We start from the raw sequence: 57333 nt of genomic DNA, 5'->3' as shown, positions 1-57333 counted from the left end.
AGATCAGCCGCACGCCGAGCGTGCTGATCTGGGGCAGCGGCCGGGCGCGGCGCGAGTTCCTGTACGTGGACGACATGGTCGAAGGCTGCCTGGACGTGATGAACCTGTCGCGCGCCGCCTACGACCAGCACACCGATCCGATGCGCGGCCACATCAACCTCGGCACGGGCGAGGACGTCTCGATCGCCGAACTGGTGGAGCACATCCGCGAGGTGGTGGGCTACGAGGGCAGCATCCACTACGACCTGGCCCAGCCCGACGGCGCACCGCGAAAGCTGCTGGACGTGTCGCGCGCGGCCAGCTTCGGGTGGCACGCCACGGTGCCGCTGGCCGAAGGGCTGCGCCGCACCTATGCGGACTACCAGACGGCGCGCCGGACCGCCGCCGAGGCCGAGCACGCCTGAAGCAGAAACGGACCTCGCCATGAGAACCCTCGTCTTCTGGTCCGGCATCGTCTGCGCCGCGCTGTGCGGGCTGATCGATCCTGTCTGGGGTTACGGGGTGGTGTTCGTGCTGACGGTGGTGCAGCTGTCGATGCTGGGCACCGCCAGCGACAGCGTGTTCCTGCTGATCCACTACACGGCGGTTCTCATCTACTTCTCGCTGGCGCCGGCGATGCAGATCGCGACCGACACCGACTTCTGGGAGGTGGGCATCGTCGGGCAGGCCGCGCACACGCAGGGGCTGATGCTCGTGCTGCTGTACATGGCCGGCGTGGAAGCCGCACGGCTGGGCCTGCCCGAGCCGCCCGCCGCGCCCCGGCCGGCGCAGCGCGCGCTCGGCGCTGGCGTCGCCCACCCCTTCCTGCTGCTGGCCTGCCTGGAGGTGGCGTTCGCCATGCTCTTCCTGCGCCCCGACATGAACTTCACGGCGCGCGGCGTGATTTCCGAAGAGGAGGCCGCGCCGGTCCAGTACATCGTCTATTCCACGCTGCCCAAACTCATGGTGCTGCTGTGCTGCGTGGCGCTCGCGATCCACGCCACGCGCCAGCGCACGCTGTGGGCCTGGTGCGTCGCGGGCCTCTCATTCGCGCTGGCCGCCATCGCCGCGAACCCGGTCAACACGGCACGCCAGGTCATCCTGATCGGGCTGCTGCCGCTGCTCATCCATGCGCTGGGACGTCGCCACCGGTGGACGCTCGCCGCCGTGATCTTCGGCGCCATCGCGGGCCTGGGGCCGGTGCTGAACCTGATCTCGCGCGACGCCATGTGGGGCGCGGAGCTGGCGTCGTACCCCTTCAGCCAGGACTTCGACGCGATGTTCGTCGTCGCGGGCATCCTGGAGCGCGCGCCCTCGCCCGATCTGGGCTACGGGCGCTACCTGCTCTCGGCCTTCTCCTTCATCCTGCCGCGCGAACTGAAGATGTTCCCGGGCTACGACCCACTCGGCTGGCCAGCCGTGCTGGGCAACTTCTCGCAGAGCAACCTGTCGCTGCCGCCCTTCACCACCGCCTACTTCGACTTCGGTCTGGCGGGCCCGGCCCTGCTGGGCTTCGCGGTCTCGGCGCTCTTTCGCCTCGTCGACAAGGCCATCGACCCGCAACGCACGCTGACGGCCGGCTACCTGTGCGCGCTGGTGCTGCTGGCGGCCTACGTGCCGTTCCTGCGCGGGCCGATCCTGGGCTGGGGACCGTTCGCCGTCTCGGGGCTGGTCGCGGCCGTCGTCGCCGGCAGCCTCGCGGCGTGGTTCCGCAGGCCGGCCCCCCGCCCGGCGCGCGCCAGCCTGCCGACCGCATGAGAACGCAAGCACCCGGGAGCGACCATGGCCACCTACCTCTTCTACGACACGATCCGGCTCAACGCGTCGGCGGGCGGGGTGCTGAACGTGTCCGAGGTGCTGCTCGAGAGCATGCGCGACGCGCCGGGCCACGAGGTGCAGCCGATCAGCGAGCGCCATCCGCACCTGTACGCGGCCGCGCGGCGGCTGAAGATCAGCCGCTTCATCCTCGACACGCTGCTCTACAACGTCCACCTGATGCGCGGGTGGCTGCGCGGGGAGCGCGTGTACTCGCTGTTCCCGAACTACTTCCTGCCGTTCTCGCTGCTGGCGCCCTTCAGCCGCCATCGGGATTCGATCGTGGTGGTGCACGACGTGCAGTACAAGTCGTACCCGCAGTACTTCAGCGCGCGCAAGCGCCTCTGGCTCGACTGGAACCTGCACCGCGTCGCACGCAGCGCCGCCGACGTGGTCTTCATCAGCCGCAGCAGCCAGGAAGATTTCGAGCGGCACTTCAGGCGCTGCGAGCACCCGGCGGTGATCTTCAATCCCGTGGATGCGGGTGCCGTCGCCGCTAGCGCCGACAGCACGGCAGCGCCTGACGGGCGCTACCTGATCGCGGCCTACCACTACTACCCGCACAAGAACTTCGAAGGCATCCTGAAGCTCTTCGTGCGCATGAAGCGCCAGGGCCTGGTCGACTACCTCGACATCACCGGCAACGGCGCCAAGGAGGTCGAACGCATGATCTCGGCCATGGCGCCCGCGTTCCGCGGCTGCGTGCGGCACCGGGGGCTGGTGTCGCGGGACGAGCTCCTGCGGCTGTACCGGGGCGCGACGGCCTTCATCTCGCTGTCCACCTTCGAGGGCTTCAACCTGTCGGCCGCCGAGGCGGCCACGCTGGGCGTGCCGCTGCTGCTCTCGGACCTTCCGGTGCACCGCGAGCTCTTCGCGGGCTACGCGTTCTTCATCAGCAACGAATTCGTCGGCCTCGGCAACATCGAGCGCTACCTGGCCGCGCACCAGCGCACGCGCCCCGCGTGGTCGCTCTCACGGGCCTGCACGCCGGGCGCGGTGGCGGCGAGTTACCTCAGGCTGAAGCGCGGTGACGCGTCGCTGGCGAGGGCCACGCCATGACGAACCGCGCACGCTCCCTGCTTCGCGCGCTCGCGGTGCTGGCGCTCGGGCTGGCCGGGTGGGCGCGGCCCGCCGCCGCCGCACTGCCGGAAACGCAGAGCGTCCCGGGCTTCGGCGTGATGGTGCATTACCTGCCCGACAAGCAGTCCATCGCCGGCATCGGTCGCTTCGACGTCGACGCCTTCGCCGCCTCGCTCGCGGAGATGCGCGCCAGCCATCTCATCCTCACGCTCGGGCAGAACAACGGCCAGTTCATCGCGCCGAACGCCGCCCTCGAAGCGCTGTGCCCGCGCAGCGCCGCGCACCGTTCGCCGCGCGACCTGCCGATGGAGATCGGCCGCGCGCTGCGCCGCCACGGCATCGCGCTGATCCTCTACCTGCCCTTCCGCGCGCCGCAAGGGGATGCCTACCTGATGGAGTGCCTGGGCGATGTCTCCGAACAGCAGCCACCGCCGACGCGCTTCATCGCCGCCTGGTCGGCGGTGATCGACAGCTGGTCGCAGCACTACGGCGCAGTCGCCACGGGCTGGTGGTTCGATGGCGTCTACAACACGACGGGCATGACGACGCGCGACTGGGATCGGTTCTGCGCGGCCGCGCGCAACGGCGCACCCACCCGGTGGCTGGCCTTCAATGCCGGCGAGGGGGCGGCGCGCTTCAGCCTCAAGAGCGCGCCGTGCCAGAACCTCATGGCGGGCGAGTACCTGCAGCCCGCCGCACGCCTGGCCTCACCGCCCTCCGAACTCCGGCTGCATGTGCTGACGCCGCTGGGCGCCTCCTGGGCCCAACCGAGTGCGCCGCGCTTCTCTGCGACGCAGCTGCGCAGCTGGATCGGCGACGCGAACGCGCGGGGCGGAATGCTCACGCTCGACATGCCGCTGGGCGCCGACTTCCACTTTCTTCCCGCCCACGTCGCGCTGGTACGCAGCGCCACCGCGCCGCGGCCCTGACCCGTACCAACCCGCTTGCCCGACCATGGACCACGCCCTCCCCTTCATCGTTGTGGAAGACCGCCAGAACACGGCCCTGCGCCTGTGCTGCGAATCCGCGGCCATGGCGCAGGAGCAGCTGGTCGTCCTGTCGGACACCGACGCCGGCCCGGCATACGAACGCTTCTGCCGGGCCTACGTGCACCTGTCGAGCAACACGCCGGCGTTCGAGAAGATCTGCTTCCGGCGCTACTTCCTGCTGGCCAACCACCTGGCGGCGCACCCCAACTGCCGCGCCTTCGTGCTGATCGACAGCGACGTGCTGCTGTTCAACGGCGTCGGCGCCCACATTGCGCGTCTGGTGGGCCACGCCGACTTCTCCGGCTCCAGCATCTTGCCCACCGACGGCTGGAACCCCTGCCAGATCTCGCCGCACGTGAGCTACTGGACGGCGGCCGGCCTGCAGGACTTCGTCGCCTGCCTCCTGCGCATGTACAGCACGCCCGCAGGCCTGCACCAGCTGCGCGAGATCGCCGAGCGCTTCGCGACCCGCAGCGTGCGCGGCGGGGTGTCCGACATGACGTTGCTGTACCTGTGGGCGCAGGCCAGCGGCAACACGGTGCCGATCAACCGGGTGTTCGACGGCCAAGTGATCGACCACAACGTCAACGGCGGCACCAACCACTTCGTGCGCGAGTTCCGCGTGCGCGGCGGCGCCAAGCGCCTGGCCTTCATCGACGGCCAGCCCTGCCTGCAGACGCCGGCGGGCGACACGGTGCGCGTGCTCGCGCTGCACTTCCAGGGCGCCGCCAAGCTGGCGATGCAGCCCGCGCTGCATCGCCGCGTGTACACGGTCGCGGCGCTGACCTGGGCACTGCAGATGGCGCGCCGGGCCAAGAACAACGCGCACCGGATCGCGTCGCGCGCGCGCCGCATGGCCGACACCCTGGGCGTCGCGCAGGCGCCAACGCCGAAGCACCCCGCGGACGGGAGCACGCCATGAAGCACGCCGCCGGCACCTCGTTCGCCCTGCCCGGCATCCGCCTGGCGCAGCGCCTGGGGCTGGGGGCCCTCGCGTCGCGGCTGTATGTGTACCTGTCGGGTTTCCTGGCGATCTTCCTGATCGCGGCGCAGGTGGCGCCCGCGCGCTTCGGCGAGTACTCCGTCTACCAGTCGGTGCTGGAAGTGGCGCTGGTCGTGGGCACGCTGGGCAGTTCGCTGCTGTTCTCGCGCTATGCCGCAAGCGTGCCGCCCCGCGTGACCCGCGGCGACCTGGTGCGCACGCTGGCGATCGGGCTGCCGCTGGCCGCGCTGCTCGCGGCCGGCGTCGTGGGGGCGCAGCGCCTGCCGGTGGCCGGCGCGCCCTTCATGCTGATCGTGCTGTCGCTCGCGGTCTTCGCCTTCAACAGCCTGCGCCTGTCGTACAGCCGGGGCCTGGGCCACGCGGGCCTGCTCAACCTGGAGTCGGGCGTGCGCGCGACCGTGCTGGTGCTGGGCGTGGCGACGCTCGCTGCGCTCGGCCTGGAGATCGGCGTGGCGCACCTGCTCGCCATCAATCTGCTGGCCTTGGTGCTCGTGGGCGCGGCCATCTTCCTGCCGGCGAACGGCGCGGCGCCACCGGCCGGACCGCCCGTGCTGGCGCTCGCGTCGCAGGCCAGCGCCACGGTGTATGCGCTGCTGACCTTCCTGCTGCGCAAGTCGGACCTGCTGCTCGTGGCGCTCTTCATGCCGCTGGGCTACGTGGGCGCGTTCAAGCTGGCCTTTCTTCTCGCGGAGGCGCCCTCGCAGTTCGTGCAGGCGTTTCTCGTCACGAAGACGCCGGCGATGCTGGACGCCAACGCGGCCAACCTGACGATCGAGAAGCTGCGGCTGGCGCGGCATTCGTTCCTGCTCGGCTGCGTGCTCTTCGTGGGGCTGGCGGGCCTGATGGCGGTGGCCGCGCCGCTGCTGAAGCTCGGCTCCGAGGCGCGCGACATCTTCGTGTGCATCGCGCCGTACTTCCTGCTGAGGACCTACACGGTCCATCACGAAACGATGCTCTCGCTGAACGCCACGATGGGCTCGCTCGGATGGTGGACGCTGCTGGAGTTCGCGCTGCGGCTGGCCTCGTATGGCGTCGTGATCGCGCTCTTTCCGGACAAGCCGCACTACGTCTTCTTCGTCGCCTTCGTCACCGACTTCGTGCTGTACGAGCTGCGCATGCGCGCGCTGTTCGGCTTCTTTCCGATCGTGCGCCTGCTGCGCCCGGCCCTGGGGAGGTCGCCGTGAAGATCCTGCTGTACTCGATGAACTTCGCGCCCGAGCTGGCCGGCATCGGCAAGTACTCCGGCGAGATGGCCGACTGGCTCCAGGCCCGGGGCCACGACGTGCGCGTGATCGCGGCGCCGCCCTTCTTCCCGCACTGGGCGGTGTTCGAGGGCCATTCGGCCTGGGCCTACCGCAAGACCACCGGGCGCAACGGCCTCACGGTCTGGCGCGCGCCCACCTGGGTGCCTTCGCAGCCGCGTGCGCTGGCGCGCGTGGCGCACCTGTGCTCGTTCATGCTGTCGAGCATGCCGCTGCTGCTGGCGCAGGCGCGCTGGAAGCCCGACCTTGTGTTCGTCGTGGAGCCGCCGCTTTTCTGCGCGCCCGCGGTGCTGTGCTTCGCGAAGCTGCTCGGCATCAGGTCGTGGCTGCACATCCAGGACTTCGAAGTCGATGCGGCGTTCGGCCTCGGCCTCATGCGCGGCGCGGGCGTGCGGCGCGTCGCGCTGTCGCTCGAGCGATGGCTGCTGGCAAGGTTCGACCGCGTCTCGACCATCTCGGCGGCCATGGTCGACAAGGCCAGGAGCAAGGGCATCGGCGAAGGCCGGCTGGTTCTCTTTCCGAACTGGGTGGACGTCTCGGCGATCCGCCCCGCTCCCCGCGCGGCCGATGGCTACAGAGCCGAGTTGGGCATTGCGCCCGATGCCGTGGTCGTGCTCTATGCGGGCAGCCTGGGCGCCAAGCAGGGCATCGAACTGCTGGCCGAGGCGGCGGGCCTGCTCGCCGACCGGCAGAACATTCACTTCGTCATCTGCGGCAACGGCCCGAGCCGCGCCTCGCTGATGTCGGCCTGCGCCGGCCTGGACCGCGTGCACTTTCTCGACCTGCAGCCCGCCGAACGGCTCAACGAATTGCTGGGCATGGCCGACATCCACGTGCTGCCGCAGCGTGCCGATGCCGCCGACCTCGTGATGCCCTCGAAGCTGGCCGGCATGTTCGCGAGCGGCAAGGCCGTGATCGCCACGGCGCACCCCGGCACCGAACTCGCCCGCGTGGTCGCGGACCGTGGCTTCGTGGTGCCCCCGGGCGATGCGGCCGTGCTGGCCGACGCGATCGCGCAGCTCGCATGCTCACCGGGCCTGCGCCAGGCGCTCGGTGCGGCGGGCCGCGCGTTCGCGCAGACGGAGCTCGACCAGGACGCCATCCTGTCGCGCTTCGAGCAGGCGCTGCTTCGCTGCGTGGCGGACCGAGGCACGGCCACACCAACCCCACTGCGCGAGTCCCAACCATGACCCACTCAAAGATTCTGGTGACGGGTGGCGCCGGCTTCGTCGGAAGCCACGCCTGCGTGGCGTTGATCGCGGCCGGCTACCTGCCGGTGGTGCTGGACACGCTGGTCAACAGCGACCCGCGCTCGCTGGAGCGCGTGGCACGCATCTGCGGCGTGCAGCCGCAGCTGGTGCGCGGCGACGTGCGCGACGCGGCAGTGCTCGACCGCGTGTTCGCCGAGCACGGGGTCGACGCGGTGCTGCATCTGGCCGGGCTGAAAGCGGTCAGCCGCTCGGTGAGCGACCCGCTCGGCTACTACGACGTCAACGTGGCGGGCAGCCTCGCGCTGGCGCGTGCCATGGAGCGCGCCGGCGTGCGCACGCTGATCTTCTCGTCCTCGGCCACGGTCTACGGCGACATCCCGCGCTCGCCGATACGGGAAAGCGCGTCGTACGCGGCCGTCAACCCCTACGGGCGCTCCAAGGTGATGGTGGAGCGCATGCTCGCGGACCTCGCCCGCTCCGATCCGCGCTGGGGCATCGCATGCCTGCGTTTCTTCAACCCCATCGGCGCGCACGAGAGCGGCCTGCTGGGCGAACACCCGCAGGGACCGCCCGACAACCTGGTGCCGTATGTCTCGCAGGTCGCGGTGGGCGAGCGCGGGCACGTCGTCGTGCACGGCAACGACTACGAGACGCACGACGGCACGGGTGTGCGCGACTACGTGCACGTGATGGACGTGGCCGAAGGCCATGTGGCGGCCCTGCGGTACGCGACGCTGCATCGGGGCTTGCTCACGGTGAACCTGGGCACGGGGCACGGCGCGTCGGTGCTCGACGTGATCGCGGCCTTCGAACGCGCATGCGGGCACCGCATCGCGGTGCACATCGGTCCGCGTCGTCCCGGCGACGCCCCGGCCTACTGGGCGGACGTGCAGCACGCCCAGGACCGGCTCGGCTGGCGCGCGCAGCGCAGCCTGGACCAGATGTGCGCCGACAGCTGGCGCTGGCAGCTGGCGAACCCGCGCGGCTTCGACGAACCGGTGCCGGGCTTCCCGGTCCGCGCCGCCGACGGCGCCGCACCGACCGCCGTCCCTCAATCACTTCAACCGGGGCAAGAACATGGCTGAAAACACGCTCACACCCTCTGGCGACCCCACCCCCGCCGTGATGGCGCCGCGCCGCCCGGGCCCGTCCGCCCCCGTGTGCGCGCCCGCCGCGAGGCTGTGGCCGGACTTCATGACGGGCCAGGAAAAATCGCCGGTGCGCGTGCTGCTCATCGACGACGACGAGTACATGCGCCGGGTGATCGCGCAGGAGTTGCTGTCGGACCTTCGCATCCAGCTCGAAGGCCAGGCCGACAGCATCCGCGAGGGGCGCAAGCTCTTGGCCACGCATGCGTTCGACGTGCTGATGGTCGACCTGCGGCTCAGCGACGGCATGGGCTTCGAGCTGATCGCCGAGGCGCGCCGTCACCATGGCAACGGCGAGATCATCGTGATCTCCGCGCTCGAGGACGATGCCCACGTGCTGCGCGCCTTCGAGCTGGGCGCCACGGGCTATCTGCTGAAGAACGCCTGGCTGCAGAGCTTTGCCGACGCGGTGCTGCACGTGGTGAACGGCGGCGCCGTCATCACGCCGCGGCTCGCGCGGCGCCTGCTGCACCGCCTGAACCACCAGCCCCGTGAGCCGCAGCCCGCCGACGACGCGTCGCCGCTGCGCGACACGACGCTGACACCGCGCGAGAGCCAGGTCCTTCGCCACGTGGCGTCGGGCTACGTCTCGGCGGAGATCGGCGCCAAGCTCGGCATCACGGGCCAGACGGTCAACGTGCACATCAAGAGCATCTACAAGAAGCTGCATGTGCATTCGCGCGCCCAGGCGGTGAACCTCGCCGTTCACACGGGCCTGATCTGAGCAGCACGCCCTCGAAGCAATCCGGTTCATCACCCACTGCACACACAAAGGCTGGTCACCATGAACACCCCCACCATTCATCCCGTGGTCCTGTGCGGCGGCAGCGGCACGCGGTTGTGGCCGCTGTCGCGCAAGGCCTTTCCCAAGCAGTTCGCACCGATCGTAGGCAACAAGAGCCTGCTGCACCTCACGCTCGAACGGCTCGCGACCCTGAACCGGACGATCACCTGCGTTGCGTCGGAAGAGCACCGCTTCCTGGTGCGCGAGGCGATCGAGAACGCGCACGCGCAGGGCCGCCAGATCCTCGAGCCCGTGCCCCGCAACACGGCCGCCGCCATGGCCGCGGCAGCGCTGCTGGCCGAGCCCGACGACCTGCTGCTCTTTGCGCCCGCGGACCACCACATTCCCGACGTGGCGCTGTTCGAGGCCACGATGCGCAGCGGCGTCGACGCAGCCCTGGCGGGCAAGATCGTCACCTTCGGCATCGCGCCCAGCTTTCCGAGCACGGCCTACGGGTACATCGAGGCGGCCGGGGCCACGGGCCATGGCCCCAGCCACGCGGTGGCGCGCTTCGTCGAGAAGCCGACGGCAGCGGTGGCACAAACGCTGATCCTGCAAGGCAACTACTGCTGGAACGCGGGCATCTTCCTGGTCCAGGCGCGCACGCTGGTCGCGGCACTGCGCACGCATGCGCCCGACATCCTCGCCACCTGCGAACGCGCGACCGCCGCGGTGTCGGTCGACGGCAGCTTCGTGCGGCTGGACCGCGAAACCTTCGAAGGCTGCCGCAGCGACAGCATCGATTACGCGGTGCTCGAAAAGCACGCCGACGTCGCGGTGGTGCGCTTCGAGGGCGCCTGGAGCGACGTGGGCAGCTGGAACGCCGTGGCCCAGCTGCACCCCGCCGACGAGGCGGGCAACCGCGTGAGCGGCGCGGGCAGCGTGCTGAACTCGCGCAACACCTTCGTGCATGCGCCGCACCGGCCCGTGGTGGCGCTCGGCACCGAGGACCTGATCATCGTGGACACGCCGGACGCGGTGCTGGTCGCGGGCGCGGACTGCGCCGAACAGGTGGCCGAGGTGGTGCGCATGCTGGCGCGCGAGGGCACGGTCGAGGCCACCGAGCATCGCCGCGTGGTGCGGCCCTGGGGCGCCTACGACAGCATCGACACCGGCGAGCGCTTCCAGGTGAAGCACCTGACCGTCAAGCCCGGCGGCAAGCTGTCGCTGCAGATGCACCACCACCGCGCCGAGCACTGGATCGTCGTCAAGGGCACGGCCAAGGCCACGCGCGGCGGTGAGGTCCTGCTGGTGCGCGAGAACGAGTCGATCTACCTGCCCTCGGGCACCATCCACCGGCTGGAGAACCCCGGCAAGACGATGCTGGAAGTGATCGAGGTGCAGACCGGCAGCTACCTCGGCGAAGACGACATCGTGCGCTTCGACGACACCTACGGCCGCTGCCCCGCGGCCGAGAAGCGCGAGGCGCTCGCGCTGCAAGCGGCCCTGCAGCCCGCGGCCGAACGCGGCGTCGATGCGCCGGCCTGACCCGTCCCTTCCCTTCCTCTCACCTCATTGAAGCCATGAAAAAACGTGCTGTCGTCACTGGCATTACCGGACAGGACGGGGCGTACCTGGCCGAGCTGCTGCTGGGCAAGGGCTACACCGTCTACGGAACCTTCCGCCGAACCAGTTCGGTGAACTTCTGGCGCATCGAGTCGCTCGGCATCCAGGACCATCCGGAGCTTCATCTGGTGGAGTACGACCTGACGGACCTGGGCAGTTCGATCACGCTCATTCGCGATGCGCAGCCCGACGAGGTCTACAACCTGGCGGCGCAGAGCTACGTGGGCGCGAGCTTCAACCAGCCCGAAACCACCACGAACATCAACGGACTGGGCACCCTCCACCTGCTCGACGCGATCCGCCTGACGGACCGCGGGATCCGGTACTACCAAGCCTCGACGTCGGAGATGTTCGGCAACGTCCAGGCCATTCCGCAGAAGGAAGACACGCCCTTCTATCCCCGCAGCCCGTACGGCGTCTCCAAGCTCTTCGCCCACTGGATGACGATGAACTACCGCGAGAGCTACGGGATCTTCGCTTGCTGCGGCATCCTCTTCAACCACGAGAGCCCGTTGCGCGGCCGCGAATTCGTGACGCGCAAGGTCACCGACGCGGCGGCCAAGATCAGGCTCGGCAAGCTCGATGTGCTCACGCTGGGCAACATGGACGCCAAGCGCGACTGGGGCTATGCGAAGGAATACGTCGATGGCATGTGGCGCATGCTGCAGGCCGACAAGCCGGACAACTACGTGCTCGCCACCAACCGCACGGAAACCGTGCGGGATTTCGTCGACATGGCGTTCAGGGCCGCGGGCTACGAGCTCCGCTTCGAAGGGACGGCGCAGGAAGAGGTCGCCATCGACCGCGAGAGCGGCAAGGTTCTGGTGAGGATCGACCCGAAGTTCTATCGCCCGGCGGAGGTGGAACTGCTCATCGGCGATGCGTCGCATGCCAGGAAGACGCTGGGCTGGGAGCCCCGGACGACGCTGGAGGAGCTGTGCGCGATGATGGTGGAGGCCGACCTGCGGCGCAACCGCGAAGGCCGCTCCTTCTGAGCGCGGCAGACCCGTCCCGAATGGCATCGGGATTTGTGCGGGACCCACAAAAACGGCACCCGAAGGTGCCGCCTGAAACGAAAACGGCACCTGATGGTGCCGTCTGTCGTAGGTCTGAAATGGTGGGCGGTGGAGGCTTCGAACCTCCGACCCCAGCAGTGTGAATGCTGTGCTCTACCCCTGAGCTAACCGCCCTGAGACACTGCTTTTGAGTTCAGTGTCTTGAACACGTATCGCGTTGTGCGAAGCCTCAGATTATGCCATAGCTTTTCAGCCGTTTTGGCGAAATAAAGTTTTTCCGCCGCTGGATTTGTCGAGTTGCGACAACACGGCCTCGTGCGCGGTGAGTTCGTGCTCTGCCGCCGCGATCACCGGCAGCTCGAACTGGCTCAGGTCGATGGCCACGACCGTCGTGCCCTGCGCGGGCTCGTTCGAGGCCACGTCGATCAGCAGGGCGTCCTGCCCGCGCGTGAGGTTGATGTAGACGTCGGCGAGCAGCTGCGCGTCGAGCTTGGCGCCGTGGAAGGTGCGGTTCGAGCGGTCGACACCGAAGCGGTCGCACAGCGCGTCGAGCGAATTGCGCTTGCCGGGATAGACCAGCTTGGCCATGGCCAGCGTGTCGGTCACTTCGCTCACGAAGGTCTTGAGCGGCGGCAGGCCGGCGCGCTCGAATTCCTTGTTGAGAAAGCCGACGTCGAAGGCCGCGTTGTGAATGATGAGCTCGGCGTCGCGCAGGTACTCGATGATGTCCTTGCCCAGCGTGGCGAACTTCGGCTTGTCGCGCAGGAAGTCGGTGGTCAGGCCGTGGACCTTGAGCGCGTCCTCGTGGCTCTCGCGCTCCGGGTTGAAGTAGATGTGCAGGTCGTTGCCGGTGAGCTTGCGCGCGAACAGCTCCACGCAGCCCAGCTCGATGATGCGGTCGCCGTTCTCCGCAGAGAGCCCGGTGGTTTCGGTATCGAGAACGATCTGGCGCGACATCAGTGGTTTTCCTTGGCGTGGTTGATCGAGTACTTGGGAATCTCGATCGTCACATTTTCCTGCGCCAGGATCGACTGGCAACTCAGGCGCGATTGCGGCTCCAGGCCCCAGGCGCGGTCGAGCAAATCTTCTTCGCCCTCTTCCGCTTCGTTCAGCGAGTCGAAGCCCGCGCGCACGATCACGTGGCAGGTGGTGCAGGCGCAGCTCATCTCGCAGGCGTGCTCGATGTTGATGTCGTTGTCGAGCAGCGCCTCGCAGATCGAGGTGCCGGCGGGCGCGGTGATCTCGGCGCCTTGCGGGCAGTACTCGGGATGCGGGTAGATCTTGATCGTGGGCATGAAATTGTTCTGTCTACAGGGATTCGACCTTGCGGCCCGCGAGCGCGCGTGCAATGCCCGCGTTCATGCGCTGGGCGGCGAAGGCTTCGGTGTCGTTGGCCAGCGCCTTCGTGGCGGCTTCGATCGCGGCAGCTTCGTTGCTGCTCTTGGCAACGTCGCGCAGCCGCGCCATCGAGGCGTCGATGGCGGCGCGCTCTTCGGCGCTCAGCAGGTCGCCGTCGGCATCGAGCGCGCTCTGCGTGGCCAGCAGCATGCGGTCGGCATCGACGCGCGACTCCACCAGCGCACGGGCCTGCATGTCCTGCTGGGCGGTGGAGAAGCTCTCCTGCAGCATGGTCGCGATCTGGTCGTCCGACAGGCCGTACGACGGCTTGACCGCCACGCTGGCCTCGACGCCGCTGCCCTGCTCCTTGGCGCTCACGCTCAGCAGGCCGTCGGCGTCAACAGTGAAGGTCACGCGGATGCGCGCCGCGCCGGCCGCCATCGGCGGGATGCCGCGCAGCGTGAAGCGCGCGAGGCTGCGGCAGTCGGACACGAGGTCGCGCTCGCCCTGCACCACATGCAGCGCCAACGCGGTCTGGCCGTCCTGGTAGGTCGTGAAGTCCTGCGCCATCGCGGTGGGGATGGTCTGGTTGCGCGGCACGATGCGCTCGACCAGGCCGCCCATGGTCTCGATGCCGAGCGACAGCGGGATCACGTCGAGCAGCAGCAGTTCGCCCGCGCCGTTGTTGCCGGCCAGCTGGTTGGCCTGGATGGCGGCGCCGAGCGCCACGACCTCATCGGGGTTCAGGTTGATCAGCGGCTCGCGCCCGAAATAGGCGGCCACCGCTCTGCGGATCTGCGGCATGCGCGTGGAGCCGCCGACGAGCACGATGCCCTGCAGCTCTTCAGGCTTGAGCTTGGCGTCGCGCAGTGCCTTGCGCACGGCCGCGAGGGTGCGGTCGGTGAGCGCCTGCGTGGCGGCGAAGAACTGCGCGCGCGTCAGCGTGAACTCGGCATTGCCGCCCGCCAGCGCGGCGCTGAAGAGGGTCGACTCGGCATCGGTCAGCGCTTCCTTGGCGGCGCGCGCGGCCACGAGCAGTGCGGCGCGGTCGTTGTCGCTGCCGGCCTGACGGCCGGTCTGCGCGAGCACGAAGTCGGCGATCGCGTGGTCGTAGTCGTCGCCGCCGAGGGCCGAGTCGCCACCCGTGGCGATCACTTCGAACACGCCTTGCGTGAGCCGCAGGATCGAGATGTCGAAGGTGCCGCCGCCCAGGTCATAGACCGCATAGACGCCTTCGCTCGCGTTGTCCAGGCCGTAGGCGATGGCTGCGGCGGTCGGCTCGCTGATGAGACGCAGCACGTTCAGGCCCGCGAGCTGCGCCGCGTCCTTGGTCGCCTGGCGCTGGCCTTCGTCGAAGTAGGCCGGCACGGTGATGACGGCGCCGTAGAGCTCGTCGTCGAAGGTGTCTTCGGCGCGGTAGCGCAGCGTGGCCAGGATCTCGGCGCTGATCTCGACGGGCGACTTCTCGCCGGCCGAGGTCTGCACCTTGACCATGCCGCCGTCGTCGCCGCCGATGCGGTACGACATGGCGTCGCGGTTCGCAATGTCGGCCAGGCCGCGGCCCATGAGCCGCTTGACCGAGGTGATGGTGTTGGCGGGGTCCTGCGCGCGCGCGGCCACGGCGTCGAAGCCGATCTGGCGGCGATCGCCGTCCAGGTAGCGCACGGCCGAGGGCAGCAGCACGCGGCCCTGGTCGTCGGGCAGGCATTCGGCCACGCCGTTGCGCACCGAGGCCACCAGCGAATGCGTGGTGCCCAAGTCGATGCCCACGGCGATGCGGCGCTGGTGCGGGTCAGGCGCCTGGCCGGGTTCGGAAATCTGAAGAAGAGCCATAAGGGCTTATTGTCCCAACTGATCGAGTTTTTTCTCGACGTCCTCGCCGAAGCGCTCAATGAACATGAGGGCTCTCACTTGCTGAACGGCACCGGGGTAGTCACCCTTCTCGTCGATCAGCCAGTCGAGTGACGAGAGTGCGCGGGCGCGCGTGGTTTCGACGTCCTCCTGCAGCACCTCGACGGCGGCGATGTCGCGGGCGTCGTCGAGCGCTTCGCGCCATTCCATCTGCTGCATCAGAAAGGCGCCGGGCATCGCCGTGTTGTTCTCGGCATTCAGCGGCGCGCCGTTGAGTTCGCAGATGTAGCTCGCGCGGCGGATCGGGTCTTTCAACCGCTGGTAGGCCTCGTTGATGCGCACCGACCACTGCATGGCCACGCGCTGCGCCGCGGCGCCCTGCGCGGCGAAGCGGTCCGGGTGCGCCTCGCGCTGCAGTTCCTTCCAGCGCGCGTCGAGCACGGCGCGGTCCTGCGCGAAGGTCGCCGGGACGGCGAACAGTTGGAAGTCGGTGTCGTTGAGGTTCATGGCAAGAAAAAACCGCCAGCACATGACATGGTGGCGGCTGTGGTCGCGGTCAGCGACGACGCATCAGATGCGAAAACTTTCGCCGCAGCCGCAGCGATCACGTTCGTTCGGGTTGATGAACTTGAAGCCCTCGTTCAGGCCTTCGCGCACGAAGTCGAGCTGCGTGCCGTCGATGTAGGCCAGGCTCTTCGGGTCGACCAGCACCTTCACGCCATGGTCTTCGAACACCACGTCTTCAGGCGTGAACTCGTCGACGTACTCGAGCTTGTAGGCCAGGCCCGAGCAGCCGGTGGTCTTCACGCCCAGCCGCACGCCCACGCCCTTGCCCCGTTTTCCGAGGTAGCGGGTGACGTGGCGCGCAGCGGCTTCGGTCAGCGTGACGGCCATCTCAGTGAACAGCAGCTTCGGCGGTCGACTCGGGGGTCTTGGCGCCGTGCTTGGCCTTGTAGTCGCTCACGGCCGCCTTGATGGCGTCTTCCGCGAGGATCGAGCAGTGGATCTTGACCGGCGGCAGCGCCAGTTCTTCGGCAATTTGCGCGTTCTTGAGGGCCGCCGCTTCGTCGAGCGTCTTGCCCTTGACCCATTCGGTCACGAGCGACGAGGAAGCGATGGCCGAGCCGCAGCCGTAGGTCTTGAAGCGCGCGTCTTCGATCACGCCGGTTTCGGGGTTGACCTTGATCTGCAGCTTCATCACGTCGCCGCAAGCCGGGGCGCCGACCATGCCGGTGCCTACCGAGTCGTCGCCCTTTTCGAAGGAACCGACGTTGCGGGGATTTTCGTAGTGGTCGATGACCTTGGAAGAATATGCCATGGTGTACCTCTCAAACTTTGTTCAATCGTGGAGCCTTGGGCTGGCCTGGGTCAGTGGGCCGACCACTGGATCGTGCTGATGTCGACGCCGTCCTGGAACATCTCCCACAGGGGGCTCAGCTCGCGCAGCTTGGCGACGTTGTGCTTGATGGTCGAGATGGCGTAGTCGATTTCTTCTTCGGTCGTGAAACGGCCGATGGTCATGCGCAGGCTGCTGTGGGCCAGCTCGTCGCTGCGGCCCAGGGCGCGCAGCACATAGCTGGGCTCCAGGCTGGCCGAGGTGCAGGCCGAACCCGACGACACCGCCAGGCCCTTGATGCCCATGATCAGCGACTCGCCTTCGACGTAGTTGAAGCTCATGTTCAGGTTGTGCGGCACGCGGCGCTCGAGGTCGCCGTTGATGAAGACCTGTTCGACATCCTTCAGGCCGTCGAGCAGGCGCTTCTGCAGGCGCGCCGCATGGGCGATGTCGTCCTTCATCTCGAGCTTGGCGATGCGGTAGGCCTCGCCCATGCCGACGATCTGGTGCGTGGGCAGCGTGCCCGAGCGCATGCCGCGCTCATGGCCACCGCCGTGCATCTGCGCTTCGAGGCGGATGCGCGGCTTGCGGCGCACGTACAGCGCGCCGATGCCCTTGGGGCCATAGGTCTTGTGCGAAGCCAGGCTCATCAGGTCGATGGGCAGCTTCGTGATGTCGATGTCGATCTTGCCGGTGGCCTGGGCCGAGTCGACGTGGAAGATCACGCCCTTTTCGCGGCAGGCGTTGCCCAGCGCGACCACGTCCTGGATCACGCCGATTTCGTTGTTCACGAACAGCACGCTGGCCAGGATGGTGTCGGGGCGGATGGCCGCCTTGAACTTCTCGAGATCGACGAGGCCGTTTTCCTCGACGTCGAGGTAGGTCACTTCGAAGCCCTGGCGCTCGAGTTCGCGCATGGTGTCGAGCACAGCCTTGTGCTCGGTCTTCAGGGTGATCAGGTGCTTGCCCTTGCCCTTGTAGAAGTGGGCCGCGCCCTTGAGCGCCAAGTTGATCGACTCGGTGGCGCCCGACGACCAGACGATCTCACGCGGGTCGGCGTTGATCAGGTCGGCCACCTGGCCGCGCGCCTTCTCGACCGCTTCTTCGGCTTCCCAGCCCCAGGCGTGGCTGCGCGATGCCGGGTTGCCGAAGTGTTCGCGCAACCAGGGAATCATGGCGTCGACCACACGCGGGTCGACCGGCGTGGTGGCGCCGTAATCGAGATAGATCGGAAAATGAGGAGTGACGTCCATGGCTGGCTCGGGCTGGCGTGGGGGGTTGTGTTCTGGGATCAGGGCAAACTCAGGGCGATGCCCGCAGGCATCGCCGGACTCATCGGGGTCAGGACTTCGCGAAGACGTTGCCGAGGGCGAAGACCGAATTCGGTGCGTTCACGCGGATGGGCTTGACCACCGGCTGGGCCGAGATGGCGCGCTTGACGACCGGCTTGTTCTCGATCTGCACGCCCTTGGCGATCTGGTCGTCGACCAGCTTCTGCAGCGTGACGGAGTCGAGGAACTCGACCATGCGCTGGTTCAGCGAGGCCCAGAGCTCGTGCGTCATGCAGCGACCCTGCTCACCGAGGCAGTTTTCCTTGCCGCCGCACTGCGTGGCATCGATCGGCTCGTCGACGGACACGATGATGTCGGCGACCGTGATGTCCGCCGCCTTGCGTCCGAGGCTGTAGCCGCCGCCGGGGCCGCGGGTCGACTCGACCAGCTCGTGGCGGCGCAGTTTGCCGAACAGCTGTTCGAGGTACGACAACGAAATCTGCTGCCGCTGGCTGATCGCAGCCAGCGTGACCGGACCGGTGTTCTGACGCAACGCCAGATCGATCATTGCTGTGACCGCAAAACGGCCTTTGGTAGTGAGACGCATCGCAAGCTCCTTCAAGTGCTTACCGTTGAAATGACACCACAGCCTTGGGCCGCGGTGACTTCGTCTCCGCCCTGCCCGACCCCGACGCTGGTGAACCAGCCGGTAGGAGTCGGTCCTTCATCGCGAAGTTCTTTGTTGTTGAGTATTTCGGTCAAGTATAGCAGAAGCCCCTGATATCTGCTCGGGTAAACCCCAGCGCGGTTCGCTTGAACAAAGCGAACTTATGGCCTAGCTGGAATCAGGACGCCAAACCGGCGATGTTGTCGCCGCCCGACGCCCCGAACGCCTGCTCGCGCAGCAGCGCCAGCTGGTCGCGCACCCGGGCCGCCTTTTCGAACTCGAGGTTGCGGGCGTGCTCCAGCATCTGCTTTTCGAGCCGCTTGATTTCCCGGGCGATGTCCTTCTCGCTCATGTCCTCGACCTTGGCGCGTTCCAGGTCGAGCTTGGCCATTTCCTTGCCGGTCTTCTCGCTGTAGACGCCGTCGATCAGGTCGCGCACCTGCTTCACGATGCTGCGCGGCGTGATGCCGTTCGCCTCGTTGTGGGCGATCTGCCGGTTGCGGCGGCGCTCGGTCTCGCCCATGGCCTTCTTCATCGACTCGGTCATCCGGTCGGCATAAAGAATGGCCTTGCCGTTCAGGTTGCGCGCCGCGCGGCCGATGGTCTGGATCAGCGAACGCTCCGCGCGCAGGAAGCCTTCCTTGTCGGCATCGAGGATCGCCACCAGCGACACCTCGGGAATGTCCAGCCCCTCGCGCAACAGGTTGATGCCCACCAGCACGTCGAAGGTGCCCAGGCGCAGGTCGCGCAGGATCTCGACCCGCTCGACCGTGTCGACGTCGCTGTGCAGGTAGCGCACCTTCACGCCGTTGTCGCCCAGGTAGTCGGTGAGCTGCTCGGCCATGCGCTTGGTCAGCGTGGTGATCAGCACGCGCTCGTTCTTGTCGACGCGGATGCGGATCTCACCCAGCACGTCGTCGACCTGGTGCGTGGCGGGACGCACCTCGACCTCGGGGTCGATCAGCCCGGTCGGCCGCACCAGCTGCTCGACGACGTTGCCGGCGTGGTCCTTTTCGTACTGCGCCGGCGTGGCCGACACGAAGATGCACTGGCGCACCCGCTTTTCGAACTCCTCGAGCTTGAGCGGCCGGTTGTCCAGCGCGCTGGGCAAGCGAAAGCCGTACTCGACCAGCGTGACCTTGCGCGCCCGGTCGCCGTTGTACATGGCACTGAGCTGCCCCATCATCTGATGGCTCTCGTCGAGGAACATCAGCGAGTCCTTCGGCATGTAGTCGGTGAGCGTGGCCGGCGGGTCGCCGGGCTCCGCGCCCGAAAGGTGCCGCGTGTAGTTCTCGATGCCCTTGCAGTGGCCGATCTCGGCCAGCATTTCCAGGTCGAAGCGCGTGCGCTGCTCCAGCCGCTGCGCCTCGACCAGCTTGCCCGAGCCGGTCAGCTCCTTGAGCCGGCCGGCCAGCTCGATCTTGATGGTTTCGACCGCCGCCAGCACCTTGTCGCGCGGCGTCACGTAGTGGCTCGACGGGTACACCGTGAAGCGCGGCACCTTCTGGCGGATGCGTCCGGTGAGCGGGTCGAACAGCTGCAGCGACTCGATCTCGTCGTCGAACAGCTCGAAGCGGATCGCCAGCTCGCTGTGCTCGGCCGGGAACACGTCGATGGTGTCGCCGCGCACGCGGAACGTGCCGCGCGCAAAGTCCTGCTCGTTGCGCGTGTACTGCATGCGGATGAGCCGCGAGATCAGGTCGCGCTGGCCGACCTTGTCGCCCACGCGGGCAATCAGCCGCATCTCCATGTAGTCCTCGGGCGTGCCGATGCCGTAGATGGCGCTCACCGTGGCCACGATGACCGTGTCGCGCCGCTCCAGCACGCTCTTGGTGGCCGACAGCCGCATCTGCTCGATGTGCTCGTTGATCGAGGAGTCCTTCTCGATGAACAGGTCGCGCTGCGGCACGTAGGCCTCGGGCTGGTAGTAGTCGTAGTAGCTCACGAAGTACTCGACGGCGTTCTTCGGGAAGAACTCGCGGAATTCGCTGTACAGCTGCGCCGCCAGTGTCTTGTTGGGCGCGAACACGATGGCCGGGCGCCCCAGCCGGGCGATCACGTTGGCCATGGTGAAGGTCTTGCCCGAACCGGTCACGCCCAGCAGGGTCTGGAACACCTCGCCGTCGAGCACCCCGGCCACCAGGCCGTCGATGGCCGCGGGCTGGTCGCCCGCCGGCGGATAGGGCTGGAACAGCTCGAACGGCGAATCCGGGTAGCGGATGAATTCGCCCTGCTTCGCCGGCCCGATGGGGTCGAGTTTCTTCAGGTCTGCTATGGCTTCGGTGTTCTCTGGCATGGCTGTTCCCGACAGGTGGCGTGGCGCCGGTAAAATTCAAGGCAACCGGAAAGGATAAAGCCTCCTCCGGTTGCCAGCGAAGCTTTCATCCCAAAGGACCTTTCCATGTCTATGTTCACCGCGGTCGAAATGGCGCCGCGCGACCCGATCCTCGGCCTCAACGAGCAATTTGCAGCCGACACCAACCCCAACAAGGTCAATCTCGGCGTCGGCGTGTATTACGACGACAACGGCAAGCTGCCCCTGCTGCAGTGCGTGCAGGCCGCAGAGCAGAACATGATGAAGGCCCCCTCGGCCCGCGGCTACCTGCCGATCGACGGCATCGTGGCCTACGACAACGCCGTCAAGGGCCTGGTCTTCGGCACCGACAGCGAACCCGTCACCTCGGGCCGTGTGGCCACCATCCAGGCCATCGGCGGCACCGGCGGCCTGAAGGTCGGCGCCGACTTCCTGAAGAAGCTCAACCCCAACGCCACCGTGCTGATCAGCGACCCAAGCTGGGAAAACCACCGTGCGCTGTTCACCAACGCCGGCTTCACGGTCGAGAGCTACCCCTACTACGACGCCGCCCAGCGCGGCATCAACTTCGACGGCATGCTGGCCGCCCTGAACGCGGCACCGGCCGGCACCATCGTCGTGCTGCACGCCTGCTGCCACAACCCGACCGGCTACGACATCACGCCCGAGCAATGGGACCAGGTCGTTGCGGCCGTCAAGGCCAAGGGCCTCGTGCCCTTCCTCGACATGGCCTACCAAGGCTTCGGCTACGGCCTGAAGGAAGACGGCGCGGCTGTCGCCAAGTTCGTCGACGCCGGCCTGACCTTCTTCGTCTCGACCTCGTTCTCCAAGAGCTTCAGCCTGTACGGCGAGCGCGTCGGCGCCCTGTCGGTGCTGTGCGAGAACAAGGAAGAAGCCGGCCGCGTGCTGTCGCAACTCAAGATCGCCATCCGCACCAACTACAGCAACCCGCCGATTCACGGCGGCGCCGTGGTGGCCGCGGTGCTGGGCACCCCCGAGCTGCGCGCCCTGTGGGAAAAGGAACTGGGCGAGATGCGCGTGCGCATCAAGGCCATGCGCCAGAAGCTGGTCGACGGCCTGAAGGCCGCCGGGGTGAAGGAAGACATGAGCTTCATCACCACCCAGATCGGCATGTTCAGCTACTCGGGCCTGACCAAGGACCAGATGGTGCGCCTGCGCAACGAGTTCGGCGTGTACGGCACCGACACCGGCCGCATGTGCGTCGCCGCGCTCAACAGCAAGAACATCGACTACGTCTGCGCGTCGATTGCGAAGGTCATCTAGGTGACAACCGGGTGTGAGTGAATCGACTTTTTGACGATTCGTTCACATTCGGCCACAGAAGCCGAATCCAGCCCGCTTCGGGCTAGGGTTCGGCCCCCTGCGCCGCGGCAAATGCACTGATATATTGCACTGCAACATCCACTCAAAGACCCGCGATGCTCTATCAACTCTACGAAGCCCAGCGTTCCCTGATGGAGCCCTTCTCGGACTTCGCCCAGGCCGCCTCCAAGCTCTACGGTCCCGGCGCCGTCTGGAGCCAACTGCCGATGGCACAGCGCATGGCCGCCGGCTATGACCTGCTGTACCGGCTGGGCAAGGACTACGAGAAGCCCGAGTTCAACATCAAGTCCGTCAAGGTCGACGGCGAAGAGGTCGTGATCCAGGAGGCCGTCGAGCTCGACAAGCCCTTCTGCGAACTGCGCCGCTTCAAGCGCTTCACCGACGAACCGCACATCCTCAAGACGCTCAAGAGCCAGCCCGTGGTGCTGATCGTGGCGCCGCTGTCGGGCCACTACGCCACGCTGCTGCGCGACACCGTGCGCACCATGCTGCAGGACCACAAGGTCTACATCACCGACTGGAAGAACGCGCGCCTGGTGCCGCTGTCCGACGGCGAGTTCCACCTGGACGACTACATCAACTACGTGCAGGAGTTCATCCGCCGCCTGCAGGCCGAGTACGGCAACTGCCACGTGGTGAGCGTGTGCCAGCCCACCGTGCCGGTGCTGGCTGCCGTGTCGCTCATGGCCAGCCGCGGCGAGCCGCTGCCCCTCACGATGACCATGATGGGCGGCCCGATCGACGCGCGCAAATCGCCCACGGCCGTGAACAACCTCGCGACCAACAAGAGCTTCGAGTGGTTCGAGAACAACGTGATCTACCGCGTGCCACAAGGCTTCCCTGGCGCGGGCCGCAAGGTCTACCCGGGCTTCCTGCAGCACACGGGCTTCGTGGCCATGAACCCCGACCGCCACGCCAGCAGCCACTACGACTACTTCAAGGACCTGATCAAGGGTGACGACGCCAGCGCCGAAGCCCACCGCAAGTTCTACGACGAGTACAACGCCGTGCTCGACATGGACGCGGACTACTACCTGGAGACCATCCGCACCGTGTTCCAGGACTTCGACCTGGTCAACGGCACCTGGGACGTGAAGAGCCCCGCCGGCCAGGTGGAGCGCGTGCGTCCGCAGGACATCCACGCCACCGCCCTGCTCACCGTCGAAGGCGAGCTCGACGACATCTCCGGCTCGGGCCAGACCCAGGCCGCGCACAGCCTGTGCACCGGCATCGCCGACGGCAAGCGCGAGCACTACGAGGTCAAGGGCGCGGGCCACTACGGCATCTTCAGCGGCCGCCGCTGGCGCGATCTGGTCTACCCGAAGGTGCGCAACTTCATCGCCGCCAGCGACGAGCCCCAGCGCCGCGCCGGCGCGCGCGAAGAGCTGCCGGCCGAAGACCGCATCAAGCCCGGCCAGAAGCTGAAGGCCGTGGCCACCGCCGCGGCCCGCAAGACGCCGGTCGCCGCCAAGAAGGCCGTCGCCGTGAAAGCCGCGCCGGCTGCCAAGAAGCCGGCCGCAGCGGCAAAGAAGCCCCGCGCCAGCGCCGCGCGCTGAGCCGCGCGCATCACCCACCGTGAACGGGCTGGCCGCACGCATCAACGACGCACTGCCTCAAACGCAGTGCACACGGTGCGGCTACCCCGATTGCGCGGGTTATGCGCAGGCCATCGCCGACGGCGAGGCCGGCATCAACCAGTGCCCGCCGGGCGGCGCCGAAGGCATCGAGCGCCTCGCGCTGCTCACCGGCCGCCCCGCGCTGCCGCTCGACCCGCAGTTCGGCACCGAAGGCCCGCGCGCCATGGCGGTCATCGACGAAGCTTGGTGCATCGGCTGCACGCTGTGCCTCGACGCCTGCCCGACCGACGCGATCATCGGCATCCACAAGCGCATGCACACGGTGATCGAGGCGCACTGCACGGGCTGCGAGCTGTGCATTCCGGTGTGCCCGGTCGATTGCATCTCGCTCGAGGTTGAAACACCCGGCCGCAGCGGCTGGCAGGCGTGGTCGCAGGCACAGGCCGAGGCCGCATTGCAGCGCTACAAGCTGCACGCCCAACATCGCGAGACCGCGAAGCGTGAGGCCGAACCCGCGCCTGCCGCCGCCGAACCGCAGGCCGCCGACACGCGCAAGCGCTCCATCGTCGAAGCCGCCCTGGCGCGTGCCCGCGCCGCCGCCGAACAGCGCCAAGGAGCAGCGAAACCATGACCCTCGACACCCTGCTGATCTATGCCGTCGCCTCGCTCGCCCTGGCGGTGATTCCCGGCCCGACCATGCTGCTGGCGCTGTCCAACGGCATCGACGGCGGCATGCGCCGCGCCAGCTGGGGCATCGCGGGCGCGTCGCTGGGCAGCGTCTCGCTGATCGCGGTCGTGGCGCTCGGGCTGGGCTCGCTGCTCGCGGCCTCGGAATGGCTCTTCAACGCGATCCGCGTCGCGGGCGTGGCCTACCTGGTGTGGCTCGGCATCAAGCTGTGGCGCAGCGAAGCGACCGACCTGGGCACGGCGCTGGCCAAGTCGGCCATCGAGGTCCGTCCGCATGGGCGCATCGCCCTCATGCGCAGCCTGATGGTGGCGCTGTCCAACCCGAAGACGGTGCTGTTCTTCGCCGCCTTCCTGCCCCAGTTCATCGACACCGCCAAGCCCCAGGGCATGCAGTACCTGGTGCTGGGCGCGATCTTCGTGGTGCTCGACACCTGCGTGATGCTGGCCTATGCCGGCGCCGGCACGCAAGCCGTGCGCTGGCTCTCGCGCCGCGGCCTCAAGGTGCTCAACCGCAGCTGCGCGGTCGGCATGTGGCTGCTGGCCGCCACCCTCGCCTTCTGGCGCCGACCGGCCTGAGCCTCGTCGAACTCAGCCCTTCTGCGGGCGCTTGAACAGCAACAGCAGCACGCCCGCCAGCACGACGCCCACGGCGTACCACTCGAAGCGCGTGACCGTCTCGTGGGCGATCCACACGCCCAGCAGCATCGCGATCACCGGGTTGACGAAGGTGTAGCTCGCCGCCAGCCCGGCCGGCGCCTGCGCGAGCAGCACCATGTAGGCATTGAACGCGATCAGCGAGCCGAACACCACGAGGTAGACCCACGCCCCCAGCGCCACCGGCTGCGGCGGCCAACTCATCGTTTCGCCCGACACCGCGGCCAGCACCATCAGCACCACACCGCCGCACAGCATCTCGCTCGCAAAGCCCATCGCGCCGGGCGCCAGTGGCAGCTTGCGCTGGCTCAGCACACTGCCGAGCGACCAGCACACGCAGGCCACGCAGATCGCCACCAACCCCTCGGGCGAAGCCTTGAAGCCGCTGCCCTGCGTGAGCATCAGCACGCCGACGAGCCCGAGCGCAATGCCGGCCGCTTCGAGCCGGGCCGGCTTCACGCCCCAGATCAGGTTCAACAGCGCAATCAGCAACGGAATGACGGCAATGAACGCCACCACCAGCCCCGAGCCGATCGACACCTCGGCCAGCGCCGTGCCGCCCATGCCACCGCCGAGCATCAGCGCGCCAACGACCAGCGCATTGCGCCATTGGAGGCGCGTCGGCCAGGGCGTGCCGCGCCAGCGCATCCACGCCGCCAGCAGCACGCCCGCGACCAGGAAGCGCGAGCCCATCTGCAGGAACGGCGGAAAGCTGATGAGCGCGTACTTGATGGCCAGGTAGGTCGAGCCCCAGACCACCCAGGTGGCGGCCAGGCACAGCCACAGCAGCGGCGTCAGCCGGGGGCGCGAGGAGGAAGCGGCAGGCGCGGCCTGCGCGGGCGTGGCGAGTGTCGACATATCGAGGGTGTCTCTTCTTGGTATCGGATGCCCGTCATGGTATGAAAGCCATGGCTCGGCAGCCATGCGAATTTCATGGTTCTGCTCGCACCGCACCGTCGAATTAAAGGACTTCCATGGACTTCACCTTGACCCCCACGCTGGACGCCCACGACACCCGCATCCTGGCCGAACTGCAGGCCGACGCCCGCCTGAGCATGGCCGAGCTGGGCCGCCGCGTGCACCTGAGCCAGCCGGCCGTGACCGAGCGCGTGAAAAAGCTGGAAGCCGCCGGCGTCATCACCGGCTACCGCGCCACCGTGAACCTCACGCGGCTGGGCTACGGCATTCGCGGGATCATCCGCGTCGGGCGGGCCGACTACGACCTCGTGGTGAAGCTGGTGCAGGAGACGCCCGAGTGCGTCAATGCCTACAACGTGACCGGCGAGGACAGCTGGATCCTCGAGATCGCGGTGATCGACGTGCCGCACCTCGATGCGGTGCTCGCCAAGTTCTGCATCCTGACCGAGACCGCGACCTCGATCATCCTGAACCCGGCGCGCGAGCACCAGCCGATGCTGCCGCCGCAGCGCGCCGACGTGAAGCCGCCGGTGCGCAAGGCGCTCAGCGCGTAGCGGCGAGCGCGTTGAAGGCCGTCACCACCTCGGGCGGCGCCTGCACCATCTCGACCAGCACGCCCTCGCCCGAAATCGGGAACTCGTCGTTGGCCTTCGGGTGCAAAAAGCAGATGTCGAAACCGGCCGCGCCCTTGCGGATGCCGCCCGGCGCAAAGCGCACGCCCTGCGCCGTGAGCCATTCGACGGCCTTGGGCAGGTCGTCGATCCACAGGCCGACGTGGTTCAGCGGCGTGGTGTGCACCGCCGGCTTCTTCTCGGGGTCCAGCGGCTGCATCAGGTCGACCTCGACCTTGAACGGGCCGCTGCCCATCGAACAGATGTCTTCGTCGACGTTCTCGCGCTCGCTGCGGAAGGTGCCCGTCACCTCGAGCCCCAGCATGTCGACCCACAGCTTCTGCAGCCGCAGCTTGTCGGGGCCGCCGATGGCGATCTGCTGGATGCCCAGCACCTTGAAGGGACGCGGCGTGGTCATGCGCAGCCGCCTTCTTCCGCCTGCTCCTGCGTGCGGTGCGAGCGCAGGCCGAGCTTGCGCAGCAGCTGCACGTCGGCGTCGACGTCGGGGTTGCCGGTGACCAGCAGCTTGTCGCCGTAGAAGATCGAGTTGGCGCCGGCCATGAAGCACAGGGCCTGCACCGCCTCGCCCATCTGCTGGCGGCCGGCCGACAGGCGCACGCGCGCGGTCGGCATGGTGATGCGCGCCACGGCGATCATGCGCACGAAGTCGAAGGGATCGACCGGCTCCGAGTCGGCCAGCGGCGTGCCGGGCACACGCACCAGGCTGTTGATCGGCACCGACTCCGGGTACGGGTCCATGTTCGCGAGCTGGGCGATCAGCCCGGCGCGGTGCACCGGCTGCTCGCCCATGCCCACGATGCCGCCGCAGCACACGCTGATGCCGGCGCTGCGCACGGCCGCCAGCGTGTCCAGGCGGTCCTGGTAGGTGCGCGTGTCGACCACGTCGGTGTAGTACTCGGGCGCGGTGTCCAGGTTGTGGTTGTAGTAGTCCAGGCCCGCGGCCTTGAGCTGCTGCGCGTGGTGCGGCTCCAGCATGCCCAGCGTGGCGCAGGTCTGCAGGCCCAGGCCCTTCACGGCCTCGACCAGCACCGCCACCTTCTCGACGTCGCGGTCCTTGGGCGCGCGCCATGCGGCGCCCATGCAAAAGCGCGTGGCGCCGGCGTCCTTGGCGGCCTGCGCGGCGCGCACCACCTCGTCGACCTCCATGAGCTTTTGCGCCTTCACGCCGGTGTCGAACTCGGCCGACTGCGGGCAGTAGCCGCAGTTCTCGGGGCAGCCGCCGGTCTTCACCGACAGCAGCGTGGCCAGCTCGATGTCGCCCTCGGGGAAATGCCGGCGGTGCACGGTCTGCGCCTCGAACAGCAGCTCCATGAAAGGCTTGTCTAGCAGCGCCTGGATGGCCTCCACGGACCAGGGGCCCTGGGGCGTCGCCACGGCCTTGGCCGGGCGGTGCAGCGTGATTGCCGCTTGTTGCAGGTCGTTGGCACCCATCAGTTGAACTCCAGAATGATTTGGTCGACGGCGAGCGATTCGCCCTTGGCCGCCGAGATCTTGCCCACCACGCCGTCCTGCGTGGCGAACAGCACGTTTTCCATCTTCATGGCCTCGATCACGGCCAGCTTCTCGCCGGCCTGAACCTGTTGCCCCGGCTGCACCGACACCTCGACCAGCAGGCCCGGCATCGGCGACATCAGGAACTTGCTCAGGTCGGGCGGCGCCTTGTAGGGCATCAGCTCGAGCAGGCGCGCGCCCAGCGGCGACAGCACCATGGTCTCGATCTGCGTGCCGTCGTGCGACACGCGCAGCGCCAGCGGGTTCTTGCCCGCGCCGCGCTCCACCTGCGCCGTGAAGGGCTTGCCGTTGGCCGCGCCCTGCACGCGCACCGCGCCCAGCGCGAAGTCGCTCTCGATCTGGTAGCGCTTGTCGCCCACCGTGACGGCGCTGGCGCCGGTCTTGCCCTGGAAGTCGCTCACCGACACCGCGTGGTGCACGTGCTTGCCCTCGGGGCCCAGCTCGACCACCACGAACTGCTCGCCCACCTTCACGCCGTGGCCCGCGAGCTGCCCGCTGATGCCCGAGGCGCGCGCGCGGTAGCGGCGGTTGACGAAGGCGGCCAGTGCTACCAGGAACGCCGGATCGGCATGCGGCACGTCTTCCGCATGGAAGCCCTTGCCGTAGTGCTCGGCGATGAAGCCGGTGTTGAAATCGCCGGCCACGAACTTCGGGTGCGCGAGCAGCGCCGCCTGGAACGGGATGTTGCTGCTGATGCCGCGGATCACGAAGCCGTTGAGCGCCTCGCGCATGAGCGCGATCGCCTCGTTGCGGTCCTTGCCGTGCACGATGAGCTTGGCGATCATCGAGTCGTAGTACATCGGGATCTCGCCGCCGTCGTACACGCCGGTGTCCACGCGCACGCCGTGCAGGTGGCCGGCGTCGCTCGCGAACATGCTCTCGGCCGGCGGCTGGAACTTCACCAGGCGGCCCGTCGACGGCAGGAAGTTGCGGAACGGGTCTTCGGCGTTGATGCGGCACTCGATGGCCCAGCCGTCGCGCTTCACGTCGGCCTGCGCCAGCGGCAGCTTCTCGCCGGCCGCCACGCGGATCATCAGCTCGACCAGGTCCAGGCCGGTGATGCACTCCGTCACCGGGTGCTCCACCTGCAGGCGCGTGTTCATCTCCAGGAAGTAGAAGCTCTGGTCCTTACCGACCACGAACTCCACCGTGCCTGCGCTCTGGTACTTCACGGCCTTGGCCAGCGCCACGGCCTGCTCGCCCATTGCCTTGCGCGTGGCGTCGGTGATGAAGGGCGACGGCGCCTCCTCGATCACCTTCTGGTGGCGGCGCTGGATGGAGCACTCGCGCTCGTTCAGGTAGATCACGTTGCCGTGCGAATCGCCCAGCACCTGGATCTCGATGTGGCGCGGCTCCTCGACGAACTTCTCGATGAACACGCGGTCGTCGCCGAAGGAATTGCGCGCCTCGTTGCGGCACGAGGTGAAGCCCTCGAAGGCTTCCTTGTCGTTGAAGGCCACGCGCAGGCCCTTGCCGCCGCCGCCGGCCGAGGCCTTGATCATCACCGGGTAGCCGATGTCCTTGGCGATCTCGACGGCGCGCTCGGCCGTCTCGATGGCGTCGTTCCAGCCGGGAATGGTGTTGACCTGGGCTTCGTTCGCCAGCTTCTTCGAGGCGATCTTGTCGCCCATGGCCGCGATCGAATAGTGCTTCGGGCCGATGAAGGCAATGCCCTCTTCCTCGACCTTGCGCGCAAAGGCTTCGTTCTCCGACAGGAAGCCGTAGCCTGGGTGCACGGCCTCGGCTCCGGTCTGCTTGCAGGCCGCGATGATGCGGTCGGCCTGCAGATAGCTCTCACGGCTGGGCGCGGCACCGATGTGTACGGCCTCGTCGGCCAGCTCGACGTGGCGGGCTTCCTTGTCGGCGTCGGAGTAGACGGCGACGGTCAGGATGCCCATCTTCTTGGCGGTCTGGATGACGCGGCAGGCGATTTCGCCACGGTTGGCGATCAGGATCTTCTTGAACATGTTCTTCTTTCTCCGTGCGGCTCAGAGCGGAATGTTTCCGTGCTTGCGCCACGGGTTCTCAAGCTTCTTCTCGCGCAGCATCACGAGCGAGCGGCAGATGCGCTTGCGCGTCTCGTGCGGCAGGATCACGTCGTCGATGTAGCCGCGCGCGCCGGCCACGTACGGGTTGGCGAAGCGAGCCTTGTACTCGGCCTCGCGGGCCGCGAGCTTCTCGGGGTCGTTCTTGTCTTCGCGGAAGATGATCTCCACCGCGCCCTTGGCACCCATCACCGCGATCTCGGCGCGCGGCCAGGCCAGGTTGACGTCGCCGCGCAGGTGCTTGGAGGCCATCACGTCGTACGCACCGCCGTAGGCCTTGCGCGTGATGACGGTGATCTTGGGCACCGTGCACTCGGCATACGCGTACAGCAGCTTGGCACCGTGCTTGATGATGCCGCCGTACTCCTGGCCGGTGCCGGGCATGAAGCCGGGCACGTCGACGAAGGTGATGACGGGGATGTTGAAAGCATCGCAAAAGCGCACGAAGCGCGCCGCCTTGATGCTGCTCTTGATGTCCAGGCAGCCCGCCAGCACCAGCGGCTGGTTGGCCACGATGCCGACCGTCTGGCCTTCCATGCGCGCGAAGCCGATCACGATGTTCTTCGCGTAGTCGGGCTGCAGCTCGAAGAAGTCGCCGTCGTCCACCACCTTCAGGATCAGCTCCTTGATGTCGTAGGGCTTGTTCGGGTTGTCGGGCACCAGCGTGTCCAGCGAGTAGTCGGGCCGGTCGGCCGGGTCGCCCTGGCCGTCGTTGCCCAGGCGCACCGGCGGCTTCTCGCGGTTGTTCAGCGGCAGGTAGTTGTACAGGCGGCGCAGCATCATCAGCGCCTCGACGTCGTTCTCGAACGCCATGTCGGCCACGCCGCTGCGCGTGGTGTGGGTGATGGCGCCGCCCAGTTCTTCGGCCGTCACGCTCTCGTGCGTCACGGTCTTCACCACCTCGGGGCCGGTGACGAACATGTAGCTGCTGTCTTTCACCATGAAGATGAAGTCGGTCATGGCGGGCGAGTACACGGCGCCGCCGGCGCACGGGCCCATGATCATGCTGATCTGCGGCACCACGCCCGAGGCCATCACGTTGCGCTGGAACACGTCGGCATAGCCACCCAGCGAGGCCACGCCTTCCTGGATGCGGGCGCCGCCCGAATCGTTCAGGCCGATGACCGGTGCGCCGACCTTCATGGCCTGGTCCATCACCTTGCAGATCTTCTCGGCGTGGGCTTCGCTGAGCGCGCCGCCGAAGACCGTGAAGTCCTGGCTGAACACGAACACGAGGCGGCCGTTGATCATGCCGTAGCCCGTGACCACGCCGTCGCCGGGGATCTTCTGCTCGGCCATGCCGAAGTCGACCGAGCGGTGCTCGACGAACATGTCCCACTCTTCAAACGTGCCGTCGTCGAGCAGCAGCTCGATGCGCTCGCGCGCCGTGAGCTTGCCCTTGGCGTGCTGCGCGTCGATGCGCTTCTGCCCGCCGCCGAGTCGCGCCTGGGCGCGCTTCTTTTCGAGTTGTTCGATCAGTTCTTGCATGGTGTGCTTCCGAAGCTGTGGTTCTGGATTGCTGGGAGAGTCTTGTGGGGGCCGGGGTGTCACACCCGGGCGGTGATGGCTGCCGCGGCGAGCAGCTGGCGCGCCGCCGTCGAGGCCGGCAGGCTGCCCTGCGCCACCTGCTGCGTGAGTTGCGGCAGCAGCTCGCGCACCTGCGCGTGCTGGCGGAACGCCTGCTTGAGCCCGGCGTCGATGCGTTCCCACATCCACGCGGTGGCCTGTTTTTCGCGGCGCTTGGCGAGCTTGCCGTTGGCGGTTTGCAGCGCCTTGAATTCGAGCACGGCGTCCCAGAAGGCGTCGACGCCGGTGCCGGCGAGCGCGCTGAGCTGCAGCACCTTGGGCAGCCAGAAGCGGCGCTCCACGCCGCTGTGGGCGTCGTGCACCGCGTGCGCATGGTCGGGGTTGCCCTGGTGGCCGAAGAGGCGCAGCGCCGAGGTGATCTGGGCCTGCGCGCGCGTGGCGGCGTCGCGGTCGATGTCGGCCTTGTTGATGGCGACCAGGTCGGCCAGTTCCATCACGCCCTTCTTGATCGCCTGCAGGTCGTCGCCCGCGTTGGGCAGCTGCAGCAGCACGAACATGTCGGTCATGCCGGCCACGGCCGTTTCGCTCTGGCCCACGCCCACGGTCTCGACGATCACGATGTCGTAGCCCGCGGCCTCGCAGACCAGCATGGCTTCGCGCGTCTTCTCGGCCACGCCGCCGAGCGTGCCGCTCGAGGGGCTGGGCCGGATGTAGGCGCGCTCGTGCACCGACAGGCGCTCCATGCGCGTCTTGTCGCCCAGGATGGAGCCGCCCGACACGGTGGACGAGGGGTCGATGGTGAGCACCGCCACGCGGTGGCCCTTGCCGATCAGCAACAGGCCCAGCGTTTCGATGAAGGTCGACTTGCCCACGCCGGGCACGCCCGAGATGCCCAGGCGGAACGACTGGCCGGTGCGCGGCAGCAGCGCCGTGAGCAGTTCGTCGGCCTGCGCGCGATGGTCGGTGCGCGTCGATTCGAGCAGCGTGATCGCCTTGGCGATGGCACGCCGCTGCGCCATGCTCGGCGCATCGGCCAGCGCGCGTTCGAGCGCGCCGACGGTGTTCAGCACGCGGCCTCCGACGCCACGCGCCAGCGGTAGTGCAGGTCGACGCCCTCCTCGCCTTCGAGCACGAAGCCGTGCCGCTGGTAGAAGCGGTTGGCGTCGCTCTGCACGAGCGCGGTGAGCTTGATGTCCAGCTTCTGTTCGCGCGCCTGCGCCTTGGCCCAGCGCAGCGCCCATTCGCCGATGCCGCGCCCCTGGAAGCCGGTGCGCAGGTACAGGTGATCGAGGCGCAGCGCATCCGCGTCCTCGGGCTTGAGCGTGATGAAGCCCAGGCGCTGCTCACCGTCGAGCACGATGTGGTGCATGTACGGCACCACGAAACCGGCCGACAGGCGCTCGCGCGAGCGCGTGAGGTCGAAACGGCCGACGCGCTCCAGGCTCGGACGCATCGCATCGATGCGCACGGCCAGCATGTCTTCGAAATCGCTGGAATCCACGGGCTGCAGCGACAGCCGCGACAAGAGATCGCCCACGTCGATTCGTCTCAGACTGCGACGGCCGCGCGGATCTGCTCCAGCACGTCCTTGGCGCTGGCCGGGATGGGCGTGCCAGGGCCATAGATGCCCTTGACGCCGGCTTCGTACAGGAAGTCGTAGTCCTGGCGCGGAATCACGCCGCCGACGAAGACGATGATGTCGTCCGCGCCCTGCTTGCGCAGCTCTTCGATGATGGCTGGCACCAGCGTCTTGTGGCCGGCGGCGAGCGTGCTCACGCCCACGGCGTGCACGTCGTTCTCGATGGCCTGGCGCGCGCATTCTTCGGGCGTCTGGAACAGCGGGCCCATGTCGACGTCGAAGCCCAGGTCTGCGAACGCGGTGGCAACGACCTTCGCGCCCCGGTCGTGGCCGTCCTGGCCCAGCTTGGAAATCATCACGCGCGGGCGGCGGCCTTGCGCTTCGGCGAAGTCGTTGATCTCGGTCTTGAGCGCTTCCCAGCCTTCGGCCGAGTCATAGGCGGCAGCGTACACACCGGTCACCTTCTGCGTGTCGGCGCGATGGCGGCCGAATGATTTTTCGAGGGCGTCGGAAATCTCGCCGACGGTGGCACGCGCACGTACCGCGTCGATGCTCAGCGCCAGCAGGTTGCCGGTGTTGTTCTCGGCGGCGTCGGTGAGCGCGTCGAGCGCGGCCTGCACCTTGGCGTTGTCGCGCGAAGCGCGGATGCTTTGCAGGCGCGCCACCTGCTGCTCGCGCACCTTCACGTTGTCGATCGACAGGCTGTCGATCGCATCTTCGTTCTTGAGCTTGTACTTGTTGACGCCGACGATCACGTCCTTGCCCGAGTCGATGCGCGCCTGCTTCTCGGCGGCGGCGGCCTCGATCTTGAGCTTGGCCCAGCCGCTGTCGACGGCCTTGGTCATGCCGCCCATCGCCTCGACCTCTTCGATGATGGTCCAGGCGGCATCGGCCATGTCCTGCGTGAGCTTCTCCATCATGTAGCTGCCGGCCCAGGGGTCGATCACGTTCGTGATGTGCGTCTCTTCCTGGATGATGAGCTGCGTGTTGCGCGCGATGCGGGCGCTGAACTCGGTGGGCAGCGCAATGGCTTCGTCGAGCGCGTTGGTGTGCAGGCTCTGCGTGCCGCCGAACACCGCGGCCATCGCCTCGATGGTGGTGCGCACCACGTTGTTGTACGGGTCCTGCTCGGTGAGCGACCAGCCAGACGTTTGGCAGTGCGTGCGCAGCATCAGGCTCTTGGGGTTCTTGGGGTTGAACTCCTTCATGATGCGGCACCACAGCAGACGCGCCGCGCGCATCTTGGCCACTTCGAGGTAGAAGTTCATGCCGATGGCCCAGAAGAAGCTCAGGCGGCCGGCAAAGCCGTCGACGTCGAGACCCTTGGCCAGCGCGGTCTTCACGTACTCCTTGCCGTCGGCCAGCGTGAACGCGAGCTCCAGCGCCTGGTTGGCGCCGGCTTCCTGCATGTGATAGCCGCTGATCGAGATCGAGTTGAACTTGGGCATCTTCTGCGCCGTGTACTCGATGATGTCGCCAATGATCCGCATGCTCGGCGCCGGCGGAAAGATGTACGTGTTGCGGACCATGAACTCCTTGAGGATGTCGTTCTGGATGGTTCCGCTCAGCTGGTCTTGCGCCACGCCCTGCTCTTCGGCCGCGACCACGTAGCCCGCCAGCACCGGCAGCACGGCGCCGTTCATCGTCATGGACACGCTCACCTTGTCGAGCGGGATCTGGTCGAACAGGATCTTCATGTCCTCGACCGAGTCGATCGCCACGCCGGCCTTGCCGACGTCACCGGTCACGCGGGGATGGTCGCTGTCGTAGCCGCGGTGGGTGGCCAGGTCGAAGGCCACGCTCACGCCCTGGCCGCCGGCGGCCAGCGCCTTGCGGTAGAACGCGTTCGATTCCTCGGCGGTGGAGAAGCCGGCGTACTGGCGAATGGTCCAGGGGCGCACCGCGTACATGGTGGCCTGCGGGCCGCGCAGGTAGGGCTCGAAGCCGGGCAGCGTGTCGGTGTACTTCAGGCCTTGCAGGTCGGCCGCGGTGTACAGCGGCTTCACGCTGATGCCGTCGGGCGTGATCCAGTTCAGCGCATTCACGTCGCCGCCGGGCGCCGACTTGGCGGCGGACTTGGCCCAGGCGTCGAGATCGGCCGGCTTGTAGGTGGGTTCGGGTGTGCTGCTGCTCATGGAAGGCGCCGCTCCAGGCGGTGGTCTGACGGGATTCGCAAGGTCGCTTGCACGGATTTGCAAGCCGTTCACAAGTCTAACCCATCTGTAATTATTAATTCAAACGCGATTTTGAAGTACAGTTCAGCCCATGTCCGCCGTCACCCTGACCCCCCGCGCCCTCTATGAAGAGGTGGCCGAGCTCCTGCGCCAGCGGATCTTCCGCCGCGAGCTGGAGCCGGGCAGCTGGATCGACGAGCTCAAGCTGGCCGAGGAATACGGCATCAGCCGCACGCCCCTGCGCGAGGCGCTGAAAGTGCTGGCCGCCGAAGGGCTGGTGACGATGAAGGTGCGGCGCGGCGCGTACGTCACCGAGGTGTCGGAGCAGGACCTGGCCGACGTGTACCACCTGCTCTCCCTGCTCGAGAGCGACGCCGCCGGCGTGGTGGCCGAGCGCGCCACCGACGCCCAGCGCGCCGAGCTGAAGGCGCTGCACGCCGAGCTGGAAGCCGCCGCCGCCCCCGGCAAGGAAGACCGCGAGCACTTCTTTGCGGTGAACGAGCGCTTCCACATGAGTCTCCTGGCCATTGCCAACAACAAGTGGCGCGACCAGATGGTGGCCGACCTGCGCAAGGTGATGAAGCTCAATCGCCACAACTCGCTGCTGAAGGCGGGGCGCATTGGCGAGTCGTTGGCGGAGCACCGGGCGGTGATGGCGGCCATCGAGGCGCGCGACGCGGCCACGGCCATGGCACGCATGCGCGAGCACTTCCTCAACGGCCTGGAAGCCGCTGTATAGGGCTCTCCCCCAGGCTGCGCGCACTTCGTGTCGCTTCGCCAACCCCCTTCCGGGGCGACGCCTGCGGCCCGGCGAAGCCGGTTCCGCGGCGTCTCACGAAGGGGCCTGCGCCTCTGGGCGCGGCCTCGTTCAGCCTAGTGTGAGGGTCCCTGCCTCTGTCGCGATGCGCTGGGCGATTTCCAGCATGCGCGGGGCGACACGGCTCAGCATGGCCTCCCTCGGCAGCAGGTAGGCGGGGCCGCCGCAGCTCACGCCGTAGCGTTCGCCGCGCGGGCCTTCGAGTGCGAAGCCCAGGGCGTGGATCTGGGGGTTCCATTCGCCGAAGGAGGTGCAGTAGCCCAGGCGGGCGTGCTCTTCGAGGCTGGCGATGAGGCGCGGCTCGATGGCGTGCCAATTTTCGCCGGTTTCGAGCCGGATCTGCTCCAGCAATGCCGACTGCTCGGGCCCGGGCAAGGCGCCGATGTAGGCGCGGCCGGAGGCGGAGGTGGCGATGGACATGCGCGAGCCGACGTCGATGCGGGAGCTGATGAGCGCCGAGCGCGGGCGCAGCGAATCGATGACCAGCATGTCCAGGTCGTCGCGCACCGCCATGTGGATGCTGGCGCCCGACAGTTCGGCCAGGTTGCTCAGATGGGGACGCGCCAGCGCCCTCAGGTCGAAATTGCGCAGGTAGCGGCTGCTCATGTCGAGCAACACCGGCCCCAGGCTGAAACGCTCGCTGTCTTGCGACTGCCGCAGATACCCCGCCCCCACCAACGTCGCCGTGAGGCGCGACACCGTGGCCTTCGGAATGCCGGTCGTGTCGGCCAATTCCCGGTTTCCGACGGGCGCTGCCGCCATCCCGATGACCTTCAGCAGCGACAACCCCCTGGCAAGCGCACTGACTTCTTCCTTGCTGCCTGCAGCTTCACTCATAAGACAGAACCTTTTTCTTGTTTCCCTGACCGCCTTATTCTTGAGCAAAAACAGGTGCTTCGCTCACACTTGTTGTTGCATTGTCATGAAACTGTGTTCCATCGAGCGTCAACTTCGCTCAATTGTGTTGACTGTCTACAAAGTCGGGGCGGTGAGGCCGGAATTCAGGCGACCTGAGCGGCAGGTTCGTGCGCCAGCGCCATCACTTCGTGCGGCGGGCGGGTCTTCAGGCGGTGGTCGCTCCAGACCTGGCGCCAGCGGCGTGCGCCGGGCAGGCCGTTGCGCAGACCCAGCATGTGGCGCGCGATCGACCACCAGTTGGTGCCGTGCTCGGCCGCCTCGCGGACCATGTAGTCGCACATCCGCGCCTCGATGTCCTCGCGCGTGAGCGTCTGCGGGGCGTCGCCGTAGAACTCGGCGTCCCATTCGGCCAGCCACCAGGGGTTGTAGTACGCCTCGCGGCCGATCATGGCGCCGTCGAGCAGCCGCAGGTGCTCGTGCACCTGCGCGTTGGTGGCGATGCCGCCGTTGATCGAGAACTGCAGCGCCGGAAAGTCGTGCTTCAGGCGGTGCACCAGCGCATAGCGCAGCGGTGGAATCTCGCGGTTCTGCTTCGGGCTCAGGCCCTGCAGCCAGGCGTTGCGCGCATGCACGATGAAGGTGCCGCAACCGGCCTCGCTCACCGCACCGACGAAATCGCGCACGAACTCGTAGCTCTCGATCTTGTCGATGCCGATGCGGTGCTTCACCGTGACCGGCACATCGACCACGTCGACCATCGCCTTCACGCAATCGGCCACCAGCTGCGGCTCGTTCATGAGGCAGGCCCCGAACGCGCCGCGCTGCACGCGCTCGCTCGGGCAGCCGCAGTTCAGGTTGATCTCGTCGTAGCCCCACTCCTCGCCGAGCTTCGCGCAATGGGCCAGGTCGTGTGGCTCGCTGCCGCCGAGCTGCAACGCGACAGGGTGTTCTTCTTCATGAAAGCGCAGGTGGCGCGGCACGTCGCCGTGGATCAGCGCGCCGGTGGTCACCATCTCCGTGTAGAGCAACGCGTGGCGCGTCATGAGGCGGTGGAAAACGCGGCAATGGCTATCAGTCCATTCCATCATGGGTGCAACCGACAACCTGCCGCTCCAAGCTTTTGATTCCATTACATATTTTCTATAGAGCTTTCACACTCGGTGATTTTCAGGTCTCTGTCGCTGCAATTTCCTCTCCCCCAGGAGAGCTAGGACACGCTGCAGCAGAACCGAATATCGACCCCTCGGGCCTCACAATCACCAAACCAATGTCGGCAATTGTCCAACTTCCCTTCGGTCCCAGCCGAATTGGCATGCCGCCAATCGACCACACACTGGCCGCCAGCCCCACGAAAGATGACTAACACAAATCCCACGACGTGGAGTCTCAAGGAGTTGACCGCCAGCGTTGAACGCCTTCACGGACGAGATCAGTCACTCAAAACCGGCACTTGTGCCCAGTCCGTTCTCAAGAGGCAGGACTTTATGAAGTACCACTACCGCGAGGTCAAACGCCTTGTCGGAGCAGATCTCGAAGATGCCGATTCGAACGACGTCCTTCTCAACTACATCCTTGATAGCGATACACCCGAGTACCACGAGTTTCATCATCGACGCACTGAGGCGGAGGCCAACTTGTTGGCCTTCCTTCAATGCGTACACGCGACTGAAGACACGTTGGGGCATGTCATCTACTTCGCAATGAATTTCGATCAGCTGGAGCCACGCAGAGTCTCGATACACGCGGTCCAGAAACTGCTCCCGAGTGGTCCATTGAAGGCCGAAGTTCAAGCGATGTTCGACAACGCGGACCTGAAATATGTGGCTGCATTGGTAAATCACTCGAAGCATCGCAGCGTCGTGGGAGCGCCCATTTCCGTCAGCTTCATCGAGGACGACCAGCCTCACGGACTCAAGTTCGAAGGCTTCATGTACGACGAAACGTGGCAGCCCCAGCGATGGGCAATTCCATTCCTGAAAACATCGTTCGAGGCAATCCAAGGCCACATGCTCCGAATTGGCAATGCCTTGAATCGGCAGCTTGCTGCGTAGATAGAAGCTGAGTCGAAGGCCTGTTCGGCCAACGCGGCGCCTGCACGAGCGCGCTGCGGCCCGAAGCGGTGAAGGGTGGAGCGAAGGAAGACGAAGAAGAAGGCGACATCAAACAACCTGTCGTGACGGAGTCAAAGAAGCCCCGCAAGATAGGCACGCCCCGCCTCCGCGTCTTGTACGCCAGTGATGCAATGCACAAACAGCGCTTTCGCGTGCGCGGGGGACGCCATGTGGCGGCGTTGTCCGACTCCGCCCCGCCCTCGCCTCGTGACAATGGACCGGCCCGGCAGACCCGCGCCACAAGCGCAGACGAGCCGACGCATTTCATTTCCAGGCTACGCACCGATGACCCGCATCTACCTCATAGAAGACAACCCCCTGATCGCCACCACCCTGACCGATGGACTGAGGGAATTCTCCGGATGCGAAGTCGTCGCCACCGCCAGCAGCAGCGATGAAGCCATCGACTGGCTCGACGCCAACCCCGACGCCTGGGACGCCGCCGTGATCGACGTGTTCCTCGCGCAGGGCAACGGCCTGACCGTGGCCAACCACCTGAGGGAACGCAAGTCGCCCGCGCAGCGCACCGTGGTGTTCATGAACCACGCGACCTCCGAGGTGCGTGAAGGCGCGCTGTCGGCGGGCGTCGATGCGGTCTTCGACAAATCGCTGCAGCTCGAAGACTTCTACGACTTCTGCCGCACGCTCGGCATTGCGCCGCGCCGTTAGACGTTCAGACGTTGGCCGCGCGAATCGATTCGGCCAGCAGCCCCAGTCCTTCTTCAAAAACCGCTTCCGGAATGGTGAGCGGAAACAGAAAGCGCACCACATTGCCATGCACGCCGCAGGTCAGCAGCAGCAGGCCGCGTTCGAGCCCCGCTGCATGGACGCGCTTCGTGAACTCGGCGTCGGGCTCGCCGCTGTGCGGATCGCGAAACTCCACCGCCACCATCGCGCCCAGACCGCGCACGTCGCAGATGCGCGGCACCTCGGTGCGCAGCGCCGCGAGGCACGCCGTCAATCGTTCGCCGAGCATGCGGGCGCGTGCGACCAGCCCTTCGTCCTCGATCACACGCATCGTCTCCAGCGCCGCCGCCACCGCCAGCGGGTTGCCCGCGTAGGTGCCGCCGAGGCTGCCGACGCGCGTGGCGTCCATGAGTTCGGCGCGCCCCGTGAGCGCCGACAGCGGAAAGCCGCCGGCTAGGCTCTTGGCGGTCGTGACCAGGTCGGCCTCGATGCCGTAGTGCTCCAGCGCGAACAGCTTGCCGGTGCGCCCGAAGCCGGTCTGGATTTCATCGACCACCAGCAGGATGCCGTGGCGGTCGCACTCCGCGCGCAGGTGTTCCATGAGTGCGGGCGGCGCCACGTAGAAACCGCCCTCGCCCTGCACCAGTTCGATGACGATCGCCGCCACGCGCTGCGGATCGACGTCGGTCTTGAACAACCGGTCGAGCGCCGCGATGCTGTCGTCCACCGTCACGCCCAGCGGCGCGGCCGGAAACGGCACATGCCACACGTCGCCCGGCATCGGGCCGAAGCCCGCCTTGTACGGCGCGACCTTGCCGGTGAGCGCCATGCCCATGAAAGTGCGGCCGTGGAAGGCGCCCGAGAACGCCACCACGCCGCTGCGGCCCGTGGCGGCGCGCGCCACCTTCATCGCGTTCTCAATGGCCTCGGCGCCGGTCGTGAAGAGCGCGCTCTTCTTGGCGCTGGGGCCGGGCACGAGGCGGTTCAGCTGCTCGCACAGCGCCACGTATTCCTCGTAGGGCGTGACGTGGAAGCAGGTGTGGTGAAAGTCGTCGAGCTGCGCGCGCACCGCCGCCACGATGCGCGGATGGCGGTGGCCGGTGGCGAGCGTGGCGATGCCGCTGGCAAAGTCGACAAAGCGCCGGCCTTCCACGTCCCACAGCTCGGCGTTGTCGGCGCGGGCGGTGAAGTGCGGCGTGAGCGTGCCGATGCCCTGCGCGCAGGCGGCGTTCTTGCGGGCCTGCAGGCTCGCGTTGGTCGTGACTTGGGTGAGCATGAAGAAAGAGAAATGAGAGGGAGAAGCAAAGGAAATCAGCCGCGCATCAGGTGCTCGGCCAGCGCGCGAAAGGCGTGCATCGAGGTCGGCAGGTGCGCGTTGGCGGCCAGCGGGTGCGAGGCAAAGCGCGCCACCACCATCTCGGCCTCGGGGTCGATGTGCAGCGCCTGGCCGTGGATGCCTTGCGCGGTGAAGGTGCGGCGCGCGTCGTGCGCCACCCACCACATGTTGCGATAGCTCCAGCCGGCCAGCCGCGTGTAGCCTGCGAGCGCAAAGCGCGCCGGATCGGCGCCGCGGCGGATGTCGGCCACCACGGCCTCGGGCACGATCTGCATGCCGTTGAACGCGCCGCCCAGCCGCATCATCTCGCCCATCCGCGCGAGGTCGCGCAGGCCGGTGCACAGGCCGCCACCTGCGAACTCGGCGCCCTGCCCGTCCACGGCAAAGGCCGCGTCCTGCTCGGCGCCCAGGCGCGACCAGATGCGCTCGCCCAGCACCCGCGCCAGCGGCTGGCCCGCCACGCGGCTGATGAGCCAGCCCAGCACGTCGGTGTTGACGGTGCGATAGGCAAAGGCCTCGCCGTGCGTGCCCTGCCCCTGCACGGTCTGCAAGAACTGGCGGTAGCCCTCGGCGTCCGCATAGCCCGCAGGACGCGGCAGCAACTGGCCGGCGCGTGCGTGCTTCCACACGCCGGCGTCGGGGTCGGTGTAGTCCTCCGAGTAGTCGATGCCCGTCGTCATGTCCATCACCTGGCGCACGGTGGCGCGGCCGAAGGCGCTCGTCGCCAGCTCGGGGATGTAGTGCCGCACCTGCGCATGCTCATCGAGCGCGCCCTCGGCCGCGAGCATCGCGCCGACCGTTCCGACGACCGACTTGGTGACCGACATCGCCATGTGCTGCCCGTGTTCGTCGAGCGCGCCGAAGTAGCGCTCGTACACGATGCGCCCGCGATGCAGCACCACCGCGCCGTCGGCGCAGATCGTTGTGAGCGCGCTGTGCCAGTCGGTGCGCGAACCGTCGGCGGGCAAGGTGAAGGCCAGCGTGTCGAGCTCGGGCCGCTCGGCGCGCGGCAGCACCGACACCGCACCGGTGCCGCGCGACACGTTGCGCGTCGGCTGCAGCTCGCGCAGGTGCGAGAAGGCCCAGCGGTTCTCGGGGGCCTGGAAGATCGGGCGCTCACGCTGGCGCTGCACCGCGGTGCCGGCGGTGGGAAAACCATCGCGCCAGCCGTCGGCCAGCGCGGCATCGGGAGCCGTCATTTCTTGGGTGGTCATACGGGTGCGGTGGCTCATTCGCCGAGCGCATCGAGGTCGCCCATCACGCGGCGCTCCAGGATGTCGCTGGCACGGCTCAGGTGGGCGTGCATGTGCTTCGCGGCGACTTCGAGCTTGTTCTCCTCGACCGCGTCGAGGATCTGCAAATGCTCGCGACACGACTTGCGCAGCAGGTCGATGTTCACGAGCGGGTAGTCCGACAGATCGGAGATGCGGCGCAGCCGGTTCTGCTGCTTCACCGCATCGAGGATGAAGCGGTTGCCCGAGGCGCTGGCCAGCAGCTCGTGGAACTGCGCGTTGGCCTCGAAGAACTCCATCCACGAATGGCGCGAGGCGTGCGTGAGCAAGGTCTGCTGCTGTTCGCGGCAAGCGAGCAGCCGCTCGTGCTCGACCTTGAAGCCCGGCTCGCGCAGCGCCGCGCATTCCACCACCAGGCGAAAGCGGTAGCTCTCGCGCTCGCTCTCGACCGAGTCGAGGGTTTCGGTGAACTCCCAGCGCTGGTAGTGGCGACCGCGCAGCACGCCGTCCTGCAGCAGCGTGGTCATCACGTTGCGCAGCAGCGGGCGCGGCACGCCGTAGGTCTGGGCCAGCTCGAGTTCGTTGACGCGCGTCGGCAGCTTGCCCGCGAGGCGGTCGCGCAGCACGCGGTAATAGAGCGTCCTCTCCTCGTCCTCCGGCATCTCGCGGCGTGCGCGGTCGAGCGCCTCGCGGTCGGCCACCAGCGTGTAGCCGCGGTTGGGCACGTGCGCCAGCAGCGCACGCTCATGCAGCAGGCGCAGCGCGGCGCGCACCGGCGTGCGCGAAATGCCGAGCCGGCCGGCCAGGTCGGTCTCGGTCATGTGGCGGCCGTTCTCGTAGCCGCCGGCCAGGGCCTGGTCGAGGATGTAGCGGCTCACGCGCTGGGTGAGCGGCGGGACCGACTTGTTGTCCATCTGCGTCTGCATCTGCTGCTGCGGGGCCATCCATGGGTCTCCGGAAACACGGGCTGGGTGCCGATCATCGCGGGTCTTTTGTATTTTTGCCCCCAAAAAACCATGTACATCTCGCGCCAAAAATACAATTTGGATTTCAAGATCGGCCCCACGCCGACCCGGACGACGGGTCGTTTCCCCAAGGAGAAAAACACCGTGGCTTCCGCCGATACCCTGACAACGCCACCCGGTTCGCTCGACGCGTTCTGGATGCCCTTCACGCCCAACCGCAAGTTCAAGCAGGCGCCGCGCCTCATCGTCGGCAGCGAGGGCCTGTACTACGACCTGGCCGACGGCCGCCGCGTGCTCGACGCCATCGCCGGCCTGTGGTGCGTGAACGCCGGGCACCGCAACCCGCGGGTCAGCGCGGCGATGAAGGCGCAGATCGACGTGCTCGACTACGCCTCCAACTTCCAGATCGGCCACCCCGCCGCCTTCACGCTGGCGCAGCGCCTCACGCAGATGGCGCCGGCCGGCATGGACCATGTGTTCTTCACCAACTCGGGCTCGGAGTCGGTCGACACCGCGCTGAAGATCGCCGTGGCCTACCACCGGGCGCGCGGCGACGCGGGCCGCTACCGGCTCATCGGGCGCGAGCGCTCGTACCACGGCGTGGGCTTCGGCGGCATCTCGGTGGGCGGCATCGGGCGCCAGCGCAGCACCTTCGGGCCGCTGCTCAACGGCGTGGACCACCTGCCGCACACGCTCGACCTGGCGCGCAACGCCTTCTCGCGCGGCGAGCCGCCGCACGGCATCGACAAGGCCGACGCGCTCGAGGCGCTGGTCTCGCTGCACGACGCCTCGACCATCGCCGCCGTGATCGTCGAGCCCGTGGCCGGCTCCACCGGCGTGCTGCCGCCGCCGCGTGGCTACCTGAAGCGCCTGCGCGAAATTTGCGACAAGCACGGCATCCTGCTGATCTTCGACGAGGTCATCACCGGCTTCGGTCGCGTGGGCAGCAACTTCGCGTCCGACCTGTTCGGCGTGACGCCCGACCTCATCACCACCGCCAAGGGCCTGACCAACGGCGCCGTGCCGATGGGCGCCGTGCTCATGCGCGGCGCGGTGCACGACGCGTTCATGCACGGCAGCGTGAGCGCGGTCGAGCTGTCGCACGGCTACACCTACTCGGGCCATCCGCTGGCCTGCGCCGCCGCCATGGCCACGCTCGACGCCTACACCGAAGACGGCCTGATCGCCCGCGCCGCCGAGCTGTCGCCCTATTTCGAAGACGGCCTGCACAGCCTGCGCGGCCTGCCGGGCGTGATCGACGTGCGCAACGTCGGCCTGCTGGCCGGCATCGAGCTGCAAGGCTGGGCCTCGGGCCCCGGCACGCATGCGCAGGCGGTGGCGCAACATTGCCTGGACGAAAGCGGCGTGCTGGTGCGCTCGGTGGGCGACACCATTGCGCTGTCGCCGCCGTTCACGCTGGAGCGCCGGCACATCGACCAGATCATCGACAGCCTGCGCGCCGCCATCGCGCAGACCGCACAAGCCACCGACACCGCAGCCTGAGCACCTCAGGCCGCATCGCACACACAAGACAAGCCCCGGAGACAAGATACACCATGGACATCGAATCGTTCCCCCTGTACGACATCGAAGGCGACGCGCAGCAGCGCGGGCGCCAGTACGGCCGCGCCGCCGGCGACCGCATCGACCTGAGCCTGCGCACCTACCGCGCCGCCTTCGAGCGCGTGGGCCTGAGCTGGGAGCGCACGCGCGCGCTGGCACGCCGCTTCATGCCGATGGTCGAGGCCTTCGACGCCGGCATGCTGCGCGAGATCGAGGGCGTGGGCGAAGGCGCGGGCGTGCCGGCCGAGGACATCGTGGCGCTCAACGCGCGCAGCGAAATGCTCTACGCCTTCCAGCAGCTCGAAGCCACCGAGCCGCCCGACGGCTGCACCGGCGTGGTCGTCATGCCCTCGGCCGCGCGCGACGGCAAGCTCATCCATGCGCAGAACTGGGACTGGCGCGTCGAAAGCCTCGAACTCGGCGTGGTGCTGCGCATCCAGCCGGACGAAGGCCCGGCCATGCTCACCTTCGCCGAGGCCGGCACGCTGGCGCGCGCGGGGCTCAACAGCGCGGGCATCGCCGTCACCGGCAACTTCATCAAGGCCGACAACGACGGCAAGCAGCAGGGCGTGCCGCTGGCGCTGATCCGCCGCGGCATCCTGCAGTCGACGCTGTACGCCAACGCGCTGGGCGTGGTGTGCCGCAGCGCGCGCTCGATCTCCAACAACATGATCATCACGCACGCCGAGGGCGAGGCCGTGAGCCTGGAGACCTGCCCCGAGCAGGTGTTCTGGCAGCAACCCGAAGGCGGCATCCTGGTGCACGCCAACCACTTCAAGACCCCGGCGGCGCTGGCGCGCGTGGTCGACCGCAGCCTGGAGACCACGCCCGATTCGCTCTACCGCGACCGCCGCGTGACCGAGGCGCTGCACAACAGGCGCGCTGCAGGTTTGCTCACCGAGCAGGACGTGCTCGACGCATTGCAGGACCGCTTCGGCGCGCCGCGCGCCGTGTGCCGCAGCCCGAGCGCGGGCCCCGGCGGTGCCTCGTCGGCCACCGTGGCGACCATCGTCATGGACCCGGCGGCACGAAAGATGCGCATCGCGCCGGCGCCCTTCAAGGCGCACCGCTTCACCGAGTATTCCCTCTGATCCGCCCGCCCCGCCCAGCTTTCGCCAGGAGTGTTGCCATGAACCTGCCCACGCCCCCGTCCCTCCCTCCCGCTGCGCGCACCGCCGCCGCGCTGGTCCTCGGCCTCGGCCTGGCCGCCAGCGCGGCCTTCGCCCAGGCCCCGGCCGGCCAGACGATGCGGATCCAGATCAACTCCGACATCCGCTCCACCGACCCCGGCGGCAACCGCGACGACAACACCGACAACGTGCTCATCCACGTCGTCGAAGGTCTGGTCGCGCTGCGCGAAGACACCTCGGTCGGCCCGATGCTCGCGAGCAAGGTCGACACCTCGGCCGACGGCCTGACCTACACCTTCACCCTGCGCGACGGCGTGAAGTTCCAGAACGGCGCGGTGCTCACGGCCGACGACGTGGTGTGGAGCTGGCAGCGCTACCTCAAGCCCACCAGCGGCTGGCGCTGCCTGCCCGAGTTCGACGGCAAGGGCATGACCAAGGTGCTCGCGGTGGAAGCGCCCACGCCGAAGACCGTGGTGTTCAAGATCGAGCGCCCGAGCGCGCTGTTTCTCACCATGATGGCGCGCCCCGACTGCGGCGGCGCCGCCATCCTGCACCGCAGCTCGCTCGGCGCCGACGGCCAGTGGAAGGAGCCCGTGGGCACCGGCCCCTACAAGATCAAGGAGTGGAAGCGCGGCCAGTACATCGAGCTCACGCGCTTCGACGGCTACAGCTCGCGCCCCGAGGCGCGCGACGGCCTCACGGGCGGCAAGAAGGCCGAGATCGAGAACCTGCGCTTCGTCGTCATTCCCGACTCGGCCGCGGCCAAGGCGGCGCTCTACAGCGGCGGCATCGACGCCTTCATCAGCCCCAGCCCGGCCGACGTGGTCGAGATGCGCGGTCGCAGCGACGTGCGCGTCGACACCACGCCGGTCATGACCATGGTGGCGCTGCTGCTGCAGACCACCGACCCGCTGCTGAAGGACGTGCGCATCCGCCGCGCGCTGGCACTGGCGCTGGACACGCCCGAGATCGCCAAGTCGGTCACCGAGGGCCTGTCGGCCGTCAACAACTCGGTCGTGCCTTCGTCCAGCCCGTTCTACAGCCCCGTGCAGGCCGGCGGCTACAAGCGCGACATCGCCGGTGCCAAGAAGCTGCTGGCCGAGGCCGGCTACCGCGGCCAGCCGATCAAGCTCGTCGCCAACAAGCGCTACGAGGCGCTGTACTCGGCCGCCGTGCTGGTGCAGGCCATGGCCTCCGAGGCCGGCATCAACGTCGAACTCGAAGTGCTCGACTGGGCCACGCAGCTCGACCGCTACACCAAGGGCCAGTACCAGAGCATGGCCTTCATCTACTCGGCGCGCATCGACCCCTCGCTCAACTACGAGATGGTGTCCGGCGACAAGGCCACGCAGCCGCGCAAGGTGTGGGACAACGCCGCCGCGCAGACCCGGCTCACCGAGAGCATGGTCTCGCGCGACAAGGCACGCCGCCAGGTGCTGTTCGACGAACTGCACAAGCAGATGCTGCAGGACGTGCCGATGGTCGTGCTCTTCAACGCCAGCGACGCCACCGCCATGCGCAAGAGCGTGACCGGCTTCAAGGGCTGGGCGCCGGCCAAGCCCCGGTTCTGGAACGTCCGGCTCGACGCGCGCGGCTGACGGGGCGCCGCCGCCATGCTTGCCTACCTCTTGCGCCGGATCGCCATGACGGTCCCGACGCTGCTGCTGGTGTCGATTGCCGTCTTCACGCTCATGCGGCTGATTCCGGGCGACCCGGTGCAGCTCATGCTCGGCGAAGGCGCCGACCCCGCGCAGCTCGAACTCGCCCGCCAGCAGATGGGGCTGGACCAGCCCCTGGTCACCCAGTACGTCGTGTGGCTGCGCCACGCGCTCACCGGCGACCTGGGCGTGTCGACCACCAACGGCCTGGCCGTGCTGCCGCTGATCTGGGAGCGCTTTCACGTGAGCGCCGTCATCGTGCTCACCGCCGTGGCGCTGGCCTCGCTGATCGCCGTGCCCGCCGGCCTCGTCGCCGCCTGGCGCAAGGACCGGCCGACCGACCTCGCCATCATCGGCGCGGCCACGCTGATGCTGTCGGTGCCGAGCTTCTGGCTCGGCCTGCTGCTGCTGATGTTCTTCGGCCAGTACCTGCACTGGCTGCCGGTGGTGGGCTACGTGCCGATGTCGGAAGACTTCTCGCAGGGCCTGCTGTACGTCATCTTGCCGATCGTCACGCTGGTACTGGTCGAGACCGGTGTGCTCACGCGCATGTCGCGCGCCAGCACCATCGAGGTGCTGCGGCTCGAGTACGTGACGCATGCGCGCGCCAAGGGCGTGCCCGAGTCGCAGGTGCTGCGCCGCCACGTGCTGCCCAACGCCTTCAACCCCACGCTCACCATGATCGGACTCATCCTGGGCCATCTGCTGAGCGGCATCGCGGTGCTCGAAACGGTGTTCACCCTGCCCGGCCTGGGCCGCCTGATGATCGATTCGATCTTCGCGCGCGACTACCCGGTGCTGCAGGGCTGCCTGCTGTTCACGGCCTGCATCTACGTGGTCATCAACCTGATCGTGGACATGTGCTATCCCCTCTTCGATCCCCGGGTGTCGGTGCAGTGAAAAAGATCAAGACCCATACCCTCGTGGGCGGCGTGCTCATCGGCGTGCTGCTGGTCCTGGCACTGGTGGCCGCGCTGTGGACGCCCTACAACCCGCTGGGCATCGACCTGCGCGGCAAGCTGCAGCCGCCCTCGGCCGCGCACTGGCTGGGCACCGACGAGTTCGGGCGCGACGTGGCCAGCCGTGCCATGCGTGCGGCCTCCACCAGCTGCCTCATCGCGCTGCTCACGGTGGCACTGGCCACCGCCGTCGGCCTCGTGGTGGGCGTGCTTGCCGGCTTCGTGCGCGGCTGGACCGACCGCGTGCTCATGGCCTTCAACGACACGCTGCTGGCCTTTCCGGGCCTGCTGCTGGCGCTGGGCGTGATGGTGATCGTGGGCGCCAACCAGTGGGGCATCGTGCTCGCGCTGAGCATGGCGTATGCGCCCTCGGTGGTGCGCGTGGTGCGCGGCACCGTGCTGTCGCTGCGCGAGCGCGAGTACGTCGAGGCCTCGCGCATGATCGGCAACGGCGAGATCTACACCATGTGGCGCCACATCCTGCCCAACTGCGTGGCGCCCGTCGCCGTGCTGGCCACCAGCATGTTCGGCTGGGTGCTGCTGTCGGAAAGCGCCCTGAGCTTCCTCGGTCTGGGCGTGCCGCCGCCCGCCCCCACCTGGGGCAACATGCTCTCCAGCGCACGCCCCTACATGGCCTCGGCCGTGTGGCTGTGCCTGGTGCCGGGCCTGTGCATCGCGCTCACGCTGCTGGGCATCAACCTCCTGGGCGAATCGCTGCGCGACCGGCTCGACCCGCGCACGGAGAAGTCATGACCCATCCCACCTCTTCCGCAGCGCCCGTGCTTTCCGTACGGCACTTGAAGATCGACCTGCACGGCGGCGCCCAGACGCTGGTGCACGACCTCTCGTTCGACGTGCGCCCCGGCGAGTTCCTTGCCGTGGTGGGCGAATCGGGCAGCGGCAAGACCATGGCCGCGCGCGCCATCCTGCAGCTGCTGCCGCCCGGCATCGCGCAAAGCGGCGGGCAGATCGTGTTCGACGGCGAAGACCTGAGCACGCGGGACGTGAAAGCCATGCGCCCCATCCGCGGGCCCGGCATCGGCATGGTGTTCCAGGAACCGATGGTCTCGCTCAACCCGGTGCACCGCATCGGCGAGCAGATGGCCGAGGGCCTGCGCATGCACACGAAGCTGTCGGCTGCCGAGATTCGCGCGCGCTGCCTCGACATGCTGCGCCGCGTGCAGATCGCCGACCCCGAGCGCTGCCTGCACGCCTACCCGCACGAGTTCTCGGGCGGCATGCGCCAACGCATCATGCTGGCCAGCGTGATGCTGCTCCAACCGCGCCTGCTGATCGCCGACGAGCCCACCACCGCGCTGGACACCCTGAGCCAGCGCGAAGTGCTCGACCTCATGGTCGGCCTCGCGAAAGACCAGGGCACAGCCGTGCTGCTCATCACGCACAACCTCGGGCTGGTCGGGCGCTATGCGCAGCGCGCCATCGTGCTGGAGAAAGGCAAGCTCGTGGAGACGGGCGACGTGCCCGCCATCCTCGTCGACCCGAAGCAGCCCTACACCCGCAAGCTGGTCGACGCCCTGCCGCGCCGCCAGGCCGCGAAGCCGGCCCCGGCGGCGCCGCAGCAGCCGCTGGTGCGGGTGCGCGGCCTGTGCGTGAGCTACCCCGGCCCGCGCGCCGGCTTCTTCAAGCGCCATGCGCCGGTGCAGGTCATCGACCGGCTCGACCTGGACATCCACCCCGGCGAGATGGTCGCGCTGGTGGGCGGCAGCGGCTCGGGCAAGACCACGCTGGGCCGCGCCATCCTGCGGCTGGCGCCGTCGCACGCGGGGCAGATCCTGTTTCGCGGCGACGACGTGCGCAGCGCCGACCGCGCCGCGCTGCACCGCTTCCGGCTCGCCTGCCAGCTGGTGTTCCAGGACCCGTTCTCGTCGCTCGACCCGCGCATGCGTGTGCAGGAGATCGTGGCCGAGCCGCTGCGCCACCTGCCCGCGCTCGATGCCGCCGCGCGCGTGAAGCGCGTGCACGAGACGCTCGACGAAGTGGGCCTGGACGGCCTGGGCGCGCGCTACCCGCACGAGCTCTCGGGCGGCCAGCGCCAGCGCGTGGCGATTGCGCGCGCGCTGGTGCGCCGGCCCGCCTTCGTGGTGGCCGACGAGCCCGTGTCCGCGCTCGACATGACCATCCAGGCGCAGGTGCTGCGGCTCTTTCAAAGCCTGCAGGCGCACCACGGCTTTGCGTGCCTGTTCATCAGCCACGACCTCGCGGCCGTCGAGCAGATCGCCGACCGCGTGGTCGTGATGGAGCGCGGCCGCATCGTCGAGCAAGGCCCGCGCGACGCCGTGTTCGACCAGCCGAGCCATGCGTACACGCAGGCGCTGCTGGCGGCCACGCCCCGGCCGCTTGCGTCGCTGGCCGACCCCGTCCTTCGCTCTCCCGAGAAAGTGTTTGCGTGACTGCCGCTCCCTTGCCCGCCACCTGGCTGAACCCCACCGCCCCGCCCCCGCTCGATCCGCAGATCGTCGAGTTCATGCGCCTCATGGCGGCCGAGGGTGGCCGCTACCCGAAGCGCCACACCATCCCGATCGCCGAAGGCCGCGCCAACGCCGAGAAGGTGCGCGCCCCGTGGACCGAAGGCGGCCCGACGATGGCACGCACGGTCGAACAGCAAGTGCCCACGCGCCACGGCAACGTGCGCATCCGCGTGCACTACCCGCAGCACCGCAGGCTGCAGGGCGCGCTGGTCTACATCCACGGCGGCGGCTTCGTGCTGTTCAGCCTCGACACCCACGACCGCGTGATGCGCGAGTACGCGGGCCGCGCGGGCATCGCCGTCATCGGCATCGACTACACGCGGGCGCCCGAGGCGCAGTTTCCGCAGCCGCACGACGAGTGCGTCGACGTGATGCGCTGGCTCGCGGCGAACGCGGGCACGCTCGACATCGATCCCGCGCAGCTCTTCATCGGCGGCGACTCGGCGGGCGCCAACCTGTCGGTGGGCGCCTGCCTCGTGCTGCGCGACGCGGGCGAGGCGCTGCCGCTGGGCATGCTGCTGAACTACGGCGCCTACAGCACCGAGCTGTACCGCGAATCGGTGGTGCGCTACGGCGCGGGCGAATACGGCCTGTCGCTGCACATGATGGTGTGGTTCTACGGCCTGTACCTGCGCCGACCCGAAGACTTTCGCGACCCGCGCCTGGCCAGCCTCACGGCCCGGCTCGAGGGCCTGCCGCCCGCGTGCCTGGCGATCACCGAGTGCGACCCACTGCACGACGACAGCGTGCTCATGGCCGCACGGCTGCGCGAAGCCGGCGTGGCCGTGACCGACGTGCTCTACCCCGGCACCATCCACGGTTTCCTGGAGGCCGTGTCGATCGCCGACGTGGCGGGCCGCGCCTTCGACGACGCCGCCCGCTGGATGCACACGCTGGCCGCGCGCTGAAACCCTCGCCATGTACACGCCCAAGCCGTACATCGAAGACGACCTCGCGACGCTGCACGCCGGCATCCGCGCGTGGAGCTTCGGCACGCTCGTCACCGTCGGCCCGTCGGGCGCCAGCGCCACGCACCTGCCCTTCCTGCTCGATGCACAAAACGACGGCCCCGGCCTGCTCACAACGCACCTGTCGAAGAAGAACCCGCAGTTCGACGAGCTGCGTGCGGGCGCCGAAGTGCTCGCCATCTTCCAGGGGCCGCATGCCTTCGTCACGCCCAGCTGGTACGTGAAGCAGAGCACCTTCCCGACCTGGAACTACACCGCGATCCACGCGCGTGGCACGCCCCGCGTGATCGAGGAGCGCATGGCCATCCATGCCGTGCTGCGCCGCACCGTCGCGCTGTACGACACGCCGCTGGGCGGCAACTGGGACTTCAACGCCATGCCCTTCGACTTCGTGGCGCCGCGCCTGGACATGATCGCGGCGGTCGAGATTCCCGTGCGCGTGCTCGAAGGCAAGTTCAAGCTCAACCAGGACCGCTCGGAAGAGGATCGCAAGGGCGTGATCGCCGCACTCGAGCGGCTGGGCGATCCGCAGGGCGTGGCCGTGGCCGGGCTCATGCGGCAGCAGATGGCGTTGACGGTGACGGGCTGAATCGCGGCGGCACAATCGTCCGCGTGCCACGCCTACTTCACCTTCTGACCGCCGGCCTCGCGCTCGCGTCCTCACTCGCTGTACCGGCCGCTCGGGCAGCCGACCCGGTACTGCTCGTCACCTCGCCCGTCGCGCTGCAGGCCGCCGAGAAAGCCGGCGCCGGTTTCGGCCGCTGGTTCGACGTGCCCTCTGCCGCCAGCGGCATCGCCACCAACCAGGCACTCGCACGCTCGCCCGCCTGGCAATCGATCGCCGACCCGCTGAAGGCCAGCCTCGCCGCCCTGCAGCGCCGCGACCCGCAGGCCGGCGTCGGCATCGCGCGCTACCCGCACCGGATCTTCGACGCGCGCTGGCTCGCCAGCCCCGACGCCTTCTTCGAGCTGGTCGGCGTCGCCAACCGCATGGACCGCCGCCCGTTTCAGCCCGGCGCCTGCGGCGAGACGCGGCTCGTGTACCGGCTGGCCTACCGCTCGGCCGCGATGCAGTCGCGCCTGCCGATGACCGTCGCCGTCGAGCTGCGCGGCGATGCGCCCGATGCCGACGGCAGCTGCGCCAGTGCCGCGCGGCGCTGGCAACCACCACAGGCATCGATGAAGGACGAAGCGCTCGGCCGCTGGCTCGTGTCGGCCGACGGCCCGCTCGCGCCGCCGCGGCTCGCGCAGGCCCGCATCGCGCAGGTGACGACCAACCTGCAGAGCGTGCGCTGGCCCTCGGCCGTGCGGCCCGACCTGGGTGGCCATGCCGAGTACCTGCTGCGCGCCTTCCGCTGGAACGCGGGCACGCAGCGCTTCGACGCAGGCCCGCTCGAGAACACGCCCGACGTCGCGAAGCTCAAGGCCGACGCCCCGCTGCGCAAGGCGCTGCTGCAATGGCTGCAGCAGCCCGACACGCTGCGCGCGCTCGACAGCGCCACCGTGCGCATCCCCGATCGCTTTCTGGCGACCGAGTCGGTCTCCGTGGCGCCGCGCGGCCTCGAGCGCCTGGCGAACCGCCCCTTCGAGCAACTGTTCGCGCCCGGCGACTGGCAACCCGTGCCCGGCAGCCGCACGCTGCAGTCCCCGCAGGCCGTGCTGCGCCGTCTCGACGACCTGAGCTGCGCGGGCTGCCACCAGAGCCGCGCGGTCGCGGGCTTTCACCTGCTGGGCGTGGACCGGCGCGGCGCCTCGCGCACCTTCACGACCGGCAACGCGCTCGCGCTGCCGCACTCGCCGCATCTGCAGGATGAACTGGCGCGGCGCGAACGCTATGTGAAGGCCGCGCTGACGACGCCCGTGCCCGACCCGTTCCGCCCGCTGGCCTCGCCGGACAATGCGAACGCCGCGCCCGACAAAGCCACCGTCGGCGCCAGCTGCGAGCCCACGCGCATCACCGCCTCGGCCGATCCGTGGCGCGATCGCGCGCAGAAGTTGCCGCGCACCGCCGCCACGACCTGCGAAGGCGCGGATTCGGTCTGCGAGAAAACCTCGGTCGGATTCCCCGGCGGCATGTGCTCAGGCCGCTGCGATCCGAAAGGCCCGAACGGCACCTGCGGCGGCATCGCCATCCTCAGCGACTTCAACCAGTGCCTGGCAGCCAAGCAACCCTTCGGCGATTGTTTGAGCAAGCACACGCGGCCCGGCAACCTGCGCAGCTGCTCGGCGCAACAGCCTTGCCGCGAGGACTACATCTGCGCGCAAGCCGAAGGCCAGCCCGAAGGACGCGGGGCGTGCATTCCGCCCTACTTCCTGTTCCAGATGCGGGTGGACGGGCACTCGTGAAGGGGGCTCCCGTAGGGCTCCCGAATGAATGACTCCCTCTCCCGCTTGCGGGAGAGCGTTGGGTTGAAGGTGAGCAGCGATGAAGGCCGCGCGACGTTGTCAGGTTCCCCTGGCTGGCGGACCAGGGAGCCATTGCTGGCGCCAGATGAGAGGGCCGACCGCAAAAAATACCCAGTTCCAGGGATGTCATCAGACACTCTTTTTAACAATGATTGACATTTGGAAACCCCCTGCACGCCCGTCGACAGGGGGCTTCTTTTTGTTGAGTCCTACAACCATAAAGAGGGGTCAAGATGCTTTTCAGTCAAGCAAGTTCGGTCGCGCGAATCGGCGCCGTGGCCGGTGCGGTCATGTTGGTGGCATCGTGCGGCGGGGGTGGAGGTGGCGGTACTTTTCTGCCGATGGTCGCACCGCCCCCTCCGGCGACAGTGCCGCCCGTCGTGAAGCATTCCATCGGCGGCACGGTCACCGGCCTTGAAGGCCGCCTGGTGCTGCAAAACAATGCCGGCGACGACCTCCAGCTGTCGGCCGATGGCAAGTTCACCTTTGCAACGCCCCTGGTCGAGGGCTCGGACTACAAGGTCAGCATCCGTACGCAACCCCTGTGGCAGTTCTGTACCGTCACCAAGGACACCGGCAAGGCCTCGGCCGACGTGAGCGACGTGACGGTGGCCTGCTCGGCCGCGGCGGCCAAGGTCGAGACGCTCGCCGGCACCGGCTCCCCGGGCGCCGCCAACGGCAAGGGTACGGCCGCATCGTTCTTGCTGCCTTACGGCATCGCCCTCACCAAGGATGGTGGTCTGCTCATCGGCGACTGGGGAAACAACCTCGTGCGCAAGATTTCGCCCGAGGCCGACGTCACCACGTTTGCCGGCAACGGAAACTTCGCGACGGTGGACGGCAACGGCACCGCCGCTTCGTTCGAGGACCTCACCGGCCTCACCGTGGATGCGACCGACACCGCCTTCGTCGCGGACGCCGGCGGCCATCGAATCCGCAAGATCACGCCGACGGCCGATGTGACCACGGTGGCGGGCAATGGCACGAACACCACGACCGATGGCAACGGAACCGCCGCCACCTTCAACACGCCCGTGTCGGTGGCCGTGGATGCTGTCGGCAATCTGTACGTTCTGGAGTATGGCGGCGGCGTCGTTCGCAAGATCACCCCCACCGGCGATGTCACCACGCTGGCCGGCAGCAGCCCGCGGGGCTTTGCCGACGGCACGGGAACCGCCGCGAAATTCGGGCGCGGCTACAACATGGCCATCGACGCGTCAGGCAACCTCTACGTCGCGGACTCCGAGAACCATCGAATTCGCAAGATCACCCCCACCGGGGTGGTCACGACACTTGCAGGGACGGGAACACCCGGCGCCACCGATGGCCCCGGGGACTCCGCGACTTTCTCCGATCCCCGCGGCGTCGCTGTCGATGCGCACGGCAATGTCTACGTGGCCGATTTCGGGAGCAGCCTGTTGCGCAGGATCACACCGGCAGGGGTGGTCTCCACGCTCGCCGGCCAAAAGGGTATTACGGGTGGGCAAGACGGCATCGGCGCGGCTGCCACGTTCGCGCAGCCGCTCGGGCTCACGATCAACGCGGCGGGCACGCTGTATGTCGCCGACACCTTCGGCAATGTGATCCGCAAGGTCACGCCGGTTCGGGCGCCCTGAAGCGTGCTGCGGCGCGCTGCGGCGACGTGCGCCGAGCACGTCGCCGCGTCAGCCGCCGTCTGCGGCGGTGAGCGGCGATGGAGGCCGCGCGATGTTGTCAGGCCCCTGCCCTCACTCCCCCTCGTACCACCTGTCCTTCGCCAGCATCACCCGGTGGTGCCCGCACCCCGACGGCATCATCGGGAAGCAGTTCTCCTGCGCCGCCACCTGCACGTCGAGAAAGAACGGCCCGTCGCTCGCCAGGCATTCGGCCAACGCCTCTTCCAGCTCCGCCGGATCGGACACCCGCCGCGCGCCCCAGCCGAAAGCCTTGGCCAACGCCACGAAATCAGGCAGCGCCTCGTTCCAGCTGTGGCTCAGGCGGTTGCCGTGGTTCAGCTCCTGCCACTGGCGCACCATGCCCATGTAGCCGTTGTTGCTCAGCACCAGCTTCACCGCCGTGCCGTGCTGCATGGCAGTCGACAGCTCCTGGATGTTCATCAGCACCGAGGCGTCGCCGCTCACGCACACCGTGAGCGCGTCGGGGTGGCCGATCTGCGCGCCGATGGCCGCGGGCAGCCCGTAGCCCATGGTGCCGGCGCCGCCCGAGGTGAGCCAGTGGCGCGGGCTGTCGAAGCGCAGGTACTGCGCGGCCCACATCTGGTGCTGGCCCACATCGGTCGAGACGATCGCGTCGCGGCCCGCGATGGCCCGCTGCAGCGACGACATGAGCTGCTGCGGCAGGATTTCTTCGGTTGACGGTGTGAAGGCCAGGCAGTCTTCGGCGCGCCAGCGCTCGATGCGCGTCCACCACGGCGCCAGCCGCTCGGGCGCAAACGCTTCGGGCAGCAGCCCCAGCAGCGCTTCGACGATGGCTCCGCAGTCGCCCACCATCGGCACGTCGACGTGCACCACCTTGTTGATGCTGCCGGGGTCGATGTCGATGTGGATCTTGCGAGCATGCGGGCAGAACTCGTCGAGCTTGCCCGTCACGCGGTCGTCGAAACGCGCGCCCACGCACACCACCAGGTCGGCCTCGTGCATCGCGAGGTTGGCTTCGAGCATGCCGTGCATGCCCAGCATGCCGACGAACTTCGGGTCCGATGCCGGGAACGCGCCCAGCCCCATCAGCGTGAGCGTGCACGGCGCATGCAGCCGGTGCACCAGCTGCGTGAACGCCTCGCAGGCCGCCGGCCCCGAGTTGATGAGACCGCCGCCGCCGTAGAGCACCGGCCGGCGCGCGGTCGAGATCAGGTCGGCGGCGCGCTGCAGCATCGCCC

52 protein-coding genes and 1 tRNA gene (1 of these 53 only partly in view) are annotated in these 57333 nt (G+C 68.0%); 29 read left to right on the top strand and 24 right to left on the bottom strand.

Annotated elements, in window-relative coordinates; translation table 11 throughout:
• The 11 genes in view from VBO01S_RS09220 to gmd are tightly spaced (at most 60 nt apart) and all read left to right on the top strand, a layout consistent with a single transcriptional unit that may run on beyond the window.
• A protein-coding gene (locus VBO01S_RS09220) for a GDP-L-fucose synthase family protein (protein ID WP_062473254.1) crosses the window boundary here: on the top strand, positions 1–404 show its final stretch. The gene continues 574 nt to the left of window position 1, outside the view; 404 of the gene's 978 nt are visible here — the last part of the coding sequence; its start codon lies beyond the left edge, outside the window; its stop codon occupies positions 402–404.
• A 19-nt stretch (positions 405–423) separates the two neighbouring features.
• The gene (locus VBO01S_RS09215; protein WP_062473253.1) at positions 424–1737 is read left to right on the top strand and encodes a hypothetical protein; all 1314 of its coding nucleotides are present in this window, start codon (positions 424–426) and stop codon (positions 1735–1737) included.
• Positions 1738–1761: 24 nt separating this feature from the next.
• Positions 1762–2853, top strand: coding sequence for a glycosyltransferase (locus tag VBO01S_RS09210; protein ID WP_062473251.1), 1092 nt, complete (start codon positions 1762–1764; stop codon positions 2851–2853).
• Positions 2850–3803 (top strand): hypothetical protein, encoded by a 954-nt coding sequence (locus VBO01S_RS09205; RefSeq protein WP_062473249.1) that lies wholly within the window; start codon positions 2850–2852, stop codon positions 3801–3803. Before VBO01S_RS09210 ends, VBO01S_RS09205 begins: the two co-directional genes overlap by 4 nt.
• 25 nt (positions 3804–3828) lie before the next feature.
• Positions 3829–4785, top strand: coding sequence for a hypothetical protein (locus VBO01S_RS09200; protein WP_062473247.1), 957 nt, complete (start codon positions 3829–3831; stop codon positions 4783–4785).
• A complete protein-coding gene (locus VBO01S_RS09195) occupies positions 4782–6050 on the top strand; it encodes a polysaccharide biosynthesis protein (protein WP_062473245.1) in 1269 nt (422 codons plus the stop codon). The genes VBO01S_RS09200 and VBO01S_RS09195 overlap by 4 nt, the downstream gene beginning before the upstream one ends.
• The gene (locus VBO01S_RS09190) at positions 6047–7318 is read left to right on the top strand and encodes a glycosyltransferase WbuB (RefSeq protein WP_062473243.1); all 1272 of its coding nucleotides are present in this window, start codon (positions 6047–6049) and stop codon (positions 7316–7318) included. The genes VBO01S_RS09195 and VBO01S_RS09190 overlap by 4 nt, the downstream gene beginning before the upstream one ends.
• Positions 7315–8424: a UDP-glucose 4-epimerase GalE gene (gene galE, locus VBO01S_RS09185; protein WP_082818049.1), complete on the top strand. Its 1110-nt coding sequence runs from the start codon at positions 7315–7317 to the stop codon at positions 8422–8424. Before VBO01S_RS09190 ends, galE begins: the two co-directional genes overlap by 4 nt.
• Before the next feature lie 40 nt (positions 8425–8464).
• Positions 8465–9211, top strand: coding sequence for a LuxR C-terminal-related transcriptional regulator (locus tag VBO01S_RS09180; RefSeq protein ID WP_062473275.1), 747 nt, complete (start codon positions 8465–8467; stop codon positions 9209–9211).
• Positions 9212–9271: 60 nt separating this feature from the next.
• The gene (locus VBO01S_RS09175; RefSeq protein ID WP_062473240.1) at positions 9272–10759 is read left to right on the top strand and encodes a mannose-1-phosphate guanylyltransferase/mannose-6-phosphate isomerase; all 1488 of its coding nucleotides are present in this window, start codon (positions 9272–9274) and stop codon (positions 10757–10759) included.
• Between the two features lie 35 nt (positions 10760–10794).
• Positions 10795–11832 carry a GDP-mannose 4,6-dehydratase gene (gene gmd / locus VBO01S_RS09170; protein WP_062473238.1) on the top strand — a complete coding sequence of 346 codons (1038 nt, stop codon included), beginning with the start codon at positions 10795–10797 and terminating at the stop codon, positions 11830–11832.
• A 120-nt stretch (positions 11833–11952) separates the two neighbouring features.
• Here the strand turns inward: gmd and VBO01S_RS09165 are convergent.
• The 10 genes from VBO01S_RS09165 to uvrB form a co-directional block, all read right to left on the bottom strand.
• Positions 11953–12027: transfer RNA gene (locus VBO01S_RS09165), tRNA-Val, on the bottom strand.
• Positions 12028–12102: 75 nt separating this feature from the next.
• Complete coding sequence (dnaQ, locus tag VBO01S_RS09160; protein ID WP_062473236.1) at positions 12103–12810, bottom strand: DNA polymerase III subunit epsilon; 708 nt, start codon at positions 12808–12810, stop codon at positions 12103–12105.
• A complete protein-coding gene (gene fdx / locus VBO01S_RS09155; RefSeq protein ID WP_062473234.1) occupies positions 12810–13148 on the bottom strand; it encodes an ISC system 2Fe-2S type ferredoxin in 339 nt (112 codons plus the stop codon). The genes dnaQ and fdx overlap by 1 nt, the downstream gene beginning before the upstream one ends.
• A gap of 13 nt (positions 13149–13161) precedes the next feature.
• Positions 13162–15024, bottom strand: a complete 1863-nt coding sequence (gene hscA, locus VBO01S_RS09150; RefSeq protein ID WP_062473233.1) for a Fe-S protein assembly chaperone HscA — start codon at positions 15022–15024, stop codon at positions 13162–13164.
• Between the two features lie 6 nt (positions 15025–15030).
• Positions 15031–15549 (bottom strand): Fe-S protein assembly co-chaperone HscB, encoded by a 519-nt coding sequence (gene hscB / locus VBO01S_RS09145; RefSeq protein WP_062473232.1) that lies wholly within the window; start codon positions 15547–15549, stop codon positions 15031–15033.
• A 63-nt stretch (positions 15550–15612) separates the two neighbouring features.
• Positions 15613–15936 carry an iron-sulfur cluster assembly protein IscA gene (gene iscA / locus VBO01S_RS09140; protein ID WP_007828190.1) on the bottom strand — a complete coding sequence of 108 codons (324 nt, stop codon included), beginning with the start codon at positions 15934–15936 and terminating at the stop codon, positions 15613–15615.
• A gap of 1 nt (position 15937) precedes the next feature.
• Entirely contained in the window at positions 15938–16360 is a 423-nt protein-coding gene (gene iscU / locus VBO01S_RS09135) for a Fe-S cluster assembly scaffold IscU (RefSeq protein ID WP_062473231.1), read from the bottom strand.
• A gap of 50 nt (positions 16361–16410) precedes the next feature.
• Complete coding sequence (locus VBO01S_RS09130; RefSeq protein ID WP_062473230.1) at positions 16411–17631, bottom strand: IscS subfamily cysteine desulfurase; 1221 nt, start codon at positions 17629–17631, stop codon at positions 16411–16413.
• 88 nt (positions 17632–17719) lie between these two features.
• On the bottom strand, positions 17720–18256 hold the full coding sequence (iscR, locus tag VBO01S_RS09125; protein ID WP_056580055.1) for a Fe-S cluster assembly transcriptional regulator IscR: 537 nt from the start codon (positions 18254–18256) through the stop codon (positions 17720–17722).
• A 238-nt stretch (positions 18257–18494) separates the two neighbouring features.
• Positions 18495–20612: an excinuclease ABC subunit UvrB gene (gene uvrB / locus VBO01S_RS09120; RefSeq protein WP_062473228.1), complete on the bottom strand. Its 2118-nt coding sequence runs from the start codon at positions 20610–20612 to the stop codon at positions 18495–18497.
• Between the two features lie 105 nt (positions 20613–20717).
• On the opposite strand from uvrB, the gene VBO01S_RS09115 reads away from it, so the two are divergent.
• The 4 genes from VBO01S_RS09115 (at position 20718) to VBO01S_RS09100 (ending at position 24814) form a co-directional block, all read left to right on the top strand.
• A complete protein-coding gene (locus VBO01S_RS09115; RefSeq protein ID WP_062473226.1) occupies positions 20718–21914 on the top strand; it encodes an amino acid aminotransferase in 1197 nt (398 codons plus the stop codon).
• A gap of 155 nt (positions 21915–22069) precedes the next feature.
• Positions 22070–23530, top strand: a complete 1461-nt coding sequence (locus VBO01S_RS09110; RefSeq protein WP_062473224.1) for a polyhydroxyalkanoate depolymerase — start codon at positions 22070–22072, stop codon at positions 23528–23530.
• Between the two features lie 19 nt (positions 23531–23549).
• Positions 23550–24182 carry an RnfABCDGE type electron transport complex subunit B gene (locus VBO01S_RS09105; protein WP_062473223.1) on the top strand — a complete coding sequence of 211 codons (633 nt, stop codon included), beginning with the start codon at positions 23550–23552 and terminating at the stop codon, positions 24180–24182.
• The gene (locus VBO01S_RS09100; RefSeq protein WP_062473221.1) at positions 24179–24814 is read left to right on the top strand and encodes a LysE family translocator; all 636 of its coding nucleotides are present in this window, start codon (positions 24179–24181) and stop codon (positions 24812–24814) included. Before VBO01S_RS09105 ends, VBO01S_RS09100 begins: the two co-directional genes overlap by 4 nt.
• 12 nt (positions 24815–24826) lie before the next feature.
• Here the strand turns inward: VBO01S_RS09100 and yedA are convergent, their stop codons facing one another.
• The gene (gene yedA / locus VBO01S_RS09095) at positions 24827–25750 is read right to left on the bottom strand and encodes a drug/metabolite exporter YedA (protein WP_062473219.1); all 924 of its coding nucleotides are present in this window, start codon (positions 25748–25750) and stop codon (positions 24827–24829) included.
• A 116-nt stretch (positions 25751–25866) separates the two neighbouring features.
• On the opposite strand from yedA, the gene VBO01S_RS09090 reads away from it, so the two are divergent.
• Entirely contained in the window at positions 25867–26364 is a 498-nt protein-coding gene (locus tag VBO01S_RS09090) for an Lrp/AsnC family transcriptional regulator (RefSeq protein ID WP_062473217.1), read from the top strand.
• On the opposite strand, the gene VBO01S_RS09085 is transcribed toward VBO01S_RS09090, so the two are convergent.
• Genes VBO01S_RS09085 through scpA form a run of 7 tightly spaced genes read right to left on the bottom strand, consistent with a single transcriptional unit; the run spans position 26354 to position 35240 of the window.
• Positions 26354–26839 (bottom strand): VOC family protein, encoded by a 486-nt coding sequence (locus VBO01S_RS09085; protein ID WP_056580047.1) that lies wholly within the window; start codon positions 26837–26839, stop codon positions 26354–26356. The two genes, VBO01S_RS09090 and VBO01S_RS09085, sit on opposite strands and share 11 nt — an antisense overlap.
• Complete coding sequence (gene bioB, locus VBO01S_RS09080; protein ID WP_062473215.1) at positions 26836–27873, bottom strand: biotin synthase BioB; 1038 nt, start codon at positions 27871–27873, stop codon at positions 26836–26838. Before bioB ends, VBO01S_RS09085 begins: the two co-directional genes overlap by 4 nt.
• The gene (gene accC, locus VBO01S_RS09075; RefSeq protein ID WP_062473213.1) at positions 27873–29921 is read right to left on the bottom strand and encodes an acetyl-CoA carboxylase biotin carboxylase subunit; all 2049 of its coding nucleotides are present in this window, start codon (positions 29919–29921) and stop codon (positions 27873–27875) included. The genes bioB and accC overlap by 1 nt, the downstream gene beginning before the upstream one ends.
• 21 nt (positions 29922–29942) lie before the next feature.
• Positions 29943–31487 carry an acyl-CoA carboxylase subunit beta gene (locus VBO01S_RS09070; RefSeq protein ID WP_062473211.1) on the bottom strand — a complete coding sequence of 515 codons (1545 nt, stop codon included), beginning with the start codon at positions 31485–31487 and terminating at the stop codon, positions 29943–29945.
• Positions 31488–31546: 59 nt separating this feature from the next.
• Entirely contained in the window at positions 31547–32545 is a 999-nt protein-coding gene (meaB, locus tag VBO01S_RS09065; RefSeq protein WP_370680676.1) for a methylmalonyl Co-A mutase-associated GTPase MeaB, read from the bottom strand.
• Positions 32546–32589: 44 nt separating this feature from the next.
• The gene (locus VBO01S_RS09060) at positions 32590–33063 is read right to left on the bottom strand and encodes a GNAT family N-acetyltransferase (RefSeq protein WP_062473207.1); all 474 of its coding nucleotides are present in this window, start codon (positions 33061–33063) and stop codon (positions 32590–32592) included.
• Positions 33064–33074: 11 nt separating this feature from the next.
• The gene (gene scpA, locus VBO01S_RS09055; protein WP_062473205.1) at positions 33075–35240 is read right to left on the bottom strand and encodes a methylmalonyl-CoA mutase; all 2166 of its coding nucleotides are present in this window, start codon (positions 35238–35240) and stop codon (positions 33075–33077) included.
• A gap of 130 nt (positions 35241–35370) precedes the next feature.
• Here scpA and VBO01S_RS09050 point away from each other — a divergent pair, with 130 nt between their 5' ends.
• Positions 35371–36018 carry a GntR family transcriptional regulator gene (locus VBO01S_RS09050; RefSeq protein ID WP_062473203.1) on the top strand — a complete coding sequence of 216 codons (648 nt, stop codon included), beginning with the start codon at positions 35371–35373 and terminating at the stop codon, positions 36016–36018.
• 129 nt (positions 36019–36147) lie between these two features.
• On the opposite strand, the gene VBO01S_RS09045 is transcribed toward VBO01S_RS09050, so the two are convergent.
• Complete coding sequence (locus tag VBO01S_RS09045) at positions 36148–36933, bottom strand: IclR family transcriptional regulator (RefSeq protein ID WP_062473201.1); 786 nt, start codon at positions 36931–36933, stop codon at positions 36148–36150.
• A 164-nt stretch (positions 36934–37097) separates the two neighbouring features.
• Entirely contained in the window at positions 37098–38084 is a 987-nt protein-coding gene (dusA, locus tag VBO01S_RS09040; protein WP_062473199.1) for a tRNA dihydrouridine(20/20a) synthase DusA, read from the bottom strand.
• 354 nt (positions 38085–38438) lie between these two features.
• On the opposite strand from dusA, the gene VBO01S_RS09035 reads away from it, so the two are divergent.
• Entirely contained in the window at positions 38439–39005 is a 567-nt protein-coding gene (locus tag VBO01S_RS09035; protein WP_062473198.1) for a hypothetical protein, read from the top strand.
• A gap of 345 nt (positions 39006–39350) precedes the next feature.
• Positions 39351–39734 (top strand): response regulator, encoded by a 384-nt coding sequence (locus VBO01S_RS09030; RefSeq protein ID WP_062473196.1) that lies wholly within the window; start codon positions 39351–39353, stop codon positions 39732–39734.
• 4 nt (positions 39735–39738) lie between these two features.
• On the opposite strand, the gene gabT is transcribed toward VBO01S_RS09030, so the two are convergent.
• From gabT to VBO01S_RS09015, 3 genes are read right to left on the bottom strand one after another with little or no spacing between them, the layout of a single operon-like run.
• Positions 39739–41028 (bottom strand): 4-aminobutyrate--2-oxoglutarate transaminase, encoded by a 1290-nt coding sequence (gene gabT, locus VBO01S_RS09025; protein WP_062473195.1) that lies wholly within the window; start codon positions 41026–41028, stop codon positions 39739–39741.
• A 35-nt stretch (positions 41029–41063) separates the two neighbouring features.
• Positions 41064–42302, bottom strand: coding sequence for a serine hydrolase domain-containing protein (locus VBO01S_RS09020; RefSeq protein WP_062473193.1), 1239 nt, complete (start codon positions 42300–42302; stop codon positions 41064–41066).
• A 14-nt stretch (positions 42303–42316) separates the two neighbouring features.
• Positions 42317–43264, bottom strand: a complete 948-nt coding sequence (locus VBO01S_RS09015; protein ID WP_062473191.1) for a GntR family transcriptional regulator — start codon at positions 43262–43264, stop codon at positions 42317–42319.
• Between the two features lie 165 nt (positions 43265–43429).
• Here VBO01S_RS09015 and aptA point away from each other — a divergent pair, with 165 nt between their 5' ends.
• From aptA to VBO01S_RS08965, 10 genes are all read left to right on the top strand, one after another.
• Positions 43430–44788, top strand: coding sequence for an omega-aminotransferase AptA (aptA, locus tag VBO01S_RS09010; RefSeq protein WP_255221084.1), 1359 nt, complete (start codon positions 43430–43432; stop codon positions 44786–44788).
• 53 nt (positions 44789–44841) lie between these two features.
• On the top strand, positions 44842–45939 hold the full coding sequence (locus VBO01S_RS09005; protein ID WP_062473189.1) for a C45 family autoproteolytic acyltransferase/hydrolase: 1098 nt from the start codon (positions 44842–44844) through the stop codon (positions 45937–45939).
• 38 nt (positions 45940–45977) lie between these two features.
• Positions 45978–47576 (top strand): ABC transporter substrate-binding protein, encoded by a 1599-nt coding sequence (locus tag VBO01S_RS09000; RefSeq protein WP_082818048.1) that lies wholly within the window; start codon positions 45978–45980, stop codon positions 47574–47576.
• 15 nt (positions 47577–47591) lie between these two features.
• Entirely contained in the window at positions 47592–48536 is a 945-nt protein-coding gene (locus VBO01S_RS08995) for an ABC transporter permease (protein ID WP_062473187.1), read from the top strand.
• A complete protein-coding gene (locus VBO01S_RS08990) occupies positions 48533–49348 on the top strand; it encodes an ABC transporter permease (protein WP_062473185.1) in 816 nt (271 codons plus the stop codon). The genes VBO01S_RS08995 and VBO01S_RS08990 overlap by 4 nt, the downstream gene beginning before the upstream one ends.
• On the top strand, positions 49345–51006 hold the full coding sequence (locus VBO01S_RS08985; protein ID WP_062473184.1) for an ABC transporter ATP-binding protein: 1662 nt from the start codon (positions 49345–49347) through the stop codon (positions 51004–51006). Before VBO01S_RS08990 ends, VBO01S_RS08985 begins: the two co-directional genes overlap by 4 nt.
• Entirely contained in the window at positions 51003–51992 is a 990-nt protein-coding gene (locus tag VBO01S_RS08980; RefSeq protein ID WP_062473182.1) for an alpha/beta hydrolase fold domain-containing protein, read from the top strand. The genes VBO01S_RS08985 and VBO01S_RS08980 overlap by 4 nt, the downstream gene beginning before the upstream one ends.
• A 10-nt stretch (positions 51993–52002) precedes the next feature.
• Positions 52003–52641 carry an FMN-binding negative transcriptional regulator gene (locus VBO01S_RS08975; protein ID WP_062473180.1) on the top strand — a complete coding sequence of 213 codons (639 nt, stop codon included), beginning with the start codon at positions 52003–52005 and terminating at the stop codon, positions 52639–52641.
• 23 nt (positions 52642–52664) lie between these two features.
• Positions 52665–54398: a hypothetical protein gene (locus VBO01S_RS08970; RefSeq protein ID WP_255221083.1), complete on the top strand. Its 1734-nt coding sequence runs from the start codon at positions 52665–52667 to the stop codon at positions 54396–54398.
• 440 nt (positions 54399–54838) lie between these two features.
• Entirely contained in the window at positions 54839–56074 is a 1236-nt protein-coding gene (locus tag VBO01S_RS08965) for an NHL repeat-containing protein (protein ID WP_169805037.1), read from the top strand.
• Positions 56075–56185: 111 nt separating this feature from the next.
• Here the strand turns inward: VBO01S_RS08965 and VBO01S_RS08960 are convergent.
• A partial coding sequence (locus VBO01S_RS08960; RefSeq protein ID WP_255221082.1) for a thiamine pyrophosphate-dependent enzyme occupies positions 56186–57333 on the bottom strand: 1148 nt, incomplete at its 5' end.

The organism is Variovorax boronicumulans NBRC 103145 (assembly GCF_001591345.1).
In the GTDB taxonomy this organism is placed as follows: domain Bacteria; phylum Pseudomonadota; class Gammaproteobacteria; order Burkholderiales; family Burkholderiaceae_C; genus Variovorax; species Variovorax boronicumulans.
Note: the sequence above shows the minus strand (reverse complement) of the source record. Positions and strands in the feature narration are given on the sequence as shown.

Bases quoted from the DNA above. Each gene is read 5' to 3' on its own strand.
- hscA (WP_062473233.1), bottom strand. From the start codon at position 15,024: ATGGCTCTTCTTCAGATTTCCGAACCCGGCCAGGCGCCTGACCCGCAC.
- VBO01S_RS09070 (WP_062473211.1), bottom strand. From the start codon at position 31,487: ATGCAAGAACTGATCGAACAACTCGAAAAGAAGCGCGCCCAGGCGCGA.
- fdx (WP_062473234.1), bottom strand. From the start codon at position 13,148: ATGCCCACGATCAAGATCTACCCGCATCCCGAGTACTGCCCGCAAGGC.
- yedA (WP_062473219.1), bottom strand. From the start codon at position 25,750: ATGTCGACACTCGCCACGCCCGCGCAGGCCGCGCCTGCCGCTTCCTCC.
- VBO01S_RS09210 (WP_062473251.1), top strand. From the start codon at position 1,762: ATGGCCACCTACCTCTTCTACGACACGATCCGGCTCAACGCGTCGGCG.
- VBO01S_RS09020 (WP_062473193.1), bottom strand. From the start codon at position 42,302: ATGACCACCCAAGAAATGACGGCTCCCGATGCCGCGCTGGCCGACGGC.
- VBO01S_RS09205 (WP_062473249.1), top strand. From the start codon at position 2,850: ATGACGAACCGCGCACGCTCCCTGCTTCGCGCGCTCGCGGTGCTGGCG.
- VBO01S_RS09100 (WP_062473221.1), top strand. From the start codon at position 24,179: ATGACCCTCGACACCCTGCTGATCTATGCCGTCGCCTCGCTCGCCCTG.
- VBO01S_RS09035 (WP_062473198.1), top strand. From the start codon at position 38,439: ATGAAGTACCACTACCGCGAGGTCAAACGCCTTGTCGGAGCAGATCTC.
- VBO01S_RS09200 (WP_062473247.1), top strand. From the start codon at position 3,829: ATGGACCACGCCCTCCCCTTCATCGTTGTGGAAGACCGCCAGAACACG.
- VBO01S_RS08975 (WP_062473180.1), top strand. From the start codon at position 52,003: ATGTACACGCCCAAGCCGTACATCGAAGACGACCTCGCGACGCTGCAC.
- VBO01S_RS09015 (WP_062473191.1), bottom strand. From the start codon at position 43,264: ATGGCCCCGCAGCAGCAGATGCAGACGCAGATGGACAACAAGTCGGTC.
- iscU (WP_062473231.1), bottom strand. From the start codon at position 16,360: ATGGCATATTCTTCCAAGGTCATCGACCACTACGAAAATCCCCGCAAC.
- VBO01S_RS09110 (WP_062473224.1), top strand. From the start codon at position 22,070: ATGCTCTATCAACTCTACGAAGCCCAGCGTTCCCTGATGGAGCCCTTC.
- VBO01S_RS08995 (WP_062473187.1), top strand. From the start codon at position 47,592: ATGCTTGCCTACCTCTTGCGCCGGATCGCCATGACGGTCCCGACGCTG.
- VBO01S_RS09215 (WP_062473253.1), top strand. From the start codon at position 424: ATGAGAACCCTCGTCTTCTGGTCCGGCATCGTCTGCGCCGCGCTGTGC.
- gmd (WP_062473238.1), top strand. From the start codon at position 10,795: ATGAAAAAACGTGCTGTCGTCACTGGCATTACCGGACAGGACGGGGCG.
- VBO01S_RS09050 (WP_062473203.1), top strand. From the start codon at position 35,371: ATGTCCGCCGTCACCCTGACCCCCCGCGCCCTCTATGAAGAGGTGGCC.
- dnaQ (WP_062473236.1), bottom strand. From the start codon at position 12,810: ATGTCGCGCCAGATCGTTCTCGATACCGAAACCACCGGGCTCTCTGCG.
- iscR (WP_056580055.1), bottom strand. From the start codon at position 18,256: ATGCGTCTCACTACCAAAGGCCGTTTTGCGGTCACAGCAATGATCGAT.
- VBO01S_RS09085 (WP_056580047.1), bottom strand. From the start codon at position 26,839: ATGACCACGCCGCGTCCCTTCAAGGTGCTGGGCATCCAGCAGATCGCC.
- scpA (WP_062473205.1), bottom strand. From the start codon at position 35,240: ATGAGCAGCAGCACACCCGAACCCACCTACAAGCCGGCCGATCTCGAC.
- VBO01S_RS09115 (WP_062473226.1), top strand. From the start codon at position 20,718: ATGTCTATGTTCACCGCGGTCGAAATGGCGCCGCGCGACCCGATCCTC.
- VBO01S_RS09030 (WP_062473196.1), top strand. From the start codon at position 39,351: ATGACCCGCATCTACCTCATAGAAGACAACCCCCTGATCGCCACCACC.
- bioB (WP_062473215.1), bottom strand. From the start codon at position 27,873: ATGGGTGCCAACGACCTGCAACAAGCGGCAATCACGCTGCACCGCCCG.
- hscB (WP_062473232.1), bottom strand. From the start codon at position 15,549: ATGAACCTCAACGACACCGACTTCCAACTGTTCGCCGTCCCGGCGACC.
- uvrB (WP_062473228.1), bottom strand. From the start codon at position 20,612: ATGCCAGAGAACACCGAAGCCATAGCAGACCTGAAGAAACTCGACCCC.
- VBO01S_RS09195 (WP_062473245.1), top strand. From the start codon at position 4,782: ATGAAGCACGCCGCCGGCACCTCGTTCGCCCTGCCCGGCATCCGCCTG.
- gabT (WP_062473195.1), bottom strand. From the start codon at position 41,028: ATGCTCACCCAAGTCACGACCAACGCGAGCCTGCAGGCCCGCAAGAAC.
- VBO01S_RS09000 (WP_082818048.1), top strand. From the start codon at position 45,978: ATGAACCTGCCCACGCCCCCGTCCCTCCCTCCCGCTGCGCGCACCGCC.
- VBO01S_RS08985 (WP_062473184.1), top strand. From the start codon at position 49,345: ATGACCCATCCCACCTCTTCCGCAGCGCCCGTGCTTTCCGTACGGCAC.
- VBO01S_RS09090 (WP_062473217.1), top strand. From the start codon at position 25,867: ATGGACTTCACCTTGACCCCCACGCTGGACGCCCACGACACCCGCATC.
- iscA (WP_007828190.1), bottom strand. From the start codon at position 15,936: ATGGCCGTCACGCTGACCGAAGCCGCTGCGCGCCACGTCACCCGCTAC.
- VBO01S_RS09045 (WP_062473201.1), bottom strand. From the start codon at position 36,933: ATGAGTGAAGCTGCAGGCAGCAAGGAAGAAGTCAGTGCGCTTGCCAGG.
- meaB (WP_370680676.1), bottom strand. From the start codon at position 32,545: ATGGCGCAGCGGCGTGCCATCGCCAAGGCGATCACGCTGCTCGAATCG.
- dusA (WP_062473199.1), bottom strand. From the start codon at position 38,084: ATGGAATCAAAAGCTTGGAGCGGCAGGTTGTCGGTTGCACCCATGATG.
- VBO01S_RS09180 (WP_062473275.1), top strand. From the start codon at position 8,465: ATGGCGCCGCGCCGCCCGGGCCCGTCCGCCCCCGTGTGCGCGCCCGCC.
- accC (WP_062473213.1), bottom strand. From the start codon at position 29,921: ATGTTCAAGAAGATCCTGATCGCCAACCGTGGCGAAATCGCCTGCCGC.
- VBO01S_RS09005 (WP_062473189.1), top strand. From the start codon at position 44,842: ATGGACATCGAATCGTTCCCCCTGTACGACATCGAAGGCGACGCGCAG.
- VBO01S_RS09175 (WP_062473240.1), top strand. From the start codon at position 9,272: ATGAACACCCCCACCATTCATCCCGTGGTCCTGTGCGGCGGCAGCGGC.
- VBO01S_RS09130 (WP_062473230.1), bottom strand. From the start codon at position 17,631: ATGGACGTCACTCCTCATTTTCCGATCTATCTCGATTACGGCGCCACC.
- galE (WP_082818049.1), top strand. From the start codon at position 7,315: ATGACCCACTCAAAGATTCTGGTGACGGGTGGCGCCGGCTTCGTCGGA.